Source organism: Duganella caerulea, from assembly GCF_040362985.1.
In the GTDB taxonomy this organism is placed as follows: Bacteria; Pseudomonadota; Gammaproteobacteria; order Burkholderiales; family Burkholderiaceae_D; genus Rugamonas; species Rugamonas vulcania.
The window spans coordinates 737,683-791,920 of the sequence record NZ_BPWJ01000003.1; the positions used below are offsets into that span (position 1 = coordinate 737,683).

Annotated in this window: 58 protein-coding genes and 1 other RNA gene (1 of these 59 cut by a window edge); 39 read left to right on the forward strand and 20 right to left on the reverse strand. The window is 64.8% G+C overall.

The features are described 5' to 3' along the window. The first annotated feature begins 158 nt into the window (after positions 1-158). The 10 genes from ACUJB0_RS12495 to ACUJB0_RS12540 all read left to right on the forward strand — a co-directional run bounded on the left by ACUJB0_RS12495 (position 159) and on the right by ACUJB0_RS12540 (position 7,298). Positions 159-344 carry a hypothetical protein gene (locus ACUJB0_RS12495; protein WP_117015534.1) on the forward strand — a complete coding sequence of 62 codons (186 nt, stop codon included), beginning with the start codon at positions 159-161 and terminating at the stop codon, positions 342-344. Continuing rightward, positions 344-859, forward strand: a complete 516-nt coding sequence (locus ACUJB0_RS12500) for a hypothetical protein (protein ID WP_444845502.1) — start codon at positions 344-346, stop codon at positions 857-859. Before ACUJB0_RS12495 ends, ACUJB0_RS12500 begins: the two co-directional genes overlap by 1 nt. 18 nt (positions 860-877) lie before the next feature. Then, positions 878-2,611, forward strand: a complete 1,734-nt coding sequence (locus tag ACUJB0_RS12505; RefSeq protein ID WP_444845503.1) for an AAA family ATPase — start codon at positions 878-880, stop codon at positions 2,609-2,611. Between the two features lies 1 nt (position 2,612). Next, positions 2,613-3,371: a general secretion pathway protein GspB gene (locus ACUJB0_RS12510; protein ID WP_444845504.1), complete on the forward strand. Its 759-nt coding sequence runs from the start codon at positions 2,613-2,615 to the stop codon at positions 3,369-3,371. Positions 3,372-3,440: 69 nt separating this feature from the next. Beyond that, on the forward strand, positions 3,441-3,635 hold the full coding sequence (locus ACUJB0_RS12515; protein ID WP_444845505.1) for a hypothetical protein: 195 nt from the start codon (positions 3,441-3,443) through the stop codon (positions 3,633-3,635). Between the two features lie 70 nt (positions 3,636-3,705). Further along, positions 3,706-4,251 (forward strand): molybdopterin-guanine dinucleotide biosynthesis protein B, encoded by a 546-nt coding sequence (mobB, locus tag ACUJB0_RS12520; RefSeq protein ID WP_444845506.1) that lies wholly within the window; start codon positions 3,706-3,708, stop codon positions 4,249-4,251. A gap of 53 nt (positions 4,252-4,304) precedes the next feature. Then, positions 4,305-4,505, forward strand: a complete 201-nt coding sequence (locus ACUJB0_RS12525) for a YjfB family protein (RefSeq protein WP_161093236.1) — start codon at positions 4,305-4,307, stop codon at positions 4,503-4,505. Between the two features lie 278 nt (positions 4,506-4,783). Next, positions 4,784-5,056, forward strand: coding sequence for a BufA1 family periplasmic bufferin-type metallophore (locus tag ACUJB0_RS12530; RefSeq protein WP_444845507.1), 273 nt, complete (start codon positions 4,784-4,786; stop codon positions 5,054-5,056). Between the two features lie 22 nt (positions 5,057-5,078). After that, positions 5,079-6,803 carry an MNIO family bufferin maturase gene (gene bufB / locus ACUJB0_RS12535; RefSeq protein ID WP_444845508.1) on the forward strand — a complete coding sequence of 575 codons (1,725 nt, stop codon included), beginning with the start codon at positions 5,079-5,081 and terminating at the stop codon, positions 6,801-6,803. A gap of 30 nt (positions 6,804-6,833) precedes the next feature. After that, the gene (locus ACUJB0_RS12540; protein ID WP_444845509.1) at positions 6,834-7,298 is read left to right on the forward strand and encodes a DoxX family protein; all 465 of its coding nucleotides are present in this window, start codon (positions 6,834-6,836) and stop codon (positions 7,296-7,298) included. Here ACUJB0_RS12540 and ACUJB0_RS12545 read toward each other — a convergent pair. Both ACUJB0_RS12545 and ACUJB0_RS12550 read right to left on the reverse strand, forming a co-directional pair. After that, positions 7,295-7,585 carry a DUF883 family protein gene (locus ACUJB0_RS12545; protein ID WP_161087640.1) on the reverse strand — a complete coding sequence of 97 codons (291 nt, stop codon included), beginning with the start codon at positions 7,583-7,585 and terminating at the stop codon, positions 7,295-7,297. The genes ACUJB0_RS12540 and ACUJB0_RS12545 overlap by 4 nt on opposite strands. Before the next feature lie 156 nt (positions 7,586-7,741). Beyond that, complete coding sequence (locus ACUJB0_RS12550; RefSeq protein WP_161087641.1) at positions 7,742-7,960, reverse strand: RNA-binding S4 domain-containing protein; 219 nt, start codon at positions 7,958-7,960, stop codon at positions 7,742-7,744. 224 nt (positions 7,961-8,184) lie between these two features. Here ACUJB0_RS12550 and ACUJB0_RS12555 point away from each other — a divergent pair, with 224 nt between their 5' ends. Continuing rightward, the gene (locus ACUJB0_RS12555) at positions 8,185-9,072 is read left to right on the forward strand and encodes a hypothetical protein (RefSeq protein WP_444845510.1); all 888 of its coding nucleotides are present in this window, start codon (positions 8,185-8,187) and stop codon (positions 9,070-9,072) included. Between the two features lie 100 nt (positions 9,073-9,172). Here the strand turns inward: ACUJB0_RS12555 and fumC are convergent, their stop codons facing one another. Next, the gene (gene fumC, locus ACUJB0_RS12560) at positions 9,173-10,570 is read right to left on the reverse strand and encodes a class II fumarate hydratase (protein WP_444845511.1); all 1,398 of its coding nucleotides are present in this window, start codon (positions 10,568-10,570) and stop codon (positions 9,173-9,175) included. 155 nt (positions 10,571-10,725) lie between these two features. Here fumC and ACUJB0_RS12565 point away from each other — a divergent pair, with 155 nt between their 5' ends. Next, complete coding sequence (locus ACUJB0_RS12565; protein ID WP_444845512.1) at positions 10,726-12,315, forward strand: type IV pilus assembly protein FimV; 1,590 nt, start codon at positions 10,726-10,728, stop codon at positions 12,313-12,315. A 99-nt stretch (positions 12,316-12,414) separates the two neighbouring features. Then, a complete protein-coding gene (locus ACUJB0_RS12570) occupies positions 12,415-13,641 on the forward strand; it encodes an aspartate aminotransferase type Ic (protein WP_444845513.1) in 1,227 nt (408 codons plus the stop codon). A 55-nt stretch (positions 13,642-13,696) separates the two neighbouring features. Here the strand turns inward: ACUJB0_RS12570 and ACUJB0_RS12575 are convergent, their stop codons facing one another. Beyond that, a complete protein-coding gene (locus ACUJB0_RS12575; protein ID WP_161093060.1) occupies positions 13,697-13,975 on the reverse strand; it encodes a flagellar protein FliT in 279 nt (92 codons plus the stop codon). A gap of 186 nt (positions 13,976-14,161) precedes the next feature. Beyond that, the gene (locus tag ACUJB0_RS12580; protein ID WP_117015511.1) at positions 14,162-14,989 is read right to left on the reverse strand and encodes an HDOD domain-containing protein; all 828 of its coding nucleotides are present in this window, start codon (positions 14,987-14,989) and stop codon (positions 14,162-14,164) included. A 140-nt stretch (positions 14,990-15,129) separates the two neighbouring features. Between ACUJB0_RS12580 and ACUJB0_RS12585 the strand changes: the two genes are divergently transcribed. Both ACUJB0_RS12585 and ACUJB0_RS12590 read left to right on the forward strand, forming a co-directional pair. Then, positions 15,130-15,750 (forward strand): class I SAM-dependent methyltransferase, encoded by a 621-nt coding sequence (locus ACUJB0_RS12585; RefSeq protein WP_444845514.1) that lies wholly within the window; start codon positions 15,130-15,132, stop codon positions 15,748-15,750. A 119-nt stretch (positions 15,751-15,869) separates the two neighbouring features. Then, on the forward strand, positions 15,870-16,061 hold the full coding sequence (locus ACUJB0_RS12590) for a CsbD family protein (RefSeq protein ID WP_161093062.1): 192 nt from the start codon (positions 15,870-15,872) through the stop codon (positions 16,059-16,061). Positions 16,062-16,162: 101 nt separating this feature from the next. On the opposite strand, the gene ACUJB0_RS12595 is transcribed toward ACUJB0_RS12590, so the two are convergent. The 3 genes from ACUJB0_RS12595 to ACUJB0_RS12605 form a co-directional block, all read right to left on the reverse strand. Further along, positions 16,163-16,657 (reverse strand): Hcp family type VI secretion system effector, encoded by a 495-nt coding sequence (locus tag ACUJB0_RS12595; RefSeq protein WP_444845515.1) that lies wholly within the window; start codon positions 16,655-16,657, stop codon positions 16,163-16,165. 142 nt (positions 16,658-16,799) lie between these two features. Next, complete coding sequence (locus tag ACUJB0_RS12600; RefSeq protein ID WP_444845516.1) at positions 16,800-19,013, reverse strand: S9 family peptidase; 2,214 nt, start codon at positions 19,011-19,013, stop codon at positions 16,800-16,802. A 155-nt stretch (positions 19,014-19,168) separates the two neighbouring features. Further along, positions 19,169-20,584 carry an MATE family efflux transporter gene (locus ACUJB0_RS12605; protein ID WP_444845517.1) on the reverse strand — a complete coding sequence of 472 codons (1,416 nt, stop codon included), beginning with the start codon at positions 20,582-20,584 and terminating at the stop codon, positions 19,169-19,171. A 178-nt stretch (positions 20,585-20,762) separates the two neighbouring features. Between ACUJB0_RS12605 and ACUJB0_RS12610 the strand changes: the two genes are divergently transcribed. The 4 genes from ACUJB0_RS12610 (at position 20,763) to ACUJB0_RS12625 (ending at position 23,109) form a co-directional block, all read left to right on the forward strand. After that, entirely contained in the window at positions 20,763-21,410 is a 648-nt protein-coding gene (locus ACUJB0_RS12610; RefSeq protein ID WP_444845518.1) for a beta/gamma crystallin family protein, read from the forward strand. 49 nt (positions 21,411-21,459) lie between these two features. Next, the gene (locus ACUJB0_RS12615; RefSeq protein ID WP_444845519.1) at positions 21,460-21,795 is read left to right on the forward strand and encodes a beta/gamma crystallin-related protein; all 336 of its coding nucleotides are present in this window, start codon (positions 21,460-21,462) and stop codon (positions 21,793-21,795) included. A 67-nt stretch (positions 21,796-21,862) separates the two neighbouring features. Further along, positions 21,863-22,798, forward strand: coding sequence for a DnaJ C-terminal domain-containing protein (locus ACUJB0_RS12620; RefSeq protein ID WP_444845520.1), 936 nt, complete (start codon positions 21,863-21,865; stop codon positions 22,796-22,798). A gap of 2 nt (positions 22,799-22,800) precedes the next feature. Further along, the gene (locus ACUJB0_RS12625; RefSeq protein WP_444845521.1) at positions 22,801-23,109 is read left to right on the forward strand and encodes a chaperone modulator CbpM; all 309 of its coding nucleotides are present in this window, start codon (positions 22,801-22,803) and stop codon (positions 23,107-23,109) included. Here the strand turns inward: ACUJB0_RS12625 and ACUJB0_RS12630 are convergent. Continuing rightward, positions 23,087-24,190, reverse strand: a complete 1,104-nt coding sequence (locus tag ACUJB0_RS12630) for a LysR family transcriptional regulator (RefSeq protein WP_444845522.1) — start codon at positions 24,188-24,190, stop codon at positions 23,087-23,089. The genes ACUJB0_RS12625 and ACUJB0_RS12630 overlap by 23 nt on opposite strands. 123 nt (positions 24,191-24,313) lie before the next feature. On the opposite strand from ACUJB0_RS12630, the gene ACUJB0_RS12635 reads away from it, so the two are divergent. From ACUJB0_RS12635 to ACUJB0_RS12650, 4 genes are all read left to right on the forward strand, one after another. Then, entirely contained in the window at positions 24,314-24,925 is a 612-nt protein-coding gene (locus tag ACUJB0_RS12635) for an FMN-dependent NADH-azoreductase (protein WP_444845523.1), read from the forward strand. A gap of 169 nt (positions 24,926-25,094) precedes the next feature. After that, positions 25,095-25,985: a cysteine hydrolase family protein gene (locus ACUJB0_RS12640; RefSeq protein ID WP_444845524.1), complete on the forward strand. Its 891-nt coding sequence runs from the start codon at positions 25,095-25,097 to the stop codon at positions 25,983-25,985. After that, a complete protein-coding gene (pncB, locus tag ACUJB0_RS12645) occupies positions 25,982-27,175 on the forward strand; it encodes a nicotinate phosphoribosyltransferase (RefSeq protein WP_444845525.1) in 1,194 nt (397 codons plus the stop codon). The genes ACUJB0_RS12640 and pncB overlap by 4 nt, the downstream gene beginning before the upstream one ends. A 1-nt stretch (position 27,176) precedes the next feature. Next, the gene (locus ACUJB0_RS12650) at positions 27,177-29,477 is read left to right on the forward strand and encodes a putative bifunctional diguanylate cyclase/phosphodiesterase (protein WP_444845526.1); all 2,301 of its coding nucleotides are present in this window, start codon (positions 27,177-27,179) and stop codon (positions 29,475-29,477) included. A gap of 7 nt (positions 29,478-29,484) precedes the next feature. Here ACUJB0_RS12650 and ACUJB0_RS12655 read toward each other — a convergent pair whose 3' ends face one another. The 3 genes from ACUJB0_RS12655 to ACUJB0_RS12665 are packed head-to-tail and all read right to left on the reverse strand — an operon-like array spanning position 29,485 to position 30,794. Further along, a complete protein-coding gene (locus tag ACUJB0_RS12655; protein WP_161085910.1) occupies positions 29,485-29,787 on the reverse strand; it encodes a hypothetical protein in 303 nt (100 codons plus the stop codon). 39 nt (positions 29,788-29,826) lie between these two features. Next, positions 29,827-30,126 (reverse strand): antibiotic biosynthesis monooxygenase family protein, encoded by a 300-nt coding sequence (locus ACUJB0_RS12660; RefSeq protein ID WP_444845527.1) that lies wholly within the window; start codon positions 30,124-30,126, stop codon positions 29,827-29,829. 29 nt (positions 30,127-30,155) lie between these two features. Further along, positions 30,156-30,794, reverse strand: coding sequence for a TetR/AcrR family transcriptional regulator (locus ACUJB0_RS12665; RefSeq protein ID WP_161085908.1), 639 nt, complete (start codon positions 30,792-30,794; stop codon positions 30,156-30,158). A 310-nt stretch (positions 30,795-31,104) separates the two neighbouring features. Here ACUJB0_RS12665 and ssrA point away from each other — a divergent pair. The 3 genes from ssrA (at position 31,105) to ACUJB0_RS12680 (ending at position 33,389) form a co-directional block, all read left to right on the forward strand. Continuing rightward, positions 31,105-31,464, forward strand: a transfer-messenger RNA (tmRNA) gene (ssrA, locus tag ACUJB0_RS12670). A gap of 436 nt (positions 31,465-31,900) precedes the next feature. After that, the gene (locus ACUJB0_RS12675) at positions 31,901-32,233 is read left to right on the forward strand and encodes a helix-turn-helix domain-containing protein (RefSeq protein ID WP_444845528.1); all 333 of its coding nucleotides are present in this window, start codon (positions 31,901-31,903) and stop codon (positions 32,231-32,233) included. A gap of 46 nt (positions 32,234-32,279) precedes the next feature. Then, entirely contained in the window at positions 32,280-33,389 is a 1,110-nt protein-coding gene (locus ACUJB0_RS12680) for a DegT/DnrJ/EryC1/StrS family aminotransferase (protein ID WP_444845529.1), read from the forward strand. On the opposite strand, the gene ACUJB0_RS12685 is transcribed toward ACUJB0_RS12680, so the two are convergent. Then, the gene (locus ACUJB0_RS12685) at positions 33,390-33,854 is read right to left on the reverse strand and encodes a carboxymuconolactone decarboxylase family protein (RefSeq protein ID WP_444845530.1); all 465 of its coding nucleotides are present in this window, start codon (positions 33,852-33,854) and stop codon (positions 33,390-33,392) included. It lies immediately after the preceding gene. Positions 33,855-33,952: 98 nt separating this feature from the next. Next, positions 33,953-34,840, reverse strand: a complete 888-nt coding sequence (locus tag ACUJB0_RS12690; protein WP_444845531.1) for an RNA polymerase sigma-70 factor — start codon at positions 34,838-34,840, stop codon at positions 33,953-33,955. Between the two features lie 21 nt (positions 34,841-34,861). On the opposite strand from ACUJB0_RS12690, the gene ACUJB0_RS12695 reads away from it, so the two are divergent. Continuing rightward, the gene (locus ACUJB0_RS12695; protein ID WP_444845532.1) at positions 34,862-35,068 is read left to right on the forward strand and encodes a hypothetical protein; all 207 of its coding nucleotides are present in this window, start codon (positions 34,862-34,864) and stop codon (positions 35,066-35,068) included. Between the two features lie 24 nt (positions 35,069-35,092). Here ACUJB0_RS12695 and ACUJB0_RS12700 read toward each other — a convergent pair whose 3' ends face one another. Next, the gene (locus tag ACUJB0_RS12700; protein ID WP_444845533.1) at positions 35,093-35,713 is read right to left on the reverse strand and encodes a PEP-CTERM sorting domain-containing protein; all 621 of its coding nucleotides are present in this window, start codon (positions 35,711-35,713) and stop codon (positions 35,093-35,095) included. 277 nt (positions 35,714-35,990) lie between these two features. Between ACUJB0_RS12700 and ACUJB0_RS12705 the strand changes: the two genes are divergently transcribed. Continuing rightward, positions 35,991-37,262, forward strand: coding sequence for an O-acetylhomoserine aminocarboxypropyltransferase/cysteine synthase family protein (locus ACUJB0_RS12705; RefSeq protein WP_444845534.1), 1,272 nt, complete (start codon positions 35,991-35,993; stop codon positions 37,260-37,262). On the opposite strand, the gene ACUJB0_RS12710 is transcribed toward ACUJB0_RS12705, so the two are convergent. The 5 genes from ACUJB0_RS12710 to ompA all read right to left on the reverse strand — a co-directional run bounded on the left by ACUJB0_RS12710 (position 37,259) and on the right by ompA (position 41,982). Then, on the reverse strand, positions 37,259-38,368 hold the full coding sequence (locus ACUJB0_RS12710; RefSeq protein ID WP_444845535.1) for a hypothetical protein: 1,110 nt from the start codon (positions 38,366-38,368) through the stop codon (positions 37,259-37,261). The two genes, ACUJB0_RS12705 and ACUJB0_RS12710, sit on opposite strands and share 4 nt — an antisense overlap. 153 nt (positions 38,369-38,521) lie before the next feature. Beyond that, complete coding sequence (locus ACUJB0_RS12715) at positions 38,522-39,529, reverse strand: hypothetical protein (protein WP_444845536.1); 1,008 nt, start codon at positions 39,527-39,529, stop codon at positions 38,522-38,524. A 216-nt stretch (positions 39,530-39,745) separates the two neighbouring features. Next, positions 39,746-40,438: an HAD family hydrolase gene (locus ACUJB0_RS12720; protein WP_444845537.1), complete on the reverse strand. Its 693-nt coding sequence runs from the start codon at positions 40,436-40,438 to the stop codon at positions 39,746-39,748. A gap of 9 nt (positions 40,439-40,447) precedes the next feature. Continuing rightward, entirely contained in the window at positions 40,448-41,143 is a 696-nt protein-coding gene (gene ubiG, locus ACUJB0_RS12725) for a bifunctional 2-polyprenyl-6-hydroxyphenol methylase/3-demethylubiquinol 3-O-methyltransferase UbiG (RefSeq protein ID WP_444845538.1), read from the reverse strand. Positions 41,144-41,268: 125 nt separating this feature from the next. Then, entirely contained in the window at positions 41,269-41,982 is a 714-nt protein-coding gene (ompA, locus tag ACUJB0_RS12730; RefSeq protein ID WP_444845539.1) for an outer membrane protein OmpA, read from the reverse strand. Between the two features lie 446 nt (positions 41,983-42,428). Here ompA and gyrA point away from each other — a divergent pair, with 446 nt between their 5' ends. From gyrA to ACUJB0_RS12785, 11 genes are all read left to right on the forward strand, one after another. Then, complete coding sequence (gene gyrA, locus ACUJB0_RS12735) at positions 42,429-45,074, forward strand: DNA gyrase subunit A (RefSeq protein WP_176363070.1); 2,646 nt, start codon at positions 42,429-42,431, stop codon at positions 45,072-45,074. Between the two features lie 122 nt (positions 45,075-45,196). Further along, entirely contained in the window at positions 45,197-45,736 is a 540-nt protein-coding gene (locus tag ACUJB0_RS12740) for a DUF2059 domain-containing protein (RefSeq protein WP_444845540.1), read from the forward strand. Positions 45,737-45,746: 10 nt separating this feature from the next. Then, positions 45,747-46,841, forward strand: coding sequence for a 3-phosphoserine/phosphohydroxythreonine transaminase (gene serC / locus ACUJB0_RS12745; RefSeq protein ID WP_444845541.1), 1,095 nt, complete (start codon positions 45,747-45,749; stop codon positions 46,839-46,841). A 7-nt stretch (positions 46,842-46,848) separates the two neighbouring features. After that, a complete protein-coding gene (pheA, locus tag ACUJB0_RS12750; protein WP_117014751.1) occupies positions 46,849-47,922 on the forward strand; it encodes a prephenate dehydratase in 1,074 nt (357 codons plus the stop codon). A 28-nt stretch (positions 47,923-47,950) separates the two neighbouring features. Next, a complete protein-coding gene (gene hisC / locus ACUJB0_RS12755; RefSeq protein WP_444845542.1) occupies positions 47,951-49,060 on the forward strand; it encodes a histidinol-phosphate transaminase in 1,110 nt (369 codons plus the stop codon). Positions 49,061-49,065: 5 nt separating this feature from the next. After that, positions 49,066-49,992, forward strand: coding sequence for a prephenate dehydrogenase (locus ACUJB0_RS12760; RefSeq protein ID WP_444845566.1), 927 nt, complete (start codon positions 49,066-49,068; stop codon positions 49,990-49,992). 25 nt (positions 49,993-50,017) lie between these two features. Next, positions 50,018-51,331, forward strand: a complete 1,314-nt coding sequence (aroA, locus tag ACUJB0_RS12765) for a 3-phosphoshikimate 1-carboxyvinyltransferase (protein WP_444845543.1) — start codon at positions 50,018-50,020, stop codon at positions 51,329-51,331. Positions 51,332-51,345: 14 nt separating this feature from the next. Next, complete coding sequence (gene cmk / locus ACUJB0_RS12770; RefSeq protein ID WP_444845544.1) at positions 51,346-52,014, forward strand: (d)CMP kinase; 669 nt, start codon at positions 51,346-51,348, stop codon at positions 52,012-52,014. Positions 52,015-52,119: 105 nt separating this feature from the next. Next, complete coding sequence (rpsA, locus tag ACUJB0_RS12775; protein ID WP_043479897.1) at positions 52,120-53,799, forward strand: 30S ribosomal protein S1; 1,680 nt, start codon at positions 52,120-52,122, stop codon at positions 53,797-53,799. A 10-nt stretch (positions 53,800-53,809) separates the two neighbouring features. Next, on the forward strand, positions 53,810-54,115 hold the full coding sequence (locus tag ACUJB0_RS12780; protein WP_008446215.1) for an integration host factor subunit beta: 306 nt from the start codon (positions 53,810-53,812) through the stop codon (positions 54,113-54,115). A 79-nt stretch (positions 54,116-54,194) separates the two neighbouring features. Continuing rightward, a protein-coding gene (locus tag ACUJB0_RS12785; RefSeq protein ID WP_161085889.1) for a LapA family protein crosses the window boundary here: on the forward strand, positions 54,195-54,238 show its start. The gene runs 259 nt beyond the window's last position; the window shows 44 of its 303 coding nt (coding positions 1-44); its start codon is at positions 54,195-54,197; the stop codon falls past the right edge of the window.

A 54,238-nucleotide genomic window follows, 5' to 3' on the forward strand; every position in this document is an offset into this window, starting at 1 on the left:
CGGCGCGCGGAATGGGACGGACGCGCGTAACAGGGGGATCAGCTGCAAAATATCGGTGGTGAACCGTGATTCAACTTCGGCCCGGCGCCGCCGTTAAATGTCATAATGGACGCCAGCATGTATTGCCGGGGAATACCTGGCGGATCAAGGGAGTACACATGATCAGATATATGGGAACCAAAAATACAGAGGATGGCTCGGTGCTGTATATTTTTTTGATTAACGGCTTGCAGAAGGAAATTCGGGAAAGCGCCTTGAAACAATATCCTGGCTGTTACGAAGCCCTTCCGGCCACGGCCAAGGCGCGCATCAGCGCCAACCGCTCCTGGCTGTCGAAACTATAATGCCGTCCTTTCCGGGTATGCTGCGCGGCGCCCTGGTCGCCGGGCTGGCGGCCGCCTGCTGCGCGGCCGGCGCGCAGTCGGTGCCGACCACCTTCGGCACCATCATCGGCAACGGCCTGCTGTGCCGCGACCAGACCGACAACCTGTATTTCTACGACTATCTGCTGAAGGCGTTCGGCCCGGCGTACAAGCACGACGGCGGCGCCTACTGGTTCAAGACCGACGGCGCCAACCTGTGGGGCACGCCGATTTCCGAGGTCATGGTCAGCGACGACACCAGCACCTATATCTTCGTCGGCGCCGTGGCCGAGGCTACGCCGGAGGAGCTGGAGCGCGCCATCATCGCCCAGGTCGGCCTGCATTATGCGAGAATCGACAGTTCGGCATATCCGGTGCGCGAGGCCAAGCCGGCCAGCCGCATCGTCTACTTCGACACCAAATCCAAGATTTACTGCGCCAAGTTCAAGCCCTTGCCGCCGGTGCAGCCGCCGCCGGTGCGCCAGCGCTTGAAGTAGCGCATCGCCAGGGTCTTCATGTACACGCATTTTTTCAATCTGAAACAGTCGCCGTTTTCCATCGCGCCCGATCCCCGCTACCTGTTCATGAGCGAACGCCATCGCGAGGCGCTGGCGCATCTGTTGTACGGCGTGGGCAGCGGCGGCGGCTTCGTGCTGCTGACCGGCGAGATCGGCGCCGGCAAGACCACAGTGTGCCGCTGCTTCATGGAGCAGATTCCGGACAACTGCAAGCTGGCCTACATCTTCAATCCCAAGCTGTCGGTGGAGGAGCTGCTGCTGTCGATCTGCGACGAGTTCGGCATCGCGCTGGCGCCGGAGGGGCGGATCAGCGTGAAGGGTTATGTGGATGCGATCAACGCCTATCTGCTGGACAGCCATGCGCAGGGCCGCAACAACGTGCTGATCATCGACGAGGCGCAGAACCTGTCGGCCGAGGTGCTGGAGCAGCTGCGTCTGCTGACCAACCTGGAGACCAGCGAGCGCAAGCTGCTGCAGATCATCCTGATCGGCCAGCCGGAGCTGCGCGCGATGGTGGCGCGGCCGGAGCTGGAGCAGCTGGCGCAGCGGGTGATCGCGCGCTATCACCTGGGCTCGCTGAGCGAGGCGGAGACCGGGGCGTATATCGAGCATCGCCTGGCGGTGGCGGGCGCGGCGGCGATCGCGCCTTTTCCGCGCCGGCTGATGGGGCTGGTGCACAGCCTGGCCAAGGGCGTGCCGCGCCGTATCAATCTGCTGTGCGACCGGGCGTTGTTGGGCGCGTATGTGGAGAACCAGCCGCAGGTGACGCGCAACATCCTGCGCAAGGCGGCGGCCGAGGTGTTTGCCAAGCCTGACGCGGCGTCGGCCGGCGAGGGTGGGCGGGCCGGCGGGGCGCGCTGGCCTTGGGTGGCGGCCGGCGTGCTGGGTGGCGTGATCCTCAGCGTGGCGGGCTGGCAGCTGGCGGCGCGCGATGTCAAGCCGGCCTTGCCGGGCGCGCAGGCGGCTTCGGCGCCGCTGGCTGCGCCCAGGGCGGCGCTTGCCGGGGCTGCGGCGGGGGCGGTGTCTCGGGCAGCGCTTGCCGGTTCCCCGACTGCGCCGACAGCCAAGGCGGCGCTTGCCGGCTCCGCGTCCGCGTTGAGCGGGGAGGGCGCGTTGCCCACAGTCGCACAGGGCGGCAGCGCGGCGGCCTTGCGCCAGCTGGCGGCGATCTGGGGGCTGGCGCTGCCGGACGGCGAGCCTTGTCCCACGGCGGCGCGCCTGAACCTGCGCTGTCTGCAGGTCAAGGGCGGGATGGCGGAGTTGCGTCTACTGGATCGTCCGGCGATGCTGACCCTGCACGACGATCCCACCGCGCCCAATTATGTGCTGCTGACGGCAATCGACGACGGCGGCGCAACTATCGTCGCCCCCGGCGGCAAGCCGCAGCGCATCGGCCTGGACGCGCTGGCGGCGCGCTTCGACGGCGAGTTCACCACGTTCTGGCGCGCGCCGCGCAGCTGGCGCGACGAGGTCTCCGGCGGCGATCACGGTCCCGACGTGGACTGGCTGGCGCGGCGCCTGGCCCAGATCTACGGGCTGAAGAAGCCGCTGGACGATCAGCCGCTGAGCGCCGGCCTGCGCGCGCGCCTGGTCGATTTCCAGACCGAGCAGCATCTCAAGGCGGACGGCGTGGCCGGTCCGAAAACTTTCATCCGGCTGTATCAGCTGGGCGGCGTGCAGGAGCCGCGCCTGCTGGCGCGCGCTGATGTAGGCGCCGGGGCGGGGAAATAATATGTCGTATATTTTGGAAGCATTGAAGAAGGCGCAGGCGGAACGTCAGCTGGGCAGCGCGCCCACGCTGCACGCGCCGACCTTGCACGGGACGGAGCGCGAGGCGGCCGGCGGTGTGCTGAAGAAGCCGCTGGTGCTGGCGTTGCTGGCGATGGGCGTGGCGGTCGTGGTGTTGCTGGTCCTGGTGCTGCGCCCGGCACAGCAGCCGGCAGCCATGCCGCAGGCCACGCTTGCGCCGGCCGTCGCCCCAGCGGCTGCTCAGATGACCGCTGCCCAGGGCGTCAACGCGCCGACGGCGACTGGCCCGGCTACGGCCGGACCAGCCCTCGACGTTCAGCCGGCCGCTACGCCGGCACTGGGTGCGCCGCAGGTTGCGTCTGCCGCTCCGGCAGCCAACGCGCCGCAGGCTGTCGCCTTGCCGCCGCCGGTGGCGACCGTGACGCCTGTGCCGCGTCCGCATCCCTCGGCGCAGCCTGCCGAGCAGACGGCCATGGCCGACCAGGCCGCCAAGCCGGCCGCCGCGCCGGAAGAGCCGGTCCAGAACCTGCGCGACCTGCCGGAACCTATCCAGCGTTCCATTCCGCACATCGCGGTCGGCGGCTACATTTATTCCAAGAACCCGGCCGACCGGCTGCTGTTGATCGACAAGGTCCTGCGCCACGAAGGCGAGGAGGTCGCTGCCGGCCTGGTCCTGGAGAAGCTGCAGCCGCGCGAGGCGGTGTTCAATTTCAAGGGCTATCGCTACCGCGTTCCGTATTGAAAGCTGTCATCCGCCCGTCATGTAGAAATGATATTTTTCCATCATTGATATTCATGCACGGGAAATACGATGAAATACCTGAAATTGTTGCCGCTGCTGATAGCCGCCGCCTTCGCTGTTCCACGCGCACACGCCGCGGCACAGTCGCCGTCCACGCAACAGGAGACCGGCGCAGATGCCGCCGGCCTGATCTGCGTCGGCTTGTTGCTGCTGGGCGCGCGCGGCGCCCGCAACGAACGCTTCAAGGCCCTGAACGAGGAGTAAGGCGCTGCCGTGCCCGCGTCGATGTTGCTGCGTATAATGGCGGCGACGAGATGCTGTGGAGAGGCTGGCAATGCAACAAGACATACCCGCGCGTGAGCGCACTGTACTGGCCGTGGTCGGAACCTCGGGCAGCGGCAAGACCACGCTGCTGGAGGTGCTCATCGCCGGCCTGGCGGCACGCGGGCTGAAGGTCAACGTCGTCAAGCACAGCCACCACGACCTGGAGCTGGAGCCGCCGCACAAGGACAGCGCGCGCCTGCGCATGGCAGGCGCGGCCGAGGTGATGGTGGCGTCGCCGTTCCGGTTCGCCATCGTGCGCGAGCTGCGCGGCGCGCCCGAGCCGTCGCTGGATGAGCAGCTGGACCGCCTCGCGCCCGCCGACCTGACCCTGCTGGAAGGTTTCAAATCCTACCCGGTCGCCAAGTTGGAGGTGTATCGCGCGGCGGCCGGCAAGCCGCCGCTGTATCCTGACGATGGACGCGTGATCGCGGTCGCCTCCGACCAGCCCGCGCCGGCGGACCTGCGGCCGGGCGTGGACTGGCTGGATGTGAACCAGCCCCAGGCGGTGCAAGCCTGGCTGGAGGCCTATTTGAAAAAAGTTTCGTCCAACGCCTAAAGTTGGCCGCAGAACGTCCGTAAAAGAAGTGATACGCCTTATTGGAGGATCACATGGACATTTCAGGCATTGCTCAAGTAGCAACCACGATCGCGGACACCGGCACCAAGCAGGCGGTCGGCGTGGCGGTGTTGAAGAAGGCCCAGGACATCCAGGCGTCCAGCGCCGCGGCCCTGATCGAGGCGATTCCGCCGGTGCCGTCGGCGCCGAACCTGCCTTCGCACCTCGGCAACACGATCAACACGACAGCCTGAACGGCGTCGTTGCGGCCCGCCCGGCGCCGCGTTACTGTCCTGCGCACCGCCCGGTGCGCAGCGTGCCGGTGCATGTCCGCGTCCGGCGCAATTTCCCGATTTGAACCCGGTTAACAGAATGATGCGTAATCGCGTTATTGCTGGTACGCTGCGTTTGCTCGGCAGTGTTGAAAAAAATCCGAAAAAAACTGTAAGGACTGCCCGCCGTTGGCCGACTACCGTACAGTTGCAGACGATTTGCGTTGCACAACCTAACTTCATCCTTGAGGAGACTTACCATGAACAAACGTCAAGCCCTGATCGCCGCCGCCCTGGCCACCGTATACGCCGCTTCCGCCGTCACCGCTTCCGCCGCGACCGCGTCGGCCTCGGCTGAAAAAGAGAAGTGCTTCGGCATCGCCAAGGCTGGCCAGAACGATTGCGCCGCCGCCAATGGTTCGCACTCCTGCGCCGGCCAGTCGAAGACCGACAACGGCGCCGCCGAGTGGAAGTATGTGGCCAAGGGCACCTGCGAAAAAGCCGGCGGCAAAACTGCTGCGCCAGCCAAGTAATCGCGCTGCCGGTCGCGGAGCCATGTCCTTGCCAGGTCCAGCGCAGCCGATGCCGGGCGTGGGCGTGGGGCTGAGGGCTCCGCATTACCGGCAATTCATCGAGCAGCGGCCGCGCGCCGCCTGGCTCGAAGTCCACACCGAAAATTATCTCGATCAAGCCGGCTGGGACTGGCACGTGCTGCAGCAATTGCGGCGCGATTATCCGATCAGCCTGCATGGCGTCGGCCTGGGACTGGGCTCGGCGCGCGGCTTCTCCGAACAGCATCTCGACCGCGTGCGCGCGCTGGTGCAGCGCGTGGAGCCCATGCTGGTGTCCGAACATCTGTGCTGGAGCGCCGTCGGCGACCGGCAACTCAACGATTTACTTCCGCTGACCTTGGACCAGGCCGCGCTCGACCTGCTGTGCGCGCGCGTGGGCAGGGTGCAGGATGTGCTCAAGCGCCAGCTACTGCTGGAAAACGTGTCGACCTATGTGCGCTTCCACGCGGACGCGATGAGCGAGGCGGAGTTCATGGCGGCATTGGCGGCGCGCACCGGCTGCGGCCTGCTGCTCGACATTAACAATCTCTACGTCAACCAATGCAACCACGGCGAGGACGCGCTGGCCGCGATCGCCGCGATCCGGCCCGGCATGGTGGGCGAGATGCACCTGGCCGGCCATCTGGTGACGCCGGAAGCGGTGATCGACCATCACGGCGACACCGTGGCCGAGCCGGTCTGGCGGCTGTACGAGGCGGCGTTGCGGCGCTTCGGCGCGGTGCCGACGCTGATCGAATGGGATACCGATATTCCCGAGCTGAGCGTGCTGTTGGGCGAGGCGGAGAAGGCTGAGGCGCTGCATCGGCGTTATGTCGCCGTGGCCGAGGCGCCGCTCCCGGCAGGGCAGGCAGCTGCCGGTCGGCGGACAGCGGCCGACGCGCACGCGGCGTCCAACGAGCAGGTGGCGGCAGCGGCCGACTCGCAGAGTCCGGCCGGCGAGCAGGCGCCGGCGCTGGCCGCCAGCCAGCAGACCTTCGCCGGCGCGCTGTTCGATGCGCGCCAGACGTCGGCCGCGCTGGCGCTGTTCAAGGGCGAGCGCAACGAGCACCGCTACGCGCTGTATCGCGGCAACCTCAGCGCCACCTGGAGCAAGACGCTGGGCGCGGCCTATCCGGTGATCCAGCAACTGGTGGGCGAGGAATTCTTCGGCGGCCTGGCGCAGGCGTACGGCCGCGCCCATCCCTCCGACAACGGCGACCTGAACCGCTTCGGTGCCCACTTCGCCGCCTTCCTGCGCACCTTCCCGCATGTGGCCGACTACCCCTATCTGCCGGACATGGCGACGCTGGAATGGACGCTGCACCGCGCCCACTACGCGCCGTCGGCGGACGGCGTGACGGCGCAGCAGATGGCGGCGCTGACGCCGGAGCAGATCGAAACCGCGCGGCTGACGCTGCATCCGGCCTGCACGCTGCTGGCGTCGGAGTGGGCGACGATATCGCTGTGGCAGGCGCACCAGGCCGGCAGCGGCGTGCCGTTCCCGGCCGAGCTGGCGGCGCCGGATTACGGGCTGGTCACGCGGCCGCGCTGGAAGACCCAGGTGCTGCCGCTGACGGCGGCCAGCCATGCGGCCTTGTCGGTGCTGGCGGCGGGCGGCGCGTTCGGCGCGGCGCTGGACGCGGCCTTCGAGCGCGACGACGACTACGACATCGCCGCCAATCTGCAGCAATGGATAGATCACGCATTGATTGTCAGGATAGACGCCTAGCGGCGACTAACTAATTTTGAAAGCGCAATGATGAAAACTATCCTCGGCTGGCACCAACAAATTTCCCGCTTCGACGGGGCACTCACCGCGTGGGGCGGTTCCCTGATGAGCCTGGCGTTGCGCTGGTACGTGGGCTGGCAATTCTTCAAGGCCGGCCTGATCAAGGTCAGCGACTGGAGCGCGACGCTGGCGCTGTTCCACGACGAATACAAGGTGCCGCTGCTGCCGCCGGACCTGGCGGCCTACTTCGGCGCTGCCGGCGAGCTGGCGCTGCCGGTGCTGTTGTGCGTGGGATTGGTGTCGCGGCCGGCGGCGCTGGCGCTGTTCCTGGTGAACGCGATGGCGGTGATTTCCTACCCGCAGCTGCTGACCTTCGAGTGCCCGGCCGCGATCAACGACCACTTCTACTGGGGCGCGATGTTGCTGGTGCTGGTGGCCTACGGTCCGGGAAAATTGTCGCTGGACGCCTGGCTGGCCGGACGCCGCGCCGTTTAAGTAGGGCGGAAGGCGCGCAGCAGCTTGGCCTCGCCGGTCAGGTCCTTGTGCAGGCGGTTGGCGGCGGCGGTGAGCTCCATCATGCGGTTGAGCTGGACATCCTCGAAGCGCGCCAGTTCCTCGGTGGCGGTGAGCAGCGCCTGCGCCAGCTTGGCGCGCGCCGCCTGATACAGCAGGCCGTGGTGTTGGCCGGTGTTCTTGAGCAGTTCCTCGGCGTTTTCGATCACTTGCCGCAGGTCGTCGAGCAGGCGTTCCTGTGTTTGCATATTGGGTGCAGGATCGTCCATGACGTTCCCCTGGTCATAAATGAAACTGGTTGAACAAGCCGGGCGGCAGGCCATTTCAATATATCGGCGCGGGCTGCCGCCGGTTTGCGCTGCGTCAAACGGGCCTCCCCGCCACACGCTTCAGCTTAGCCTGTTATTGCCCAAATGCAAGAGAAATTACACGCCAACGACGCTGATGCGCACGTCGCCGACGCTCACTTGCTGGCCGGCGCGGATCTTGGCGGTCTTGCGCAATTCCTGTTTGCCGTCGACCTTGACGCCGCCTTCGGCGACCATCATCTTGCCGGCGCCGCCGCTGTCGCACAGGCCCACCAGCTTGAGCAACTGATTTAGCTCAACGAATTCGCCGCTCAATTCAAAACTTACTTTCTGCATTTTATCCTCTGTTGCTATGATGTGAAATCGGTGCCGGTGCCAGCTTTTGATAGTGTAGCGGCATTCCGACAGGGCCGCAGTTTACTCGATGTTTGCCTCACGGTTGAGGTTGCCGTCGGGCAAAAAGCTTGCTATCCTGAGTTAACTGCTGAATTTTTGTGCAGCATGGTTTGCCCTCAGCGAGTTGCACCATGAACAAGTATCTCTGGCCAGTCGCAGTCTTGATGTGCCCGCTTTCCGGCTTGGCGGGCGCCGCCACACCCGATCCCTTCGCCCCGCAAAAACCGCCGCCCGCGTTTGAAAAACGGGCCAATTCGTCGTTGCTGTTCGATGCGGCGGACCGCCAGTCCGCGCTCAGCGAGCAGTTGCAGGGCGAGGGCGCGGCGCGCTACGGCGCGCTCTTCAGCGGCGGGCCGCGCCTGCATGTCGGCGCCTTGCCGGACAACCTGGCCTTGCTCGATCCGCTCGGCCCCATGCTTAACGAGCACAGCAAGCGTTTCCTCACCAGTGCTGATTTTGAAAAGAAAATGGGGCGCGCGGTCGGCATCCTGACCGTCGGCATCTTGCGCGAGACCGGCTCGGTGCTGGGTTCGCAGCAGGCGCCGGCGCTGGCGATGAACACCCGGCCCACCACCACCTTCACCTCGGCCTCGCTGGGCTACGCGCTCAGTTCGCGCAGCGCATTGATGCTGATGGCGTCGTACGGCCGCACCGAGGGCATCGGCAATCCGGACAGTTTGATCGCCCAGGTGTCGTCGGTGCGCACGATGGCGTTCAGCGTGGGACTGTCGACGCGCGAGCTGTTCAACAGCCACGACCGCTTTGCCGTGACCTTGTCGGTGCCGGCCAAGGTGCGGGCCGGCACGCTGCAATACAGCGGCGCGGCGCCACAGAGCGGCGATCCCGGCGCTCCGGCCTTCGGCGCGCCGACGCTGAACTTGCGCCCGACCGCGACCGAGCGCGACCTGGAATTCGGCTACACCACCACGTTCGGCCGCGATGGCCGCCTGGGCAAGGTGACCGGCGCCGTCATGTGGCGGGTCAACCCCGGCCACGACGCCGGCGCCAAGCCGGACTGGCTCACCGGCGTGCGCTATTCTCGGGGCTTCTGAGAAGGCGTCTCAAAATGACCGTGGCGTCGTTGCGGCTCCTTGCCGTGCAGCTGCACTGTCTTCGTCGCCGCGCCTAGCCACGCTCATTTTGAGTCACCTTCTAGCCCTTGGCGCCGGGTCGGGTCATGTCCAGCGGCACGATCCACTGCTCGAACTGCTCGGCGCTGACGTAGCCCAGCGCCAGCGCGGCCTCCTTCAACGTGCTTCCCTCGTGCTGCGCCTTCTTGGCGATGGCGGCCGCCTTGTCGTAGCCGATGTGCGGCGCCAGCGCCGTCACCAGCATCAGCGAACGTTCCATCAGCTCGGCGATGCGCTCGCGGTTCGGTTCGATGCCGTGCACGCAGTGTTCGTCGAAACTGCGCATGCCGTCGGCCAGCAGGCGCGCGCTTTGCAGGAAGTTGTGGGCGATCAGAGGCTTGTAGACGTTGAGCTCGAAGTTGCCGGAGGCGCCGCCCATGGTGATGGCGACGTCGTTGCCGAACACCTGGCAGCACAGCATGGTCAGCGCTTCGCACTGGGTCGGATTGACCTTGCCCGGCATGATGGAGCTGCCCGGCTCGTTTTCCGGGATGGTGATCTCGCCCAGGCCGGAGCGCGGGCCGGACGCCATCCAGCGCACGTCGTTGGCGATCTTCATCAGCGCGGCGGCCAGCGTCTTGAGCGCGCCGTGCGCCGACAGCAGGGCGTCGTGGCCGGCCAGCGCGGCGAACTTGTTGTCGGCGCTGCGGAAGGGCAGGGCCAGCGTGTGCTCCAGCTCGGCGGCGATGCGGTGCGCGTACTCGGGGTGGGCGTTGAGGCCGGTGCCGACCGCGGTGCCGCCGGCCGCCAACTGCAGCACGCCGGGCAGGGCGGTGCTGATGGCGCGCTCGGCGAAGTCGAGGTGGGCCACGTAGCCGGAGAACTCCTGGCCCAGCGTCAGCGGGGTGGCGTCCTGCAGATGGGTGCGGCCGATCTTGACGATGTCGGCGAAGACCTCGGCCTTGGCGTGCAGCTGGTCGCGCAGCTGGCGCAGCGCCGGCAGCACGTTGCCGGCCAAGGCTTGCGCGGCGGCCACGTGGATGGCGGTGGGGAAGATGTCGTTCGACGACTGGCCCTTGTTGACGTCGTCGTTGGGGTGCAGCTTGCGCGATTCACCGCGCACGCCGCCCATCAGCTCGGAGCCGCGGTTGGCCAGCACCTCGTTCATGTTCATGTTGGACTGGGTGCCGGAGCCGGTCTGCCACACGGCCAGCGGGAATTCGGTCGGGTGCTTGCCGGCCAGTACCTCGTCGGCCGCCTGGGTGATGGCGATGGCCCTGTCGCCCTCCAGCAGGCCCAGGTCGAGGTTGACGCGCGCGGCGGCGCGCTTGACGCTGGCCAGCGCGTGGATCAGCTCGGGCGGCATGCGCTCGGTGGAGATGCGGAAATGCTCCAGCGAGCGCTGGGTTTGCGCGCCCCACAACTGGTGGTCGGGGACGTTGATCGGGCCGAAACTGTCACGTTCACTTCTGGTGTTCATGGTTTTTCCTTTGCACGGGAATGGCAATCATGTGTATTTGCCAAGGTCCGTCCAGTGTAGCGCAGTCTGGAAAAATTAACCTAGGGCTACAAAACCGGGAAAATCAGCCGTTATAGCTGATACACTTTAAGAATTCGCGGCCAAGCGACCCCAACATGCAGCGCAACACTCTCCTGACCTCGATCCTAGCCGGCGCCTTATTGCTGGCCACCGCCGCCCCTGCGGCGGAGCTGGGCGATATCGCCGTGCGATCCTACATCGGCCAGCCGCTGGCGGCCGACATCGAGCTGGTGCAGCTGGCGCCGGACGAGGTGTCGGCGTTGCAGGTTCGGCTGGCGCAGCAGGACGTGTATCGCGGCGCCAACATCACGATGAATCCGGCGCTGGGTTCGCTGCACATGACCGTGGTGCGGCGCGACGGCCGCCAGTTCCTGCATCTCACCACCACCCGCGCCATCGATGCCGAGTATGTTCATTTGTTCCTGGAGCTGAGCGCGGCCGGGCGCCAGGATGTGCGCGCCGCGACCGTGTGGCTGCAGGCGGATCCGAATCCGGCACCGCCGCCGTTGCCGGCCCCGACGGCGGCGCAGGCGGCGTTGCTGGCGCGGGCGGAGCGGGCGGTTCAGGCGGCTGCGCCGGCGCCGGCGCCGGCCCAAGCCCCGGCCTCGGCCCAAACTCCGGTTGCGCCGGCCGCCGCGCCGGTGCGCGACAGGACGCGCCCGGCGCCGATGCCGGCCGCGCATGAATCTGAAGTGGGCGAGCCGGGCGGCTTGCGGTCCTCGGCGGGATTGGCATCGCCTGTGCGGCGGCCGGCTCCGGCGCCGCTGCCTGCACGCCGGCCAATTGCGGACAAGGCTGGCGGCGGGGAGGCGGATCAGGCTGGCGGGGCCGTGCCGTTGGGCGTGGCGCAGGCCTTGTTGCCTTTGCCGCCACTGCCGCTGCCCAAGGGCGTGAAGCGGCCGGCCGCGCCGGTGGCGTGCACGCCGTCCGGCATGACCGCGAAAGAATGCGCGGCGCTTGATACGCATAGTGTCGAGTTGTCCAGCAAGTTGGTCGAGCTGGAGGGCAGGGTCAAGCTGCTGCAAGGCGCGCTGGCGGCGAAGGGTGGGGCGGCCAGTCCTGCGCCATCTGTGGCATCCGGCGTGCACGGCGGAGCGGCCAGCGCGGCGCCGGCTGCTGCGTCCGGCGGGCAGGGCGGGGCGGCCAGCAAGGCGTCGTCTGCGGCGTCCGGCGCGCAGGGCGCGGCGGCGGCTGGGCATGACAGCGGGGCAGCGGGGCATGAAGGGGCGGCTTCGGCTGCGCGCGCGGGTCCGGCGCCGGCCGATGCGGCGGGCGCCAGCGCCCACGCCAGCGCGGGCGGTGCGGGACACGGGGAGGCGCATGGCGCTTCGGCTTCGGCGTCTGTGTCCGCCAGCGCTGCGGCTGCTGGCGGGGCTGAATCGGCGTCCGTTGAAGCGAGCGCGCCGGTCAAGAAGGTGCGTGTGTTGCCCAAACTGAAGTACAAAAAGGAAAAACCGCCGGAGCCGGCCGCCAGCAACTGGCCGCTGATCGCGGGTGGAGCCGGCGCGCTGGCGCTGTTGCTGGGCGCGGGCGGGTACTTCTATCTGCGCAAGAAACGCGGCAGCGGGCCGCTGCAGATCTGGCAGGGCTTCCGCAAGAAAAAGCCGACCGCCGAGGGCGATACGCCGATGGAGGCGCCGCCGCTGCATGAGGTCACACCGGAATCCATGATGGAAAAACAATAAAAAGGTAATAAGCTTATAACGAGCTCGCTCTTATCCGGCTCAGGGGTTCTGGGTTATAGTGTTCGACGCCCACCGTCTTCCCCATTCTGAAAGAGCCTTATGACCGCAGCAGATTTTCAGTCTCAGCATCACGAGCAATACCAAACTTTCAAACAACTTGGCCTGAAGCTGGACATGTCCCGCGGCAAGCCAGCCCCCGAGCAGCTGGACCTGTCGAACGCCCTGATGGGCTCGCTGGACAGCTACAAGGCCGCCGACGGCACCGATTGCCGCAACTACGGCGGCACCATCGGCCTGCCGGAAGCGCGCGCGCTGTTCTGCCAGCTGCTGGACGTGCCGGCCGCGCAAGTCGTGGTCGACAGCAGCGCCAGCCTGTCGCTGATGCATGACGTAATCATCTACAGCCTGCTCAACGGCACGCCCGGCCATGCGCCGTGGGTGCGCGAGCCGGTGACCTTCCTGTGCCCGGTGCCGGGCTACGACCGCCACTTCGCCATCTGCGAGGCGCGCGGCATCAAGATGATCAACATTCCGATGAACGACTCCGGCCTGGACATGGACCTGGTGGAGAAACTGGTGGCCGAGGACGCCAGCATCAAGGGCATGTGGTGCGTGCCGAAGTACAGCAATCCGGGTGGCGTGGTGTACTCGGATGAGGTGGTGGCCCGCCTGGCGGCCATGAAGACGGCGGCGCCGGACTTCCGCCTGATGTGGGACGACGCTTACCGCTTCCACCACCTGGGCGAGCAGAAGCTGGCTGTGGCCAACATCCTGGACGCGTGCGCGCAGGCCGGCAACCCGGACCGCGCGATCGTGTTCGCGTCGTCGTCCAAGGTGAGCTGGGCTGGTTCGGGCGTCGCCGCGCTGGCGGCCTCGCCGGCCAACATCGCCTGGTGGACCAAGCACGCCGGCATCCGCAGCATCGGCCCGGACAAGATCAACCAGCTGCGCCACGTGCAGCTGCTGAAGGACCTGCCGACCGTGGAAGCGTTGATGGAACAGCATCGCCTGCTGCTCAAGCCGAAGTTCGACGCGGTGCTGGCGCAGTTCGAGCGCTATCTGGCCGATGTGCCGGGCGTGTCGTGGACGCGTCCGCTGGGCGGCTATTTCATCGATCTGGTGACGCCGCCGGGTTCGGCCAAGCGCACCGTGGCGCTGGCCAAGGAAGCCGGCATCACGCTGACGCCGGCCGGCGCGGCTTTCCCGTACGGTAACGATCCGAAGGACAGCCATATCCGCATCGCACCGAGCTTCCCGTCGCTGGACGAGATCACCCAGGCGGCGCAGGGCATCGCGCTGTCGCTGCGCGTGGCGCTGACGAGCTGATCGCCATGCAGACGTAAAAAAGCGCCCTCGGGCGCTTTTTTTATGTCGGTTGCTGTTATTGACGCGCCATGCCCGGCACGTTGTTCAGCCATGGCTCGGTGACGTCGCGGATGGCGCGGTCGTTGGCCAGGATTTGCTTGAGCAGGTCGATCTTGCGCAGGCGCGGGGCGCCGCTCAGGCTGGGCACGCCGGCATCGGCCGGGCGGGCGGCGGTGGCGCATTGCGCTTCCAGGCGGCTCAGACCGTCCCAATCCCCCAGACGCGCGGCGGCAGCCATTTGATTGGACAGGCCGGCAATGTTTTCGTACATCGAGAGGACTTCGGTGGAGGTCATGTTCTCACCCTAGTTTAGTTAAAACGGATTACCGCATGTCCTGATTAACGTCGCCTTAAACGCGAACTTTAGGGTGTTTTGAAAAAATATTTGAAAAAAGTCGAAAAAAGCCCCGTGTGCGCATGCGACGCTCAAGATCGTCGCACGGCCACACGGGGCTCTTTCATGCAAATTAGACAAGCTGGCTTATTTGACCAGCTCCTCCAAACCGGCGCTCAATTCGTCCGGCGAAGGCATTTCATCGATCAGGGCGTTGTCGTCCAGGCCCAGTTCCTCGGCCAGGTCGGCCGGGTAGCAGGCTTCGATTTCATCGTCGCTCAGTTGGGCCTGCTCGACACGGGCGCGCCAGGCGGCCAGCGAGACCACGGCGGCCAAGCGGTTCAGCTCGCCGTTGTGGTGCGGCTCGGGGAAGGCCAGGATGGTTTCCGAGAAGGTCAGCGGGAACTTCCAGCGCTTGGCCAGCTCGGCGCCGACGTCGGCAAAGGTGAAGCCGAACGAAGCTTGCTCGGCGTCCAGGCGGCGCGGGTCCAGCGGACCGGCCACCTTGTCGAGCGCCATCGCCTGCTCGGCCATCGCCGAGTGGATCACCAGCTGGCCGATGGCGTGCATCATGCCGATGGTGAAGGCGAGGTCGGTGTTTTCCTTGGTCTTCTTGGCAATCCATTTGGCCGACACCGCGGTGTGCAGGCTGTAGCGCCAGAATTGTTTGAGGTCGAGGCCGGGCACGGTCTTGAAACCGCTGACCAGGCCGGAGCTGATGACCAGCGTGCGCACGGTGACGAAGCCGAGCATCAGCACCGCATCTTCCACGGTGCCGATGCTGCGCGAGACGTGGTAGTAGGCCGAGTTGGCCAGGCGCAGCAGCTTGGCGCTCAGCACCGGATCCGTCGACAGTTTTTTCGCGATCTCTTCGGTCGAGACGCTGGCCTTGTCGAAACTGCTGATCAGCTCTTCCACGACTTTAGGCGCGGTGGGCAACGCAGTTGGATTCTGGAACAGGGCATCAAGTTTCATATTTATCTCCTGGGTAATTAGCGCGTTGCTATAGGCTAACTATATAGCGATTCCCCGAATGTATGAAACAATTTTGCGGGGCGAGCGTCTCTTTTCCGAGTCACTGATCGCCGCCATAACCCGCCGTATATACTGGTGGCATGGAACCCGACACTATCGAGCAGATCACTCAAACCACGCTGCAGCATTACGAGCGTACCGCCGAGCAGTTTTTCGCCGGCACCATCGACCACGATGTCAGCCAAAACATCGCCGCCTTGCTGGACGCGATCCAAGGCCCCGCGCCATACCGCCTGCTGGACCTGGGCTGCGGCCCCGGCCGTGACTTGAAGACCTTCAGGGAGCTGGGCCACGAAGCGATCGGCGTCGACGGCTCGTCGCGATTCGTCGAGATGGCGCGCGCCTACAGCGGTTGCGAAACGTGGCGGCAGGACTTCGTCCAACTTGACCTGCCTGCTGGTTTTTTCGATGGCATCTACGCCAACGCCTCCTTGTTCCACGTGCCCAGCGCGGCGCTGCCGAAGGTGTTGCGCGACCTGCACGCCGCGCTGAAATCCGGCGGTGTGCTGTTCAGTTCCAACCCGCGCGGCGACAACCGCGAAGGCTGGAACGGCCCGCGCTACGGCAGCTACTACGACTACGAAACCTGGGAACGCTACCTGCTGGAGGCTGGGTTCGTTGCGATTCAACATTACTACCGCCCGCAAGGCTTGCCACGCGACCAGCAGCCCTGGCTGGCCAGCGTCTGGCGCAAGCATTGATTGCAGCCTTAGGTGCGCAAGCGCACGGAACGCCAGCCGGCGTCTGCCTATAGTTGAGCCATCGCATGCGGCACAAGGCCGCGTGTCCTGTAGCTTCATCACCCACCAAGGAGTGCATCATGAACAAGGACCAAGTGAAGGGTACTGCGAAAGACATCGGCGGTAAAATCCAGGAAGAGGCCGGCAAGATGGTCGGCAGCTCGGAGCAGCAAGCCAAGGGCCTGAACAAACAAGCTGAAGGCAAACTGCAAAAAGGCCTGGGCGACGCCAAGGAAGCCGTCAAGGACATCACCAAAGGCAACCGCAACTAATATCGTTGCGGGATAAAAAAGCCGCGTGCGCTGAAGACGGCCAAGGCCGTCGCAAGCCACGCGGCTTGTTTCATTTGCGCGCTCAATTTGCGCGCTCAACCTCACGCCGCAATGCGGTTGGTGCTCAGGTCCCAGCCGCCGGCGGTGTTGCCGCCCGCGCCACCGCTGATCTTCTGCTGCGTGTAGCGCCACTTCACCTTCGAGAATTTCAGCGACACATGCTCGGTCAAAATGTCGCCTTCCTCCACGCTCGGCGAGACCCCGCCGATCAACACATTTTCCAGTTCGATTTCGTAGTACTTCACACGTTCGCCCTGGCCGTCCGCGCGCATGAATTCAAACTTGGCCTTGGGGATGGTCTTGCCCGACGAGCAGGTCTGCAGCAGCACCGGCGAGGCCAGGTCGGCCAGCTTCATCAGGGTGATATCGTGGTGTTCGCAGCGCTCGGCGGTGTGGCCGCCGCCGGTCGACGCGGTGGCCGATTTCGGCTGGCTCACCGCCCAGCTGACCGACTTGCATTCGATCCAGTCCTTGTGTTTGTCGTCGGCCGATTCGCCGCGGATACCGTCAATTTGCAGGTAGACATCGATAGCCATAATTCCTCCTGGAATGTAAGTGCGGCGGTGCGGGATGCACCGCAGCGGGCATTATCGAATGGTCAACAAATCGCCTCTTGTGGCCGCTCAATCCAGACCAAAAAAAAGGGACCCGAAGGTCCCTTGGAAACACGAAAACGATTTATTTCGTTTCCGGCATCAAATTCTTCTTGAAGAAGGCCTCGATGTTGCCGTACACATGGCGTTGCGGCGCGCGGCCCGAGATGCCGTGCTTGGCGCCCGGATAGGTCATCAGTTCGAAGTGCACATTGCGCTGGACCAGCGCGTCGATCATGCGCGTGGTGTTGGTGAACAGCACGTTGTCATCGGCCATGCCGTGCATCAGCAGCAGTGGCGATTTCAGTCCGTCCAGGTGCGAGTAAACGCCGCCCGACGCATAGCCGGCCGCGTTCTCTTTCGGCGTGCCCATGAACTGCTCGGTGTAGTGGGTGTCGTACAGCGACCAGTCGGTCACCGGCGCCACCGACACGCCCATCGCGATCTTGTCCGAGGCCTCTGCCAGCAGGCGCAAGGTCATGAAGCCGCCGTAGCTCCAGCCGAACACGCCCACGCGCTTGGCGTCGACAAAGCTCTGCTTGCCCAGCCACTCGATGCCGGTGATCTGGTCTTCGACTTCCACCTTGCCCAGATTGTGGTAGTTGGCGTCGGTGAACACGCGCTCGCGGCGCGACGAGCCGCGGTTATCCAGGCGCCACACCACGAAGCCTTGCTGCGCCATGTACTGGTCGAAGAAGTTGCCCCAGCGGCGGGCCACGTGCTGCGAGTGCGGGCCGCCGTAGGTCGACAGGTAGACCGGATATTTCTTCGACGCGTCAAAGCCGCTCGGCTTGATCATCGAGTAGTACAGCGTCTGGCCGTCCTTGGCCTTGAGCGTGCCGTATTCGGTGTGCAGGTGGGCGTCCAGGTATTTGCCGTACGGGTGCGAGGCGTTCAGCTCGTTGTGCTCCAGCCAGCTGATCATCGCACCGTCGGGACGGCGGATGCTGACCTGCGGCGGCGTGTCCGGATCGGAGTAGGTGTCGACGAACACCTCGCCGTTGCGGGCGAAGGCGGAGTCATGCCAGCCGTCGCCCTGGGTGATGCGCTGCGGCTTGTCGGCCGTGCTGCCGTCCAGCTTGAGTGCGTAGGTCTGGCTGTCGATCACGGCGTCGCGGTTCGACTGCACGAACACGCGGCCGCCTTTCTCGTCGAGCGCCAGCACGCGGTCGATGCCCCATTCACCCTTGGTGATGGCGTGCTGCAGCTTGCCCTGCATGTCGTACAGGTACAGGTGCTTGCGGCCGCTACGCTCGGACGACCAGATGAAACCCTTGTCGTTGGCCAGGAAGCGCAGGTCGTCGAAGATGCTGACCCAGGTCGGCGAGGTCTCGGTGATCAGGACCTTTTGCGCCAGCGTGGCGGCGTCCACCGACACCAGTTCCAGCTTCTTCTGGTCGCGGCTCTGGCGCTGGAACAGCAAGGCCTTGGCGTTGCCGCTCCAGTCGGCGCGCACCAGGTAGATGTCCTGGTTGGCGCCCAGGTCGACGTTGCGGATCTCGCCGCTGACCGGCGAGACGATCTTCAGCTGCACCAGCACGTTCGGATCGCCGGCGGCAGGGTAGCGCTGCTCCACCACGTCGGTGCGGTCGGCGAAGATTTCAAAGCGGCGCACCACCGGCACCGGCGCTTCGTCGTAGCGCTTGTAGGCGATGGCGGAATCGTCCGGCGCCCAGTAGTAGCCGCTGGTCTGGCTCATCTCTTCCTGCGCCACGAACTCGGCCTCGGCGTTGTGGATGGTGCCCTGGCCGTCGGTGGTCAGCTGCTTTTCCTTGCCGGTGCTCAGGTCCAGCACCACCAGATTCTGCTCGCGCACGAAGGACACGTAGCGGCCCTTGGGCGAGATCTTGGGATCGAGCACATTGCCCGAGGCGACCAGGCGCGCGGCGTCCGGCTTGCCTGCGTCGATCAGGTACAGCTTGCCGGCGATCGGCACCAGCAGCTGCTTGCCGTCCGGCGACCAGCTGTAGCTGAGGATGCCCTTCAGGCTGGCGGTGCGCTCGCGCTCGCGGCGCGCTTTCTCGGCGTCCGACAGCTGCTCGTCCGGCACCAGGTTCTTCGAATCGACCAGGCGGTGCGTGGTCTTGTCCTTCAGGTTGTATTCCCACAGGTCGAGCTGGAACTGGTTGTCGTCGCGGCCGCGCAGGAAGGTGACGCGGGCGCCGTCCGGCGAGACCCTCAGGCTGCGCACGCCGGGGCCGCTCAGCAACGGGTCGGCGTGCAGGCGGTCCAGTGTCAGTTTTTCGGCGGAGGCGTTGGCGCCGGCCAGCAGGGCGAGGAAGCAGAGAATGAAGCGCATGGAGTGAGTGTCTCTTGGTTATCGGAACCCGAGACGATACCAGAGCGGCTCGCCCATGGCGAGACGGCAATGTTCTGAATCCACGGTGGAAAACCGTTTTTCCTTCGGCGTCGGCGGGGGAGGGGGATGGCGGCGCGCCAGCCGCCCCGGCCGCCTCAGGCGCGCGCGGCGTCCACGCCAACGTCCGCGCCGGCCCGCGCCCGCTCCAGCGTCAAGCGCTGCAAGGCCCAGCTCAGGAGCACCGCCGCCACCGTCAGCCCGACCACCAGCCCGATCCAGAAGCCGGCCGCCGCCATCGGCTCGGCCGGCGCCCACGGCAGCCATTGCGGCGCCAGTCCCAGCCAGCAGCCCAGCGGCAGCGCGAAGCCCCAGAACGCCAGCAGCTGGATCTGCATCGGCTGGCGCGAGACCTTGTAGCCACGGATCGCGCACGAGGTCGCGACCTGGGTGGCGTCCGACAGCTGGAACAGCGCGGCGAACAAGAGCAGCTGCACGCACAGTTCCTGCACCGCCGGGTCGGAGGTGTAGGCGGCGGCGATCTGCCGGCGGCACAGCACGATGAACAGCGCCGACAGCACGGCGAACGCCAGCGACATGCCCACTCCGGTCCAGGCCACGTAGCGCGCCCGCGCCGGGCTGCCTTCGCCGACCGCCTGGCCGACGCGGGTGATCAGCGCGATGCCAAAGCTGAGCGGCACCATGAACACCAGCGAGGAAAAATTCAGCGCGATCTGGTGCGCCGAGATCTGCACCACACCGTAGCGCGCGATCAGCAGGCTGACCGCGCCGAACGCGCTGACCTCGGCGAAATAGGTGATCCCGATCGGCAGCCCCAGCCGCAGCATCGAGCGGATCTCCGGCCAGTGCGGCCCTTCCCAGTGGGTGAACGGATAGGTGGCGCGGTAGGCCGGCGCGACGCGCATCCAGGCCAGCATGGCGGCCAGCATCAGCCACATGCACAGGCCGGTGGCGACCGCGCAGCCGACCCCGCCCAGCTTGGGCAGGCCCCAGTGGCCGAACACCAGCAGCCAGTTGACGAACACGTTGAAGCACAGGCCCAGGATGGCGATCAGCATCACCGGCTTGGTCTGGTTGATGCTGGTGCTGTAGCCGTACAGCGCGCGGTAGGCGGCGAACGGCGGCAGGCCGATGCTGATCGCGTGCACGAACAGCGTGGCCTGGCCCTGCACATAGGGCGTCAGGTGCAGGTGGCCGAACAGCGCGGTGGCCAGGTTGGCCAGCAGCATGGCCAGCACGCCCACGCCCAGCGCCTTCCACAGCGACTGCCGCACCGCGTGCGGAATCTTGCCCAGTTCGCCGGCGCCGACATCGTGCGCCACCACGCTGTTAATCGCCATCATGGTGCCGCTGACCGTGACCAGGATGATCGACCAGATCGACGCCCCCAGCGACACGGCCGCCAGCTCGTCGGCGCTGGCGTGGCCGGTCATCGCCACGTCGGCCACGCCCATGCCCACCGTGGCCAGCTGGCCGATCAGCATCGGCCAGGCCAGGCGCCACAGGGCTGCCGCTTCGCGGCGGAGATCGGGCAGGTGGAAGGCGTGGGGCATGCGCGGCGCTCGAAAAAGGATGGGCGACAATTCTACCCCGGTCCCGACCAGCCCGCCGCGCTGTATCATTACATTTTCTTGCAATTTAGCCATATTGCCCTGTCGGCCAACGCGCTAGCATAAGCGTTGTCTGTGCATGGCACCGGCTGTTCAACTTTTTACCTGAGCGATATTCATCATGAAACCAATCCTGCACCGTCTGACCCGCGCCGCCCTTGTCCTGGCCGCCGCAGCCGCCGCCACCGCGCACGCGGGCGAGCTGACGCTGTTCACCCACTCCAACTTCGCCGGTCCGCCGCTGACCTTGCGCGGCAGCGAGCCGGACCTTGATCGGCTGGGCTTCAACGACCGCGCCTCCAGCGTGGTGGTGCGCTCCGGCACCTGGCAGCTGTGCGAGCATTCGGAATACCGTGGCCGCTGCATGGTGGTCGAGCGCGGCGAGTATCCGGTGCTGGATGGGTTCAACGACGTCATCTCGTCGGTGCGTGAAATCAGCGGCGGGGGCGGGCGCGACTACCGCGACGACGACCACCGCAACGACCGCGGCCGCGACAGCGGCTACGGCTACGGCCGCCACCGCGAACCGATCGTGCTGTTCTCCAAGTCCGGCTTCGGCGGCGCCAAGCTGGGCCTGCGCGACGCGGTGCGCACGCTGGACCAGTACGACTTCAACGACCAGGTCAGTTCCATCATCGTCAACGAGGGCAGCTGGGAGCTGTGCGAACACGCCGACTACGGCGGCCAGTGCATCGTGCTGGAGCCGGGCCGCTACGAATACCTGGACAATATGAACAACCGCATTTCGTCGCTGCGCCGGATCCGTTGACCGTCATGCGCTATCATGCAGGCAACGATCCCGATTTGGAGACCCTGCCATGAAACGACTTGTCTGCGCCACCCTGCTGGGCGCCGCCGCGGCGGCGCAGGCGGGCGACATCGTGCTCTACACGCGCGCGCATTTCGGCGGTCCCGCGCTGCAGCTGCACGGCTCGGAGCCCGACCTGGACAAGCTGGGCTTCAATGACAAGACCTCCAGCGTGGTCGTGCAGAGCGGCATCTGGGAAGTGTGCGAGAACAAGTACTACAAGGGCCGCTGCCTGGTCCTGGAAAAGGGCGAGTACGCCGAGCTGAAGAACTTCAACGACATGATGTCCTCGGCGCGGGAGCTCGAAGCGCGGCCGCCCGCCAAGGACAAACGCGTACAGAAGTGACATGCGGACGCCGCCGATCCGCGATCGGCGCTAGACTGTGACAGACGCAAGACGGGGAGCGCGCAACGTGGAATACAAGGATTACTACCAGACCCTGGGCGTGCCCAAGACGGCCACCGAGGAAGAGATCAAGAAGGCTTACCGCAAGCTGGTCCGGAAATACCATCCGGACGTCAGCAAGGAGGCCGACGCCCAGCACAAGACCCAGGAACTGAACGAGGCCTACGGCGTGCTGGGCGACGCCGAGAAACGCGCCGCCTACGACGAGCTCGGACGCGGCCACCAGTACCGCGCCGGCCAGGAATTCCGCCCGCCGCCGGACTGGGGGCACGGCTTCGGCAATGGCAATGGTGGCGGCGGCGGCTTCGGCGGCGACGCCATGGGCAGCGACTTCTTCGCCGACCTGTTCGCCAACCTGGGCGGCGGTGGCCGCCGGCGCCAGGCGCCGCGGCGCGGCGAGGACAGCCACGCCAGCATCAGCATCGACCTGGCCGACAGCTACCACGGCGCCACCCGCACCATCGGCCTGACGGTGGCCGAGCGCGACGCCCAGGACCGCATCCTCACGCGCGAGCGCAACCTCAGCGTCAACATCCCGAAAGGCGTGACGGCCGGCCAGCAGCTGCGCCTGTCGGGCCAGGGCCAGCCGGGCGCGGCCGGGCCGGGCGACTTGTACCTGGAAATCCAGTTCCGCCCCAACGCCCGCTACCGCATCGACGGTCGCGACGTCTACGAGACGGTGCCGGTGGCGCCGTGGGAGCTGGCGCTGGGCGGCGAGATCGACGTCGACACGCCGTCCGGCAAGGTCACCGTCACGGTGCCGGCCGGCTCGCAGAGCGGACGCAAGCTGCGCCTGCGCGGGCGCGGCATCCCCGGCAAGACCGCCGGCGACCTTTACCTGCTGCTGGAGGTGGTGCTGCCGCCGGCCACCACCGACAAGGCACGTGAACTGTATCAAACGATGGCGCGCGAACTGGCGTTCAACCCGCGCGCGGGAGGATGAACATGGGACAAGCGATCCTGGAAGCGGTGCTGATCGACGAAGCCGCGCTGACCGTGGAGGAACTGGCGCAGGCCTGCGCCGTGGAGCCGGACTGGGTGGTGCAGCGGGTACGCACCGGCATCCTGCTCGACAGCGCCGACGGCGACCACGTGGCCTGGCGCTTCACCAGCGCCGACCTGGTGCGCGCGCGCCGGCTGTGCCAGATCGAGCGCGACTTCGACGCCAACGACGATGTCGCCGCGCTGGTGGTCGACCTGTCGGAAGAGATCCGCCGCCTGCGCGTCAAGCTCAGCGCCGCCGGAGTGAAATAGGAGCCGGCGCCGCCACGCCTGGCGGGGTGGTGCCGAGCGGCGGCAGCGGTCCCGGCTTGCCTGCCGCCTTGCTGGACGGCTTGGCCTCCCTGGGCGGATCGCTCAGGCGGTGATACATGTGGCTGACGCCCGGATCGCCCGCCACCGGCGACGGCCGCATGTCGTGGTTGGGCGGCGACACGGCCGGCTGCTCCAGGTCAAGGAATTGCTGCATCAGCCAGCGCGTGGCCGGGCCCGGCTCCTCGTCGCCGCGCCGTATCACGTACAGCGGGAAGCTGAAGGCGCTGCCCTCGCTGACCCGCAGCTGCACCAGCCGCCCCGCATCCAGATCCCACTGCACAAACTCGACCGGCATATTGCCCCAGCCGATGCCGCTGCGCAGCAGCGCGTGCTTGGAGCTGAGGTCGCCCAGCCGCCAGTCGCGCAGGGCCAGCACGCCGAAGTCCTGGCCCTTGGTCAGCGTGCTGCGGTCGGTCAACACTAATTGGGTGTGCTCGCGCAGCACCGCGCTCGGGATCACGCCCTGGATCTGCGCCAGCGGATGCTCGGGCGCGGCCACCGGCACCATGGTCACGTAGCCGCAGCTCTGGCGCTCGACGATGTCCTGCGTGCCCGGCATCCAGCCGCTGATGCCGATGTGGCATTCGCGCTCGAGCACCAGCTGGGTGACGGCGCCCAGCGCTTCGGTGCGCAGGCGCATCGCCACGGTCGGGAACTCCTGCTGGAAGGCGTGCAGGATGCGCACCAGCTTGCAGGTCGAGAACATCACGTCCACCACCACCGACACTTCCGCCTCCAGCCCGGCCGACAGCGCCTTGGCGCGCGCCCGCATGCCGTCCACCTTGAGCGAGACCGCGCGGGCGTCGGCCAGCAGCGCCTTGCCGGCCTCGGTCAGCACCGGCTTGCGCTTGGTGCGGTCGAGCAGCGCGACGTTGAGCTGCTCCTCCAGGTTGGCGATGGTGTAGCTGATCACCGACTGCGTGCGGTGCAGCGCCCGCGCCGCGTGGGCGAAGCCGCCGTGGTCGATGACGGCGATGAACACACGCAGCTGGTCGAGGGAGGGGAGGCCGGGGTCGCGCATACGTTACCTTTGCTGGGAAATCGAATATATCGATAGGTAGGATTTAAATTTACCTAGTTTCATCGATATTAAACTCGTTCTATGATGATTGCAATCACTCCCAACACGAAAGGTAATAACATCATGGCAAGCATCCTTCACATCAACAGCAGTGTTCGTCAAAACGGTTCCCTGTCGCGCCAGCTGGGCGGCGAGTACGTGGCCAAATGGCAGGCCGCCAATCCGGGCGGCACCGTGGTCACCCGCGACCTGGCCAGCAGCCCGGTGCCGCACCTGACCGAGCAGATGATGGGCGCCTATTTCACCCCGGCCGAGCAGCGCAACGCCGACCAGGCCCACACCATCAAGACCTCCGACGCGCTGGTGGATGAACTGCTTGCCGCCGACACCATCGTCATCGGCGCACCGATGTACAACTTCTCCGTCACCTCCGGCCTGAAGGCATGGATCGACCACGTGGCGCGCGCCGGCCGCACCTTCAAATACGGCGCCAACGGCCCCGAAGGCCTGGTGCACGGCAAGAAAGTGATCGTGTTCGTCGCCAGCGGCGGCGTCTACAGCGAAGGCCCTGCCGCCGCTTACGACCACGTCACCACCTACCTGCGCTCGGTGCTGGGCTTCCTCGGCATGACCGACGTCACCTTCGTGGTGGCCGAGGGCGTGTCCATGGGCGAGGAAGCGGTGGCCGCCGCCATCGCCAAGGGCCGCGGCAAGATCGAGGCGCTGGCCGCCTAAGCTGCACCGCTCCGCGTGCAAACTCCCCGTCGGCCGGTGCCGGCGGGGAGTTTTTTTTCGTCCCCGGCGGCCGTGTTGCACAAATTCGTGCGGCTTGGCAGATAATCATCACTGTCGGCCCGCGCTATCGGGCAAAATCATATACAGTGAAGCAAGCATCGGAGCTCCAATGAAACGTAATCTGCACTTGCTGGTGATCGATCCGCAAAACGACTTTTGCGATCTGCCGGCCAGCCACCTGCCGCTCGACCCGGCCACCCGCGCACCGCGCGCGCCGGCGTTGCCGGTGCCCGGCGCCCACCAGGACATGCTGCGCCTGGCCGGCCTGATCAACCGCGGCCGCGCCGGCCTGACCGCCATCAGCATCACGCTCGATTCGCACCACCGCTTCGACATCGCCCACCCGACCTTCTGGATCGCCCGCGACGGCGCGCCGGTGGCGCCGTTCACCGAGATCAGCGCGGCCGACGTGCGCGCAGAAAAATACCTGCCGCGCCACCCGGCCGCCTTGCCGCTGGCGCTGAACTACCTCGACAAGCTGGAAGCGGCCGGCCGCTACCGGCTGATGGTATGGCCGGTGCACTGCGAGATCGGCACCTGGGGCAACAACGTGCACGACGACGTGCGCGCCGCCTACGGCGCCTGGGAGGAGGCCGCGCTGGGCATCGTCGCCAAGCTGGCCAAGGGTTCCAACCCGTGGACCGAGCACTACTCCGCCGTCATGGCCGAGGTGCCGGACGCCGACGATCCCGACACCCAGCTCAACACCAAATTCATCGCTTCGCTGGCCGAGGCCGACCAGGTCTACATCGCCGGCGAGGCCGGCAGCCACTGCGTCAAGGCCACGGTCGAGCACATCGTCGAACACTTCGGCGACCAGCCGCTGTCCAAGCTGGTGCTGCTGACCGACTGCATCAGCCCGGTCGCCGGCTTCGAGCCGCAATACCAGGCCTTCCTGCAGGCGATGCGGGCGCGCGGCGTGCAACTGCGGCAGGCGGCCGACGTGCTGCCCGAGCTGCTGGCCAACGCCGACCGCGCGCTGGGAATGGACGCCGCATGAGCCAGCCCATCGTCCGCAGCCTGCTGGAAACCGACCTGTACAAGTTCACCATGTGGCAGGCGCTGCTGCACGGCCATCCGAACTCGCACACCGAATACGAATTCGTCTGCCGCAATGCCACCGCTTACCCGCTGGCCGAGCTGCTGCCCGAGGTCGAGCGCGAGCTCGACCACCTGTGCTCGATGAGCTTTGCCGACGACGAGCTGGCCTACCTGCGCTCGCTGCGCTACATCAAGAGCGACTTCGTCGACTTCCTCACGGTGTTCCGCTTCCAGCGCAAGTTCATCGACGTGCGCGCCGACGGCGACACGCTGGTGATCCACGCCGCCGGCCCGCAGGTGCACGTGATGGGCTTCGAGATCTACGTGCTGTACATCGTCAACGAGCTGTACTTCCGCCGCTTCGACCGCGAGGCCGCGCTGGCCGAGGGCCGCGCCCGCCTGGGCGAGAAGATCGCCGCGCTGAAAGCCTTCGGCGCCGAGCCGGCGCGGCGCAACCCGTTCGAGTTCTCCGACTTCGGCACCCGCCGCCGCTACTCCAGCGCCTGGCACGACGAGGTGGTGCAGCGCCTGGCGCGCGAAGTGCCGCAATACTTCAAGGGCACCTCCAACGTCTACCTGGCGATGAAGTTCGGCCTGGTCCCGATCGGCACCATGGCGCACGAATACATGCAATCGTTCCAGGCCTTCGGCGTGCGGCTGCGCGACTTCCAGAAGGCCTCGCTGGAAGCCTGGGTGCAGGAATACCGGGGCGACCTCGGCGTCGCGCTGACCGACGTGGTCGGCATGGACGCCTTCCTCGACGACTTCGACCTGTACTTCGCCAAGCTGTTCGACGGCCTGCGCCACGACTCCGGCGACCCGGTGGTGTGGGGTGAAAAAGCGCTGGCCCACTACGGCGCGCTGCGCATCGACGCCAACACCAAGCGCCTGGTGTTCTCGGACGGCCTGAACCTGCAGAGCGCGATGGCGCTGTACCGCCACTTCGCCGACCGCATCATGACCGGCTTCGGCATCGGCACCCACCTGACCAACGACGTCGGCCTGAAGCCGCTGAACATCGTCATGAAGCTGGTGTGCTGCAACGGCCAGTCGGTGGCCAAGCTGTCCGACTCGCCGGGCAAGACCCTGTGCAAGGACGAAACCTTCCTGGCCTATCTGCGCCAGGTGTTCAACCACCCGGCGGTCTGACATGGACGGCCTACGCTACCTCTACCTGACCAACGCCGCGATGCTGGTGGTGATCGGGGTGGGGCTGCTGCAGGTCTGGCGCCGCCACCGCGCCCAGGTCCACTTGCGCGACATGGGCGGCTCGATGCTGTGCGCCGCGCTGCTGTCGGCCGGCTACCTGCTGCGCGACGCCGCGCCGACGCCGTACGCCATGCTGGGCCCGGTGCTGATGCTGGCCGGCGCCATCCCCAATTTGCTGCTGCTGGCCGTCAGTGTGACCGGCCTGGCCGGGCGACGCCTGCCGCGCGCGGCCGCCGCATTGATCGCGCTGGCCACCGCCGCCGCCGTGCTGGCGCCCGAACCGGCCGGCCAGCTGCGCTGGTGGCCGCTGTGGGACCTGGCCGTGCTGGCCGTCCTGGGCGCGCTGGCCGCGCGCTGGCTGTGGCGCAGCCATCGGCTGGAACGGTGGCTTGGCCCGATGCTGATCCTGCTCGGCCTGAGCCAGCTGCTGCTGATTGTGTACGGCGAAGCGGGCATGGCGCCCAACCTGTGCGCCGCCGTGCTGCTGCGGGCCGGCATCGGCATCCTGTACGGACTGTCCGCGCTGGAGGGCGGCCTGCGCGAGGCAAGCAAGCTGGCGGCCCGCTTCCAGCTGCTGACCGAGCACTCGGTGCAGGGCGTGGTCGTCACCGACGGCAAGCGCATCCTGTATGCCAACCCGGCGGTGCGCGCCATCTACGGCCTGCCGCTGGGGCAGGGCAACTTCACCGTGATCGCCGACCTGCCGCCGGACATCTTCAGCGACGAGCAGTTGCTGCGCCAGCACCGCCTGCTGCAGGAGGGTAAACTCGACATCGCCAGCTGGGAAGCGCGGTGCGAAGTGGCAGGCGGGCGCGAGCTGGAACTGCGCTTCGAAGCGTGGCGGGTCGAATGGGACGGAATGGGCGCCACCCAGATCCTGATCACCGATGACACCGAGCGCAACGCCAGCGCCCGCGCGCTGGTGCACCAGGCCACGCACGACAAGCTCACCGGCCTGCCCAACCGCACCGTGCTGATCCAGCGCCTGAAGGAATACTGCTACCTGGCCGACGGCTCGCTGCACTGCACGCTGGTGGTGCTCAACATCGACCGCTTCAAATTGTTCAACCAGAGCCAGGGCCACGTGACGGGCGACCACGTGCTCAAGGCCTTCGCCGCCAAGCTCAAGGAGGCGCTCGGCGCGCGGGCCGAGCTGATGCGGCTGGGCGGCGACGAATTCGCCATCGTCGATCCCGACGAAGGCAACGCCGACGACATCGCCGAGCGCCTGCACAACGCCTGCCTGCAGGCGATCAAGGTGCCGGCCGGCGAATACTTCATCGACGCCTCGATGGGCATGGCGGTCTTCCCCGACAACGCCGGCAACGCCGAGGCGCTGCTGCGCGCCGCCAACGCCGCCATGTACCAGGCCAAGCGCACGCCCGGCACCGCGCTGGCGATGGCCGAGCAGCGCTTCGAGCAGATGTCGAGCAAGAGCCTGGACAACGAGCAGGCGCTGCGCAAGGGCATCCGCAACCACGAGATCTACCTGGACTACCAGCCCAAGATCGACGCCGTCAGCGGCAGGTTGTTGGGCTTCGAAGCGCTGGCGCGCTGGCTGCGGCCGGGCGTGGGCACGGTCAGCCCGGTGGAATTCATCGCCATCGCCGAGCGCACCGGGCTGATCCCGGAGTTGGGCGGCATGCTGCTGGAGCAGGCTTGCCGCCAGATCGCCATCTGGTGCGCCGACCTGGGCGACTGCGTGCCGGTGGCGGTCAACGTCTCGCCGATGCAGCTGCTGAACCGTGGCTTTTTGGAGTTGGTCGAACGCATCCTGGTCGACACCGGCATCCCGCCGCGCTGCCTGACGCTGGAGATCACCGAAAGCGCGGCGGTCGACAACCTCGACGACACGCGGCTGCAGTTGCAGCACTTGAGCGGATTGGGCATCGACGTCGCGATGGACGATTTCGGCACGGGTTTCTCATCGCTGAGCATGCTGCGCCAACTGCCGCTGAGCGCGGTCAAGATCGACCGTGGCCTGATCGACCCGCTGCCGGCGCCGGACGCGGTGGCGGTGGTCAAGGCGATCTGCCAGCTGGCCGCCGCGCTCGACCTGCAGGTGGTGGCCGAAGGCATCGAAACGCTGGAGCAGGCGGTATCCGCGCGCGACTGCGGCTGCCACGCCCTGCAAGGCTTCTTCTACGCCCGGCCGCTGACCGTGGCCGACGCCGGCGAATGGATGCGCCGCGAGCAAGCCGAAGCGGCCGCCGGCGGCGCGGCCGGCGTGCTGGCCGACTAATCCCGACTCAAGCCGGATTGGCGCCGAACTCGCCCATGATGGCGTCCGCCTTCGCGCCCTCGTCGGCATCGTAGATATCGATGGTCAGCATGGCGCCGCTGCGTTCGCGCGCATGCGCGGCCGCCGCCGGCCCGCCCGGCGTGAGCGAATCGAGCAGATTGCCGACCATGCTGGTCGACACGCTCGGCGGCAGCGTCACATGCTTGGTCAGCTTGACGCAGGACGGCGGGAAGCCGTTCGCCAGCAGCGCGCTGCGGGCGCTTTCGGCATCGGTCACCTGCTCGAAATTGCGGTGGATGGTACGTGTCATGATTAGCCTCCGTCTTGAGACTGCACAGTCGTGTTGGCGTTAAAAGCCGGCCACCACGGTTTCAAAATGTTCCACTTTCGGTGGCAGGGCGAAATGGCTGCCCACCAGTCCGCGCCAGACCAGGAAACCCTCGCTGCCGCGGAAATCGACCACATGGTTGTCCAGCGTCTGCCAGCCCACCACCAGATGATACGTGTCCGGCGTCTCGATGTCGCGGTCCAGGCGCATCGACAGGCAGCCGGTGGCGGCCTTGAACACGGGGACCGCCTCGGCCACCGCGGCCTGGAAGGCGGTATGGGATTCGGGCTTGATGTACAACTCGGCGATTTCATAGATCATAGTAGGGGCATTCCTTTCAAGATACGCCTCTATTGTGCCTCAAGCGCGGCCGGCGTGCGCAAGATGAACAGCATTGCCTGCTGGGCCAGTTGCTTGACGTCGACGCCGCTGCCCGGTTTGTACCATTGCACGGTCCAATTCAGCGCGCCGAAGATCAGTAGGCGGTCGAATTGCGAAGGCATGGCCCAGTCGCCGGAGCGGTGCAGGGCGGCGATGGCCTCGTCCCACACGGCCTCGTAGCGGTCTTTGAGCGCGACGATGCGATCTCGGGCGGGCTGGTCCAGTGAGCGCCACTCGTACAGCAGCACGGCGATGAAATGATGGTCGGGCGCCAGCAGTGTGTGCAAATGGGCCTCGACCAGCTGGCGCAGCAGGTCGCACGGCGGCAGGGGTTGGCTGGCGATGGCCTCGATCTCGGCCAGCGAGCGGGCCAGGCCCTGTTCCATGATGGCGGCCAGGATATCCTGCTTGGACTTGAAATGGTAGAACCAACTGCCGGCCTGGATGCCGGCGGCGGCCGCGATCTCGCGCACGGTGGTGTTGTCGTAGCCTTTGGTGCGGAACAGCAGAGCCGACTTTTCCAGCAACTCCGCGCGCAGGCCGCCGCCTTCCCCTTTCTGGGGCCGACCGCGTTTCTTCGGGGCGGGAGCGGCTAGGGCATCGGACATGATGTAGATCAGGTTCGGAGAGTGTGGCTTTCATTTTAATGCAGCGTCCGCTTCGCACTCGAGAAAACCGTGCGGAGCGCGGGGTTTCTGCTGCATCGCAACAACGGTGGGTGCGGGGACGTTTGAGGGGGTGTTGGTGCCGGTATATTTCCCGACCGCCGGCGCCGGTAGTAGCCGCCTCTGGGAGGCGCTAAATGGTCGTTCTGTGTGAGAACTGCGCTCATCATAACGGTCAAATATGACGGGCGTTTGACGTGTCGCCGGGCGGGGTGTGCGCTGTGGTGGAAAGTGCGGTAGAATGGAGTTCTGTGGGGTCGACCTGGTTTCGACGTGGGTTGCAAAGCAGAGCAGGGCATACCGAGGGCTGGTTACCTCGTAAATACACCCAGAAAAACTTAACTGCAAACGATAACTCGTACGCACTGGCAGCTTAATTGCTGTTAGCTCCTAAACGCTTCTTCCCTGGGGCGGACCGTTAAAAGTCATGGAGTCATTTACAGGGAATCGCGCTGTGAGGGGTCACTTCAATCCGCGCTAAATCTAAGGTGAATCGCTAGTCCAAAACGTGCACGTCCGTGTTGTACTGGTTAAATTAAATGATAGTGCTAAGTATGTAGAACTGTCTGTAGAGTGCTTGCGGACGCGGGTTCGATTCCCGCCGACTCCACCACTGGATTAAAAATAAAGGCCCCGGCGCGCAAGCGTCGGGGCCTTTATTTTTAATCCAATTGCTGGAGCTGGTCGGGAATCGAAACCGCGTCCGATACGGACCGCGGGGCGGAGCGGGGGCGGGCCGCATGGCCCGCGATAGCCCGCGAAGCGGGTTGCGCTTGCAAGCGCAACCCTCTCCGATTCGGCTGACTTCAAAATCGCCTTTGGCGATTTTGCGGTGGCGTCATCTATCAAAAAATCGCCGGAGGCGATTTTTCCCTACGGCATCAAATTCCACACAGAAGTATGATCAACTTCGACACCCTGTTTGCGTTATAGCTTTAGATTGGTAAAACTATATTTTAGCTATAATTCTCGTGAGCTCAATCTTCTGGATGATATTGACCAGCGTGGCAACCCGATCATCGTCACAATCTCGCAATTGAGTAAGCGAAATGAACGCACCTATTAACATTCAGATTCTGAACGGACCGGATGGTCTGCCGGCGTTTGCCGTCATTCCTTATGGCGATTATCTGAACATGACCAAGTGCCAGCCGGAGCGTATCGTTCCCAATGAAGTGGTGGGCAAGGTCATCAAAGACGGCCTTACCCCGATTCGTGCCTGGCGCGAACACCTGGGTCTGACGCAAGCAGAAGTTGCCAGCCGCCTGGGCATCGCGCAGTCGTCCTATGCAGTCCAGGAGAGTAGCGCCAAGCTGCGCAAATCGACTCGCGAAAAAATCGCTGTGGTGTTGGGGGTATCGTTAGAGCAGCTGAACTTTTAAATATGGTTCTGAGGTGTCCGGCGCGATGCGCTGGTAGAATCGCCGCATGCTCAAATTCGCCCAACCCCAACTCGATGAAGACACCATCCAGGCCGTAGCCGCTGTGCTGCGCTCGAACTGGATCGCCACCGGCCCCAATGTCACCGAACTTGAACGCGCCCTGTCGGCGAGCTTCAGCGGCCGCCCGACGCGCGTGCTGACATCGGCCACGGGCGCGATGGAGATCGCGCTGCAGGTCTGCGGCATCGGCCCCGGCGACGAGGTGATCACCTCCGCGCAAAGCTTTTTCTCCGCGATGAACATGATCGTCAAGATCGGCGCCACGCCGGTGTTTGTCGATTGCGAGCTGCACACCCGCGCCATCGACCTGGCGCAAGTGGAGGCGGCCATCACGCCGCGCACCAAGGCCATCATGCCGACCCACTTCCCCGGCGCGCTGGGCGACATCGACGCCTTGTACGCATTGGCCAAGCGCCACCAGCTGCGCGTGATCGAAGACGCCGCGCTGGTACAAGGCTCGTACTGGAAAGACCAACCGGTGGGCGGCTTCGGCGACATCGCCACCTTCAGCTTCCACCCGAATAAAAACATGACCACCATCGAAGGCGGCGCTATCGTCGTCGCCAGCGAGGACGAGGCAAAGCTGGTGGATCTGCTGCGCTTCCACGGCATCCAGCGCCTGCCGGACGACACGCGCGACGTCGCCATGGCCGCCGGCAAATTCAACATGTCCGACGTGTCTGCGGTGATCGGCGTCCATCAACTGAAGCAGCTGCCGCGCTTCCTTGAGCAGCGCGCCGCGCTGGCCGAACGCTACTTCGACAAATTCCCGCCGCTGCCCGGCGTGGCGCTGCCGCCGCGCGGCCAGCCGCGCCAGAGCTGGAACATGTTCAACGTGTTGATCCCCTACGAACAGTTCGGCCTCACGCGCAAGAGCTTCCGCGCCGCCTTGCAAGAGCAGGGCGTTGGCACCGGCATGTCGTACGAGGCCTGCCACCTGACCACCGTCGGCCGAGGCTTCGGCTACACCGACGGCCAGTTCCCCATCGCCGAGCGCATCGCGCGCGAGACCGTCACCCTGCCGCTGCACGCGGCGATGACGCTCGAAGACGTCGACCACGTCTGCACCGTGGTCGCACAAGTCCTCAAGGCCTGATTACATGCCGGGCGCCGGCACTTCCGGGATCTGGTTGCGCAGACTGGCGTTGATGCTGTTCCAACCCTTGATCACAGCGATGCTGTAGCTGATCTCGGCGATCTCGTTGTCGGTGAAATGCTGCTGCAGCAGGGCGAAATCCTCGTCGCTTGGATGACGGTGCGGGATCGCGTTGACCGCCTCGGCCCAGTTCAGCGCCGCGCGTTCGCGGTCGCTGAAGAAGGGCGCCTCGCGCCAGCCGGCGATGGCGTTCAGGTGGCGCGGATCGGCTTCCTGCTTGATCAAGTCGCGCCAGTGCATGTCGATGCACACGCCGCAGCCGTTGATCTGCGATACGCGCAGGTTGATCAGCTCCACCAGGCGCGCGCCCAGCGAGCTTTTCTTGATGGTGCCGGACATCGTGATCATGGCGTGCAGCTGGGTTTGCGCCAGTTGGAAGAATGCGATGCGTGGGGAGTGGTTCATGATGAGTGCCTTTCAGTCAGCGAGGGCACACCATTGCGCCCTCCATACCTGTAAGACGCCCCGGCTTCGCGTTCTGTGACAGCCAGCCGAAAAAAATCTCAAATAAATTGCGGCAGCGCGGTTAGCTTGTCCGGATTGCGCATGATGAAGATCGCGGTGATGCGGCCATCCTCCACCTGGAACGACTGCGCCGATTCCAGCTTGCCGTCCACGTAGCGCACCAAGCCCGGCGTGCCGTTGACGCGCGCCGAGCGATAGACCACGCGGTTCGGGTTTTCGTTTTCCAGCGCCCAGTAGATGCCGGCCACGCGCCCCGCGCCGTGCAGGATATGGGTGAATGCCCGGACCTTGCCGCCGCCATCGGCCACCAGCTGCACGTCGCCGTCCATCATCGCCTTCATAGCCGCGCGGTCGCCAACCTTGGCCGCCTCCATGAAGCGCACCAGCAGTTCGCGGTGCTGCTCCTTCGGCACCTCGAAGCGCGGCTTCTGCTGCTGCACGCGCTCCTGCGCGCGATGCACCATCTGCCGGCAGGCCGATTCGCTCTTGCCCAGCATGCCCGCGATGTCGGCGTAATCGTGCTCGAACACCTGCCGCATCAGGAACGCCGCACGCTCCTCCGGCGACAGGCGCTCCAGCACCCACAGGAAGGCCATCGACACTTCGCTCGCCAGCTCCGCGCTGCTCTCCGGCGTGTGCTCGTCCAGTTCCACGATGGGCTCCGGCAGCCACCAGCCGACATACGATTCGCGCTCCGCCATGCGCGCGCGCAGGCGGTCGATGGCGAGGCGGGTGGTGACGGTCACCAGCCAGGCCTCGGCCGATTGCACCGCCTGCTGGTCGCTGCCGTGCCAGCGCAGCCAGGCATCCTGCACCACGTCCTCGGCGTCGGCGCGCGTGCCGAGCATGCGGTAGGCAATGGAGAACAGCCGCGGGCGCAGCGCGGCGAAGGTGGCCAGTTCGGCGGGGGAGGCGGTATCGGTCATGGCAAGTAAAAGTAGTGGTCGTTGAGCTTAGACGCGCCGGCTTTCGCTTTTGTGACAGATGTTGCGCATCTGTGCTACGTCCTGCCGCTGGCGCGCCGCTTCATCGACGTTTGCGGCGGCAAGCTTAATCTGGTTGAGATACTGGCGCTGGTACCGGCGGAGCCGAATATGGGAAGAACGATTTCGGAAAACATCGCCAAAGCGGAAGCGCAGGCGCAGCGGCGATAGCGCCGCGCCTGCGCTACTTTTTGCTTAACGGCGGCGACGGGCAACAGCGCCGATCAGCGCCATGCCGGCCAGCAGCATGGCGTAGGTTCCCGGTTCTGGTACGGCGTTGGCGAACTGCACCTCGCTGGCGAACACCCAGGAGTTGTTGCGCACGATGGTCACGTTCAGGTCGTTGCCGGTGAAGCCGACGCCGTTGGCGGTGAACCAGAAGGGCGCACTGCCGGCAGGGTCGGTGACGGTATAGGTGTTGCCGTTGATGATGACGGCCGCCGGTGCGCTGACACCGCCGGCGCCATTGGAGTCGTCAAAATGGATCTTGACGGTATCGACAGTGGTGGGCGCATTGAAGTGGAACTTGATGGTGGGGTCGATTGTCCAGCCGACATACGGACCATTGCCCGGCACTTCCGTGACATACCAGTTGTCACTGGCGACGATACCGTCTGTTAGCTGGCCCAGGCCGCCGCTCAGGCTGGCATTGTCGCAGGTAACGCAGCCCGCACCGGAATAGGTGTCATCCCAGTAATGATAGCTGCCAGTATTGCCGTTGAGCATATCGTAGGAATTCGGCACGGGAGTCGCCGCAGTGGCCAGTGGGGAGGCGCAGCAAACCGCAATCGCGGCGCAAAGACGCACGTATTTCATGTTTTTATCTCCGTAGTAAGGGCGCTGGCATGGCAGGATTTCTGAAGGCTCAGCGCAGCAGAATTGTTTTTTTGACTGCGTCTTCAGTGTAGAGCTGGCGCAGTCAATGTCAACCAGAACGCCAAGCGTTCCGGCGTGACCAGGCTGTCGGTGCTGACCGAGCCGGGAGCTGGAGACCGGATTCCGCATATTCAAGCGCGATTTAATTCCTTGGCCGCTCCGCGATTTTGCTCTATTCTTAAAAATGATTTTTATATAACTTCATCGCGGAGACCTCATGAAGCTGGAAACCATCGCCGTCCACGGCGGCTATCAACCCGACCCCACCACCCGCGCGGTGGCGGTGCCGATCTACCAGACCGTCGCCTACGCCTTCGACGACACCCAGCACGGCGCCGACCTGTTCGACCTCAAAGTGCCCGGCAATATCTACACCCGCATCATGAATCCGACCCAGGACGTGCTGGAGCAGCGCGTGGCCGCGCTGGAGGGCGGGGTGGCGGCGCTGGCGCTGGCCTCGGGCCAGGCGGCCGTGACCTACGCGATCCAGACCATCGCCGAGGCGGGCGACAACATCGTCTCCGCCTCCACGCTGTACGGCGGCACCTACAATCTGTTCGCCCACACGCTGCCGCAGTTCGGCATCACCACCCGCTTCGCCGACGCCCGCGACCCGTCCTCGTTCGCGGCGTTGATCGACGAGCGCACCAAGGCCGTGTTCATCGAGTCGATCGGCAACCCGCTCGGTAACATCACCGACATCGAGGCCATCGCCGCCGTCGCCCACCAGCATGGCGTGCCGCTCATCGTCGACAACACCGTCGCCACGCCCTACCTGCTGCGCCCCATCGAGCATGGCGCCGACATCGTCGTGCATTCGCTGACCAAGTACCTGGGCGGCCATGGCAACTCGATCGGCGGCGCCATCGTCGATTCCGGCAAGTTCCCGTGGGCCGAGCATAAGGAGCGCTTCAAGCGCCTCAACGAGCCGGACGTGTCCTACCACGGCGTGGTCTACACCGAGGCGCTGGGGCCTGCCGCCTACATCGGCCGCGCGCGCGTGGTCCCGCTGCGTAACACCGGCGCGGCGATCTCGCCGTTCAACGCTTTCCTGATACTGCAGGGGATAGAGACGCTGGCGCTGCGCATGGAGCGGATCACCGAGAACGCGCGCAAGGTGGCGCAGTTCCTCAGCGGGCACGCCAAGGTCAAGTGGGTCAACTACGCGGGACTGGAGGATCACCGCGACCACGCGTTGGCGAAGAAGTACCTGGGCGGACGGCCGTCCGGCGTGCTGACCTTCGGCGTCGAGGGTGGTGTGCAGGGCGGGGCGCGCTTCCAGGATGCGCTGAAATTGTTCACGCGCCTGGTCAACATCGGCGACGCCAAGTCGCTGGCCTGCCATCCGGCGTCGACCACGCACCGCCAGCTCAACGAGGAGGAACTGGCCAAGGCCGGGGTGACGGTCGACACGGTGCGCCTGTCGATCGGCATCGAGCACAGCGACGATCTGCTGGCCGACCTGGAACAGGCGCTGGCCGCGGTCTAGGGCTTGGTCTTGACCTTGTCCGGCACGCGGGTGACCAGCACCTCGCCGTCGTCGGCGATGGTGCAGTCGATGATGTGACTGCGCGACACGCCCGCGTGGGCGGAAAACAGGTCGTGGTATTTGCCCGGATTTTCCAGCCGCAGGTCGATGCGGAAGCTCTCGAGGTGGTTGACCTCCTTGATCTGGCGCACGCGCTGCTTGCGGACGTCGGCTTCCTTGTCGCTGCGGCCGTGCATCTGCGGGCCTTCGAAGTAGCGTATCAGCGCGCACTCCACGGCGTCGATGCGGTCCTTCAGCAGCACGTCGGCCGCCACCGGATTGTCGTTGGCCGGCAGCTCGGCCGGGTCGCCGTCGTCGGAGATCACTTCCACGTTCATGCGCTGGATCAGCAGCAGCATGTCGTTGTCCTCGCTGTTGTTCTGGTGGACCTTCTGCACCGCCGGCAGGCGCGCGCGGGCCAGGCGGCCGAGCGGGTCCCTGGTCTGGCCGACGTACTGCACCTTGTTCTGGAAGGTCAGCGTATTCTCGTATTGCTGCAGCACGTCGTGGATCGACAGCGCCTCGATCAAGCCGCCCCAGTTCAGCGTGATGAAGCGGTCGGTGACCACCACGCTGGGTTTTTTCAGCGTGGCCGCGAACGGCACTTCGAGCTCGATGGTGATGCTGTCGCGCTTGGCCTCGGCGCCCACCAGGATGGGCACCGTCAGCTTGAGCGAGAAGAAGCCCCAGCTGGTGCCGCGCGACGGGTCGAAGCGCACGCGCGGACGGTTGACGACGAAATAGATCAGCCGCTTCTCCATCGTCGCTTCCAGGTCGAACTGCATGCGGCGCAGGTGGCGCCCGACCGGGTCGCGGATGTCGGGGATTTCCGGGAAACCGGCCACCAGGTCGTACCAGTGGAATTTGGCGTCGGCCACCGTCACCACCCAGGTCTGGGGCGCGGTGGTACGTTGCGGCATCAGCGGCAGCAACTCGTCGATCTGCTCGGCCGGCGCGGCCAGCAGGTCGTGGAACGGCTCCGGTGCTTCGGTGAACAAAGCGCCCACGCCCAACTCATCCAGCGATGGGTCTGGATAGTCGTCCTCAGCGATCAAATCGCTCGTCATGGCCTGCGCTCCTGGATCTATGTAAGTATTTTCCACAGTATAGTATGCTTCCCGGAACATTTCCATCCAGCAAGTCTATAGCAGTCGCAATCTTCACGCAATGTAACACCACGGCGGCCGGCACGCACGTGGCGGACGGCAAGCGGACGCGCCTCAGCCTTTGCCGGGTTTTGCCGGCGGCGGCAGGGGAGCGGCCATGGCCTGGCCGTCGGCGATGAAGCAGCTCAGCAGGTGCTGGCGGGCGCTGGCCACGTGTTCGGAGCACAGGTAGTTGTAGCGGCCGGCGTCCTCGTAATGCAGGTCGATGGTGTACTGCGTCAGGTTGTGCTCGGCCTGCAGCGCGGCCAGGCGGGCGGCGCGCAGCGTGCGCTGCTCGGCGGTGCGGGTGCGCGCGGAGGCGCCCTCGAAGTAGCTGACCAGTGCCGCCTCGATCAGTTCCATGCGCCCTTCCTGCAGCGCCTCGGCCGCCACCGGATCGGCGTTGTGCGCGGCGTCGGCCGGATCGCCGTCGGCGCAGCTGACGTGGATGTCCAGTTGCTGCACCAGCAGCAGGGTGTCGAAATGCTCGCTGTGCTGGGCGTGCAGCCGTTGCAGCGCCGGCAGGCGGCCCTTGCCCAGGCGCGCCTCGTCATCGCGGGTCTGGCCGACGTAAATCACCTTGCTCGGGATCTTCAATGCGTGGGCATAGGTTTGCAGGATGTCGTGGACCGAGAACGCCTCGATCAGGCCGCCCCAGTTCAGGGTGACGAAGTTCGGCGTCAGCGTCACGGTCGGCTTTTTCATGGTGGCCGCGAACGGCACCTTGAGCTCGATGGTGATGCTTTCCCTGGCCTCGTCCGCGCCCATCAGCAGCGGCAGCGTCAGCTTGAGCGAGAAGAAGCCCCATTGCACCGCGCCCTTGATGTCGAAGCGCACGCGCGGGCGGATCACGGCGAAGAACAGGTGGCGCTGGGCCGCCGCCGCCTCCAGTTCGAACTGCATGCGGCGCTGGTAGCGGCCGATCGGATCGCGGATGTCCGGCGCCTGCGGAAAGCCCGCCACCAGGTCGTACCAGTGGTATTTGGCGTTGGCCACGCCGACCGTCCAGTTTTGCGGCGCGCCCGGCACGGATTGCTCGGAGTAAGGCTGCGAAGTCGGGGCAGCCAGCTCAGGAAAAGTCATAAAACCCCTGAAAAGGAAAGTTGAGATAGTGGTGACTGTCTCCCTTCCCGTTCAGCGAGTTTGTGGCTTGCAGGAAATAAGTAATACTACGCAGTCGGGGCGATTATACGTAGTTAAACTGCTTGAACAATCGTTTAGTGCGACTACTCAAATGATAGCGGTTTCATTGGGTCGTCTATACAACAGTTAGCGTTATCAAATGCAAAATCGCTCATTTCAGGCGGCTAGTTCAGATCTGCCGGACAATGTTTCTTGCAGTAGTACCAATAGTTGCGAAGGGCTATCAAACAGATAGTCAGCCTGCCAGCCCTGCGGCTCGACCGGGCCGCAGTAGCCCCAGCCGCAGGCGATGGTCGGCATGGCGGCGGCCTTGCCGGCCTGGATGTCGCGCAGGTCGTCGCCCACGTACCAGCACTGTTCCGGCGCCAGGCCGAGGCGGGCGGCCGCCTCGAGCAGCGGCGCCGGGTGCGGCTTGGCGTGGGGCGTGGTGTCGCCCGACACCACGCAGGCCGCATGGCCCAGGCCGATCTGCGGCAGCAGCGGATCGGTGAAGCGCGCCGGCTTGTTGGTGACGACGCCCCATTGCAGCCCGGCCTGCTCGATGCCGGCCAGCAGCTCGACGATGCCGGGGAACAGCGAGCTGTGCACCGCCATCGCCGCCTGGTAGTTGGCGAAGAAGCCGTCGCGCAGCGGGATGAAGCCCTCGTCCTCCGGCTTCAGGCCGAAGGCCGCGCCGATCATGCCGCGCGCGCCGGCCGAGGCGGTCGGGCGCAGCAGCTCGTAGGCGGTCGGTTCCAGGCCGCGCTCGGTGCGCAGCAGGTTGACGGCGGCCGCCAGGTCGGGGGCGGTGTCGGCCAGCGTGCCGTCGAGGTCGAACAGGATGGCGCGCGGAGGATTGATCTGGGTCATAAAGAGTCTTTACAGCGGACGGGTGGTGGCGACCAGGTAGTTGACGCTGGTGTCGTCGTTCAGGGAATAGATCTTGGTCAGCGGGTTGTAGCCCATGCCCTTGAAGCCCTGCACGTCGAGGCCGGCGCTGCGCACGTACTGCGCCAGTTCGGCCGGGGTGATGAACTTGTCGTAGTCGTGGGTGCCCTTGGGCAGCATGCGCAGCAGGTACTCGGCGCCCAGGATGGCGAACAGGTAGGCCTTGGGATTGCGGTTGAGCGTGGAGAAGAACACATGGCCGCCCGGCTTGACCAGGGTGGCGGCGGCGCGCACGATGGCGCTCGGGTCCGGCACGTGCTCCAGCATTTCCATGCAGGTGACGACGTCGAACTGGCCCGGCTCCTGGGCCGCCATTTCCTCGGCGGCGATCAGCTTGTAGCGCACCGCCACGCCCGATTCCAGGCTGTGCAGGTCGGCCACCTTCAGCGCTTTTTCCGACAGGTCGATGCCGGTCACGGTGGCGCCCTTGCGCGCCATCGATTCGCTCAGGATGCCGCCGCCGCAGCCGATGTCGATCACCTTCTTGCCGGCCAGCGGGGCGCGCGCGTTGATCCATTCCAGGCGCAGCGGGTTGATCTCGTGCAGCGGACGGAACTCGGAGGTCGGGTCCCACCAGCGATGGGCGAGGTCGGAGAATTTTTGCAGTTCTAAGGGATCGGCGTTCATCGGTTCGGCTCTAAGCTGTAAAAGACTAATCCCGCTATTCTAAAGCAGAAGGCGAAAAAAAAACCCCCACCCGCACTGGGCGCGATCTTGAGCGCGTCCAGGCTGGTGGGGGTTGCGGCAGGCAATTACTTGCTGGTGCCGACTACTTCGATTTCTACGCGACGGTTCTTGGCGCGGCCTTCTGCAGTTTTGTTGTCTGCAACTGGCTGTTTCTCGCCTTTGCCTTCGGTGTACACGCGGTTGGCTTCAACGCCTTTGGAGATGATGTAGGCTTTGACAGCTTCAGCGCGGCGTACCGACAGCTTCTGGTTGTATTCATCGCTACCAACGGAGTCGGTGTGGCCGACGGCGATGATGACTTCCAGGTTGATCGAACCCAGTTTCGAGGTCACGTCGTCCAGTTTCGCTTTGCCTTCTGGTTTCAGAACGGCTTTGTCGAAGTCGAAGAACGCGTCGGCTGCGAAGCTGACTTTTTGTGCGGTTGGCACTGGAGCGGCTGGCTTAGGTGCCGGTGCCGGGGTCGGTGCTACTGGAGCTGGAGCGGCAGGCGCTGCTGGAGCGACGCATTTGCCGTCAACCAGTTTCTCTGGCTCAACGCACAGTGGCGCGTCGCAACCTGGAACGGCATCAGCCGGGGTCCAGTAGCCGGTGCGCCAGCACAGGCCGAATGGGTCACGGGCGATCACGCCGCGTGCGTCTTGCACATAAGCGCTCTTAGGGGTTGCTGCCTTGATGTCCTGGGTGACAGGCGCATACGGAGGAGCGGTAGGCGCGGTTTGTGCAATAGCCGAGCCAGCGAATGCAGCCGATACGGCCAGCATCGAAATCAGTTTTTTCATATTTTTCTTCCTTTCGGGGGTGATATCCGCAGAAAAACTGCGCGACGTAGTGATACGTGGGGCGAATTCTACCACGTGGGTGCGGCGCGCCTGTCTCCCGATTGCGAAACGAGCAATTAACTTCTAATCCATTTTGCCACAAGCGATCTTTGGGCGTGAAAAGGGCATAACACGAGTCCTTTTTGATTTCGACCAAAATGTTGTTTTGTTGCAACGTGATTATCGATAATAATTGAGTAATGTGTCATGACTATTACATGGCGTTACAACGTGCGTCCGGCCGGCGGGCTCCAGCAATGGCGGGCGGCGTGCCGGAAATGTGCTGGTTGCTGTGCGCGCATGCTAAAATCGCACGCTTGCCTGTCCGTAGTGAGAGGCGCTAGAAATGCAGTACGTGCGGCATACATTGCTTAATAAACCACAGTCAAAGATCAGTCGACCCGCCAATGGATCAATTCGCAAAAGAAACAATCCCTATTTCCCTCGAAGAAGAGATGCGCAAGAGCTACCTCGATTACGCCATGAGCGTGATCGTGGGCCGCGCCTTGCCTGACGTCCGAGACGGCCTCAAGCCGGTGCACCGCCGGGTTCTGTTCGCGATGCACGAAATGAACAACGTGTGGAATCGCCCTTACGTCAAATGCGCCCGTGTGGTGGGCGAGACGATGGGTAAGTACCACCCGCACGGCGACGCGTCGATCTACGACACGCTGGTCCGCATGGCGCAGGACTTCTCGCTGCGCTACATGCTGGTCGACGGCCAGGGCAACTTCGGCTCGGTCGACGGCGACGGCGCGGCGGCAATGCGTTACACCGAGTGCCGCCTGGACAAGATTTCCGCCGAACTGCTGGCCGACATCGACAAGGAAACCGTCGACTTCCAGCCCAACTACGACGGCAAGGAAAAAGAACCGACGGTCCTGCCGACCCGCATCCCCAACCTGCTGATCAACGGCTCGTCGGGTATCGCGGTCGGCATGGCGACCAACATCCCGCCGCACAACCTGCATGAAGTGATCGCCGGCGCGCTGCACGTGCTGCGCAATCCGCAATGCACGATCGACGAGCTGATCGAACTGATCCCGGCGCCGGACTTCCCGACCGGCGGCACGATCTACGGCGTCTCGGGCGTGCGCGACGGCTACCGCACCGGCCGCGGCCGCGTGGTGATGCGCGCCAAGACCCACTACGAGGAATACGGCAAGGACGGCGGCCGCACCGCCATCATCGTCGACGAGCTGCCGTACCAGGTCAACAAGAAATCGCTGCTGGAGCGCATCGCCGAAAACGTGCGCGACAAGAAGCTCGAAGGCATTTCCGATATCCGCGACGAGTCCGACAAGTCGGGCATGCGCGTGGTCATCGAGCTCAAGCGCGGCGAAGTGCCGGAAGTGGTGCTGAACAACCTGTACAAGCAAACCCAGCTGCAAGACACCTTCGGCATGAACATGGTGGCCCTGGTCGACGGCCAGCCGCGCCTGCTGAACCTGAAGGAAATGCTGAGCTGCTTCCTGTCGCACCGCCGCGAAGTGGTCACGCGCCGCACCGTGTTCGAGCTGCGCAAGGCGCGCGAGCGCGGCCACGTGCTGGAAGGCCTGGCCGTGGCGCTGGCCAACATCGACGATTTCATCGCCATCATCAAGGCGGCGCCGACGCCGCCGGTCGCGAAAACCGGCCTGATGGACCGTTCCTGGGATTCGTCGCTGGTGCGCGAGATGCTGGCCCGTACCGGCGACGGCACCACCGCCGGCGGCATTGACGCCTTCCGTCCCGAGCACCTGCCCAAGCACTACGGCATGCAGGCCGACGGCATGTACAAGCTGTCCGACGACCAGGCGCAGGAAATCCTGCAGATGCGCCTGCAACGCCTGACCGGCCTGGAACAGGACAAGATCGTCAACGAGTACAAAGACGTGATGGCTGAAATCGCCGACCTGCTGGACATCCTGGCCAAGCCGGAACGCGTGACCACCATCATCACCGACGAGATGACCCACGTGGTCAACGAATTCGGCGACCCGCAGAAGGATCCGCGCCGCTCCAACATCGAGCACAACGCGACCGACCTGGGCACCGAAGACCTGATCACGCCGCAGGACATGGTGGTGACCCTGTCGCACACCGGCTACATGAAGGCGCAGCCGATTTCCGAGTACCGCGCGCAGAAGCGCGGCGGACGCGGCAAGCAAGCCATGGCGACCAAAGAGGAAGACTGGATCGACCAGCTGTTCATCGCCAACACGCACGACTACATCCTGTGCTTCTCCAACCGCGGCCGCATGTACTGGCTCAAGGTGTGGGAAGTGCCGCAAGGCTCGCGCAACTCGCGCGGCAAGCCGATCGTCAACATGTTCCCGCTGGCGGACAACGAGAAGATCACGGTCATCCTGCCGCTGTCCGGCGAAAACCGCACCTTCCCTGAGGACCACTACGTCTTCATGTCGACCAGCCTGGGCACCGTGAAGAAGACGCCGCTGAAGGACTTCAGCAATCCACGCAAGGCCGGCATCATCGCGGTCGACCTGGACGAGGGCGACTTCCTGATCGGCGCCGCGCTGACCGACGGCCAGCACGACGTGATGCTGTTCTCCGACGCCGGCAAGGCGGTGCGTTTCGACGAGAACGACGTGCGTCCGATGGGCCGCAACGCCCGCGGCGTGCGCGGCATGAACCTGGACGAAGGCCAGCGCGTGATCGCGCTGCTGGTGGCGGAAAACGAGCAGCAGTCGGTGCTCACGGCCACCGAGAACGGCTTCGGCAAGCGTACTCCGATCGTCGAGTACACGCGCCACGGCCGCGGCACCAAGGGCATGATCGCGATCCAGACCTCCGAGCGTAACGGCAAGGTGGTGGCGGCGACGCTGGTCGATTCGACCGACGAGATCATGCTGATCACCACCGGCGGCGTGCTGATTCGCACCCGCGTTTCCGAGATCCGCGAGATGGGCCGCGCCACGCAAGGCGTGACGCTGATCGCGGTCGAAGACGGCACCAAGCTGTCCGGCCTGCAGCGCGTGGTGGAGACGGACATCGACGAAGTCGAGCTGGAACCGGGTCCTGATGCCAAGCCAGACGAAGCTCAAGCTGAGTAAGTCGTAGCACACACCGCCCCGGACCCAGGTCCGGGGAGAGCGGGGTCAGGTTTATTGCGCGGATAAATGCGACAATAAGACTGGTCCCGCTTTTTTATTCCGAAAAATTTCTAGAGGCGTACATGAAAAAGATCGTAATCAGCATCGTAGCCGCATTCACCCTGGCCGGCGCCGCGCCGGCGTTCGCCCAGGCCGACGCCGCGTCCACCGCGGCCGCGCGCGAGCTGTTCGAGGCGATGAACTACCGCACCATGATGACCGGTATCATGCAGCAGATGTCGCTGAATATCGGCCAGTCCATGCGCGCCGGCGCCGAAGCCGCCATCAAGAACAATCCGAAGACCACGCCCGAGCAGAAGGCCGCTGAAATGGCGAAGATGGAAGCCGAATTGCCGGCCGTCGTCTCCACGCTGCAAGGCGTGATCACCGACCCTGGCATGATAGAAGAAATCATGACCGAAACCGTGCCGCTGTACGCGCGCACCTACAGCGCCGACGAACTGAAACAGATCACCGCCTTCTACCGCACCCCGATCGGCGCCAAGATGCTGGCCACCATGCCCAAGCTGACGGCTGAAGCCATGCAGATCGGCCAGCAGATCGCCGCTCGCCGCGTCGGCCCGGTGATGCAGAAGCTCCAGGAAAAACAAAACGCAAAATAAGGACCGCAACGTGACTCATATCTATAACTTTTCGGCCGGCCCCGCCGTGTTGCCGAAGGAAGTGCTGGCGCAAGCCGCTGCCGAAATGCTGGACTGGCATGGCAGCGGCATGTCCGTCATGGAGATGAGCCACCGCGGACCGGAGTTTATTTCGATTTACAAGGCAGCGGAGCGCGACCTGCGCGAGCTGCTGGCAGTACCGGACAATTACAAGATCTTGTTCATGCAGGGCGGCGGACTGTCGCAGAACGCCCTGGTGCCGCTGAACCTCGTCGGCCACAAGCCGCAGCCAGCGACCATCGATTTCATCCAGACCGGTTCGTGGTCGGGCAAATCCATCAAGGAAGCCGCCAAGTACGCCAACGTGAATGTCGCCGCGTCGTCGACGACGCAAGTGCCGCCGCAATCGGAGTGGAAGCTCACGCCCGGCGCGGCCTACCTGCACATGTGCACCAACGAGACCATCGACGGCATCGAGTACGATTTCGACGCCGGTGTGCCCGCGCCACAAGATGGCGTGCTGCTGGTGGCCGACATGTCCTCGCACATCCTGTCGCGCCCTGTCGACGTGTCGAAATACGGCCTGATTTTCGCCGGCGCGCAAAAGAACATCGGCCCGGCCGGCGTGACCATCGTCATCGTCCGCGAAGACCTGCTGGGCAAGGCGCTGCCGGCCTGCCCGTCGGCGTTCGATTTCAAGCTGGTGGCCGACAACGAGTCGATGTACAACACGCCGCCCACCTACGGCATCTACATCGCCGGCCTGGTGTTCCAGTGGCTGAAGAAGCAGGGCGGCGTGGCCGAGATGGAGAAGCGCGCCATCGCCAAGGCCAAACTGCTGTACGCGGCGCTCGACGCCGACGATTTTTACCAGACCCGCGTGGCGAAACAAAACCGCTCGCGCATGAACGTTCCTTTCTACCTGAAGGACGAGAGTCAGAATGAGGCATTCCTGGCCGGCGCCAAGGCGCGCGGCCTGTTGCAGCTGAAGGGCCACAAGTCCGTCGGCGGCATGCGTGCATCGATCTACAACGCCATGCCCATCGAGGGCGTACAGGCGCTTGTGGACTACTTGAACGAATTCGCAGGCCGCACCGGAAAATAAACCCATCATGACTGACAAACTGACACCCTTGCGCGAGCAGATCGACGCCATCGATGCCCAGATCCTCGACCTGTTGAACCAGCGCGCCAAAGTGGCGCAGCAGGTCGGCCACGTCAAGGCCGAAACCAACGCCCCGGTATTCCGTCCCGAGCGCGAGGCGCAGGTGCTGCGCGGCGTGGCCGAGCGTAATCCCGGCCCGATGGGCGACGTCGAGCTGCAAACCATCTGGCGCGAAATCATGTCCGCCTGCCGCTCGCTGGAGAAGCGCGTCACCATCGCCTTCCTCGGCCCTGCCGGCACCTACACCGAGCAGGCCGCGTACCAGCAGTTCGGCACCGCCGTCGATGTGCTGCCTTGCTCGTCGATCGACGAAGTGTTCCGCGCCACCGAGGCCGGCACCGCCGAATTCGGCGTGGTGCCGGTCGAGAACTCGACCGAAGGCGCCATCGGCCGCACGCTGGACCTGCTGCTGCATACGTCGCTGTCGATCAGCGGCGAGGTGTCGCTGGCGGTGCGTCACAGCCTGCTGAGCGGTACCGGCAACATGGACGGCGTGACCGCCATCTGCGCCCACGCGCAGGCGCTGGCGCAGTGCCAGATCTGGTTGAATAACAACTACCCGGACATCGAGCGCCGCGCCGTCTCGTCCAACGCCGAAGCGGCCCGCATGGCGCGCGACGACCACACCATCGCCGCCATCGCCGGCGAGCGTGCCGGCGTGCGCTATGGCCTGGGCACGGTCAAGGCCAACATCCAGGACGACCCGCACAACCGCACGCGCTTCGCCGTGATCGGCCAGTTGCAGGCCGGCCGCTCGGGCCAGGACCGCACCTCGCTGGCGCTGGCCGCGCCGCACAAGGCGGGTTCCATCTACCGCCTGCTTGGATCGCTGGCGCGGCACAATGTGTCGATGACGCGCTTCGAATCGCGCCCGGCCCGCACCGGCACGTGGGAATACTACTTCTACGTCGACGTCGAAGGCCATGTGCAGGACGAAGGCGTGGCCAAGGCGCTGGAAGAGCTGCAGAACAACGCGGCCTTCTTCAAGGTGCTGGGTTCCTACCCGGTCAGCCTGAACTAATTTTTTTAACGAGAATCTGAGAGAGACCATGTCCAAGAATTACGGCCCCGAATACGTCCGCGCTATCGCTCCCTACCAGGCGGGCAAACCGATTGCGGAAGTCGCACGCGAATTCGGCCTCGATGAAGAGGCCATCGTCAAGCTGGCGTCGAACGAGAACCCGTTCGGCGTGCCGGCATCGGCGGTGCAGGCGATGAACGCCGCCGCCGCTGAGTTGGGCCGCTACCCGGACGCCAATGGTTTCGATCTGAAGGGCGCGCTGTCCAAGCGCTACGCCGTGCCGGCCGAGTGGATCACGCTGGGCAACGGCAGCAACGACATCCTGGAAATCGCCGCCCACGCCTTCGTCGAGCGCGGCCAGTCGGTGGTGTACTCGCAGTACTCGTTCGCCGTGTACGCGCTGGCGACGCAGGGCGTGGGTGCGCGCCACATCGTGGTGCCGGCCAAGGATCACGGCCACGACCTGCCGGCGATGCTGGCGGCGATCGAGGAGGACACCCGCCTGGTCTTCATCGCCAACCCGAACAACCCGACCGGCACCTTCATCCCGGCCGCCGAGATCCAGGCTTTCCTGGACAAGGTGCCGGCCGGCGTGGTGGTGGTGCTGGACGAGGCCTACAACGAATTCCTGGCCGAGGAAAACCAGTTCGAGTCGGCCGAGTGGGTCAAGAAGTATCCCAACCTGCTGGTCTCGCGCACCTTCTCCAAGGCGTATGGCCTGGCCGGCCTGCGCGTGGGCTTCGGCATCGCCCAGCCGGCGCTGACCGATTTGATGAACCGCATCCGCCAGCCGTTCAACGTCAACTCGCTGGCGCAAGCCGCGGCCATCGCGGCGCTGAACGACAAGGAATTCCTGAAGCAGAGCGCTGTCAATAACACCGCCGGCTATCAGCAGTTCACCGAGGCCTTCGACAAACTGGGCCTGCAGTATGTGCCTTCGTATGGCAATTTCGTGCTGGTCAAGGTCGGCGACGATGCCGGCGCCGGCGCGCGCGTGAACCTGGCGTTGCTGAAGCAGGGCGTGATCGTGCGCCCGGTCGGCAACTACGGCCTGCCTGAATGGCTGCGCATCTCCATCGGCCTGCCGCAGGAGAACGCGGTGCTGATCGCGGCGCTGACCAAGGCCTTGGCGCAGTAATGCCCATGCTGAACAAGGTCGTCATCTTTGGCGTGGGCCTGATCGGCGGATCGTTTGCGCGGTCGCTGAAGAAGGCCGGCGCCGTCGGCAGCGTGGTCGGCATGGGGCGCTCCGCCGCCTCGCTGAAGCGCGCGCAGGAGCTGGGCATCATCGACGTGATCGGCGTGGCCGACGCGGGTGGTGGCGGTTGCACGATGGCCGAGGCGCTGCATGGCGCCGACCTGGTGTTGCTGGCCGCTCCGGTGGCGCAGACCGAGGCGATCCTGGCGGCGATTGCGCCGCATCTGCAGCCGGGCACCGTGGTCACCGACGCGGGCAGCACCAAGTCCGACGTGGTGGCTTCGGCGCGGCGCGCGCTGGGCGGCAAGATCGCCCAGTTCGTGCCGGGCCATCCGATCGCCGGACGCGAGACCAATGGTCCCGAAGCGGCGATCGACGATCTGTACGTCGGCAAGAAGGTGGTGCTGACGGCGCTGGATGAGAATTCGGCGCAGGATGTCGAGCGTGTGGCAGCCGCGTGGCGCGCCTGCGATGCGATCATCCACCGTTTGACCCCGCAAGAACATGACAAGGTGTTTGCCGCCGTGAGCCATTTGCCGCATTTGCTGGCCTATGCGCTGGTGGACGACATCGCGAACAAACCGCATGCGGATTTACTGTTTCAGTATGCGGCCAGCGGCTTCCGCGATTTCACAAGGATCGCGGGGTCGTCGCCAGAAATGTGGCGCGACATCAGCCTGGCCAACCAGTCGGCATTGTTGACGGAGCTTGATGCCTATCTGGCACAATTAACGGGCCTGCGTGCCCGTCTCGCCGCCGGTGACGGGGCAGGGCTGGAGAGCGTGTACGCCAACGCCCAGCGCGCCCGCCACCAGTGGATTACAGCGATCGAGGCGGCCGAGGCGCCGCCGGCGCAGGCTAAAGAAATTTAACCGCGCAGACTACTCAGGAATCAGCATGACCCACGAATATATCGACCTGCAAACGGTCGCGCATGTGCAGGGCGCGGTGCGCCTGCCTGGCTCGAAATCCATCTCCAACCGCATCCTGCTGTTGTCGGCCCTGTCGCAGGGCGACGTCGACATCGTCGACCTGCTGGCCTCCGACGACACGGCCGTGATGCTGGCCGCCCTGCGTTCGCTCGGCGTGCAGTGGACCGAAGAGAAAACCGCCACCGGCACCATCCACCACGTCAAGGGCGTGGCCGGCGTGCTGCCGAACAAATCGGCCGACCTCTTCATGGGCAACGCCGGCACCGCGATCCGCCCGCTGACCGCCGCACTGGCCGTCATCGGCGGCGACTACACGCTGCACGGCGTGCCGCGCATGCACGAGCGCCCGATCGGCGACCTGGTGGACGCGCTGAACGCCGCCGGCACCAACGTCGAATACACCGGCAACCCCGGCTTCCCGCCGCTGCACATCAAGCAGGGCAAGATCCACGCGCAGCGCCTGTCGGTGCGCGGCGACGTCTCGAGCCAGTTCCTGACCGCGCTGCTGATGGTGGCGCCGCTGATGGCACGCGAACACGCGATCAGCATCGACGTCGTCGGTGAGCTGATCTCCAAGCCCTACATCGAAATCACGCTCAACCTGATCCGCCGCTTCGGCGTGACGGTGGAGCAGAACGGCTGGGAGTCGTTCACCATCCAGCCCGGCCAGGTGTACCAGTCGCCCGGCACCATCCACGTCGAGGGCGACGCCTCGTCGGCGTCCTACTTCCTGGCGGCCGGCGCGATCGCCGGCGGCCCGGTGCGGGTCGAGGGCGTTGGCAAGGATAGCATCCAGGGCGACGTGCGCTTCGCCGCCGCGCTGGAGCGGATGGGCGTGCAGATCACCATGGGCGACAACTGGATCGAGGCCAAGTCGAACGGCGTGCTGAAAGCCATCGACGCCGACTTCAACCACATCCCCGACGCCGCCATGACCATCGCCATCGCCGCGCTGTACGCCGACGGCACCAGCACACTGCGCAACATCGCCAGCTGGCGCGTCAAGGAGACCGACCGCATCGCCGCCATGGCGACCGAACTGCGCAAGGTCGGCGCCATCGTGGAGGAGGGCCCCGACTACATCAAGGTCACGCCGCCGGCCGTCATTACGCCGGCCACCATCGACACCTATGACGACCACCGCATGGCGATGTGCTTCTCGCTGGTGTCGCTGGACGGCGCCGCGCGCAAGGGCAATGTCATGCGCATCAACGATCCCAAATGCGTGGGCAAGACCTTCCCCGAGTATTTCGCCGCCTTCGCGGCGATAGCAAAATAAATAATCTAAATCAAATGGCCACTTCCCCAATTCCAGTCATCGCCATCGACGGCCCCACCGCATCCGGCAAGGGTACCGTCGCGCACCGCGTCGCCGATAAGCTCGGCTTCCACTACCTGGATTCTGGCGCCCTGTATCGTTTGACGGCGCTGTCGGCACTCCGCCGCGGCACCGATCTGAACGACGAGCACGCGCTGGCCAAGCTGGCCGAGCACCTGCAGTGCAGCTTCCAGGGCGGCGACATCATCCTGTCGCACGAAAACGTCACCGAGGCGATCCGTGCCGAAGAGGTCGGCAATACCGCTTCAAAAATTGCAACATTTCACGCCGTGCGCCACGCGCTGCTGGGGCTGCAGCTCAGCTTCCGCAAGGCGCCGGGCGTGGTGGCGGACGGGCGCGACATGGGCTCGGTGATCTTCCCGAACGCCGCGCTGAAGGTGTTTTTGACCGCCAGTGTGGCGGCGCGCGCGGAACGCCGCTATAAGCAATTGATTGGCAAAGGAATTTCTGCTAATATGGAAGACCTACTGATGGATTTGCAGGCGCGGGACGACCGGGATACAAACCGGACCATCGCGCCGCTGGTCCCCGCAGAGGGGGCGCATGTGCTCGATACCTCGAATATGACCGCTGACGAAGCGGTCGCCCAGGTGTTGCAGTGGTATGCGGCCATCGGTAAATAGCTGGTGTCGCGGTCGCTCTGATGGCCGTGGCGTTTATTAACCCTAACCCAACTGAAGTCGCATCTCGCGAGCCTTGTTGGTAACCTGGAAGTTACAATGTCTAATATGGAAAGTTTTGCAGCCCTCTTCGAAGAATCCCTGTCGCGTCAAGACATGCGTTCGGGCGAAGTGATCTCGGCTGAAGTCGTTCGTCTGGATCACAACTTCGTGATCGTCAACGCCGGCCTGAAATCGGAAGCATTCATCCCAGTTGAAGAATTCAAGAACGACCACGGCGAACTGGAAGTCAAAGTAGGCGACTTCGTTTCCGTGGCGATCGAATCGCTCGAAAACGGTTTCGGCGACACCATCCTGTCGCGCGACAAAGCCAAGCGTCTGGCTTCGTGGCTGGCACTGGAAAAAGCCATGGAATCGGGCGAAATCGTTGTCGGTACCGTCAACGGTAAAGTCAAGGGCGGCCTGACCGTTCTGACCAACGGCATCCGCGCCTTCCTGCCAGGTTCGCTGGTTGACACCCGTCCAGTCAAAGACACCACCCCATTCGAAGGCAAGACCCTCGAATTCAAAGTGATCAAGCTGGACCGCAAGCGTAACAACGTCGTTCTGTCCCGCCGCGCCGTCATCGAAGCTTCGATGGGCGAAGAGCGTCAGAAACTGATGGAAACCCTGAAAGAAGGCACCGTGGTTACCGGCGTCGTCAAAAACATCACCGACTACGGCGCGTTCGTGGATCTGGGCGGTATCGACGGCCTGCTGCACATCACCGACCTGGCATGGCGTCGTGTGCGTCACCCATCGGAAGTGCTGACCGTTGGCCAGGAAATCACCGCCAAGGTTCTGAAGTACGATCAAGAGAAAAACCGTGTGTCCCTGGGCGTGAAGCAACTGGGCGACGATCCTTGGACCGGTCTGTCCCGTCGTTACCCACAAGGCACCCGTCTGTTCGGTAAAGTCACCAACCTGACCGACTACGGCGCGTTCGTTGAAGTTGAACAAGGCATCGAAGGCCTGGTTCACGTGTCCGAAATGGACTGGACCAACAAAAACGTCGCTCCAAACAAAGTTGTCCAGCTGGGCGACGAAGTTGAAGTGATGGTTCTGGAAATCGACGAAGAGCGTCGCCGTATTTCGCTGGGCATGAAACAGTGCAAAGCGAACCCATGGGATGACTTCGGCGTGACCCACAAGAAGGGCGATAAAGTCCGTGGCGCGATCAAGTCGATCACCGACTTCGGCGTGTTCATCGGCCTGGCCGGCAACATCGACGGCCTGGTGCACCTGTCCGACCTGTCCTGGACCGAAACCGGCGAAGAAGCCGTGCGTCGCTTCAAGAAAGGTGACGAACTGGAAGCCATCGTTCTGGCCATCGACGTTGAGCGCGAGCGCGTTTCCCTGGGCGTCAAGCAACTGGAAGGCGACCCATTCAACAACTTCGCAGCCATGAACGACAAGGGCGCGCTGGTTACCGGCACCGTTAAATCGGTTGAGCCTAAAGGCGCCGTGATCCAACTGTCCGAAGAAGTTGAAGGCTACCTGCGCGCGTCGGAAATCTCGCGTGACCGCGTGGAAGATGCTGGCACCCACCTGAAAGTCGGCGATTCCGTCGAAGCTCTGGTGATCAACATCGACCGCAAAGCACGTTCGATCCAACTGTCGATCAAAGCTAAAGACAGCGCTGAAACTGCAGAAGCCATGCAGAAGATGGCCGCGACCGACAACAACGCAGCTTCGGGCACCACCAGCCTGGGCGCGCTGTTGAAAGCCAAGTTCGATAACAAGAACTAAGAACTAGTCGATGACTAAGTCCGAGTTGATCAACCGCCTGGCTGAGCGTTACTCTCAGCTGGTGGCCAAAGATGCGGAGTATGCCGTCAAGACCATTCTGGATGCGATGACCAACGCCCTGGCGACCGGTCAGCGCATCGAGATCCGCGGTTTTGGCAGCTTTGCTCTGAACAGCCGGCCACCGCGCATCGGACGTAATCCGAAGTCGGGCGACAAAGTGATGGTGCCTGAAAAACGGGTGCCGCATTTCAAGCCGGGCAAGCAATTGCGCGAGCGGGTCGACGCGATGGTCGGGCAACCGATCATCGAGGACTAAAGCGTCTGATGAGTTAAAATAAAAGCGGCGTCTACGGATGCCGCTTTTTTTTAGAATTACTGAACAGGAAACCTGGCTAATGAAATTCATATCCACGATTATTGGATTCGTTCTTTTCGTCCT

Bases quoted from the DNA above. Each gene is read 5' to 3' on its own strand.
- ACUJB0_RS12640 (WP_444845524.1), top strand. From the start codon at position 25,095: ATGAAACGTAATCTGCACTTGCTGGTGATCGATCCGCAAAACGACTTT.
- rpsA (WP_043479897.1), top strand. From the start codon at position 52,120: ATGGAAAGTTTTGCAGCCCTCTTCGAAGAATCCCTGTCGCGTCAAGAC.
- ACUJB0_RS12615 (WP_444845519.1), top strand. From the start codon at position 21,460: ATGAAACGACTTGTCTGCGCCACCCTGCTGGGCGCCGCCGCGGCGGCG.
- ACUJB0_RS12650 (WP_444845526.1), top strand. From the start codon at position 27,177: ATGGACGGCCTACGCTACCTCTACCTGACCAACGCCGCGATGCTGGTG.
- pncB (WP_444845525.1), top strand. From the start codon at position 25,982: ATGAGCCAGCCCATCGTCCGCAGCCTGCTGGAAACCGACCTGTACAAG.
- ACUJB0_RS12585 (WP_444845514.1), top strand. From the start codon at position 15,130: ATGGAACCCGACACTATCGAGCAGATCACTCAAACCACGCTGCAGCAT.
- bufB (WP_444845508.1), top strand. From the start codon at position 5,079: ATGTCCTTGCCAGGTCCAGCGCAGCCGATGCCGGGCGTGGGCGTGGGG.
- aroA (WP_444845543.1), top strand. From the start codon at position 50,018: ATGACCCACGAATATATCGACCTGCAAACGGTCGCGCATGTGCAGGGC.
- gyrA (WP_176363070.1), top strand. From the start codon at position 42,429: ATGGATCAATTCGCAAAAGAAACAATCCCTATTTCCCTCGAAGAAGAG.
- ACUJB0_RS12575 (WP_161093060.1), bottom strand. From the start codon at position 13,975: ATGACCTCCACCGAAGTCCTCTCGATGTACGAAAACATTGCCGGCCTG.
- ACUJB0_RS12605 (WP_444845517.1), bottom strand. From the start codon at position 20,584: ATGCCCCACGCCTTCCACCTGCCCGATCTCCGCCGCGAAGCGGCAGCC.
- ACUJB0_RS12675 (WP_444845528.1), top strand. From the start codon at position 31,901: ATGAACGCACCTATTAACATTCAGATTCTGAACGGACCGGATGGTCTG.
- ACUJB0_RS12720 (WP_444845537.1), bottom strand. From the start codon at position 40,438: ATGACCCAGATCAATCCTCCGCGCGCCATCCTGTTCGACCTCGACGGC.
- ACUJB0_RS12580 (WP_117015511.1), bottom strand. From the start codon at position 14,989: ATGAAACTTGATGCCCTGTTCCAGAATCCAACTGCGTTGCCCACCGCG.
- ACUJB0_RS12565 (WP_444845512.1), top strand. From the start codon at position 10,726: ATGCAGCGCAACACTCTCCTGACCTCGATCCTAGCCGGCGCCTTATTG.
- ACUJB0_RS12690 (WP_444845531.1), bottom strand. From the start codon at position 34,840: ATGACCGATACCGCCTCCCCCGCCGAACTGGCCACCTTCGCCGCGCTG.
- ACUJB0_RS12570 (WP_444845513.1), top strand. From the start codon at position 12,415: ATGACCGCAGCAGATTTTCAGTCTCAGCATCACGAGCAATACCAAACT.
- ACUJB0_RS12545 (WP_161087640.1), bottom strand. From the start codon at position 7,585: ATGGACGATCCTGCACCCAATATGCAAACACAGGAACGCCTGCTCGAC.
- ACUJB0_RS12685 (WP_444845530.1), bottom strand. From the start codon at position 33,854: ATGAACCACTCCCCACGCATCGCATTCTTCCAACTGGCGCAAACCCAG.
- ubiG (WP_444845538.1), bottom strand. From the start codon at position 41,143: ATGAACGCCGATCCCTTAGAACTGCAAAAATTCTCCGACCTCGCCCAT.
- mobB (WP_444845506.1), top strand. From the start codon at position 3,706: ATGCAACAAGACATACCCGCGCGTGAGCGCACTGTACTGGCCGTGGTC.
- cmk (WP_444845544.1), top strand. From the start codon at position 51,346: ATGGCCACTTCCCCAATTCCAGTCATCGCCATCGACGGCCCCACCGCA.
- ACUJB0_RS12550 (WP_161087641.1), bottom strand. From the start codon at position 7,960: ATGCAGAAAGTAAGTTTTGAATTGAGCGGCGAATTCGTTGAGCTAAAT.
- ompA (WP_444845539.1), bottom strand. From the start codon at position 41,982: ATGAAAAAACTGATTTCGATGCTGGCCGTATCGGCTGCATTCGCTGGC.
- ACUJB0_RS12610 (WP_444845518.1), top strand. From the start codon at position 20,763: ATGAAACCAATCCTGCACCGTCTGACCCGCGCCGCCCTTGTCCTGGCC.
- ACUJB0_RS12555 (WP_444845510.1), top strand. From the start codon at position 8,185: ATGTGCCCGCTTTCCGGCTTGGCGGGCGCCGCCACACCCGATCCCTTC.
- ACUJB0_RS12590 (WP_161093062.1), top strand. From the start codon at position 15,870: ATGAACAAGGACCAAGTGAAGGGTACTGCGAAAGACATCGGCGGTAAA.
- ACUJB0_RS12510 (WP_444845504.1), top strand. From the start codon at position 2,613: ATGTCGTATATTTTGGAAGCATTGAAGAAGGCGCAGGCGGAACGTCAG.
- ACUJB0_RS12630 (WP_444845522.1), bottom strand. From the start codon at position 24,190: ATGCGCGACCCCGGCCTCCCCTCCCTCGACCAGCTGCGTGTGTTCATC.
- ACUJB0_RS12540 (WP_444845509.1), top strand. From the start codon at position 6,834: ATGAAAACTATCCTCGGCTGGCACCAACAAATTTCCCGCTTCGACGGG.
- ACUJB0_RS12660 (WP_444845527.1), bottom strand. From the start codon at position 30,126: ATGATCTATGAAATCGCCGAGTTGTACATCAAGCCCGAATCCCATACC.
- ACUJB0_RS12705 (WP_444845534.1), top strand. From the start codon at position 35,991: ATGAAGCTGGAAACCATCGCCGTCCACGGCGGCTATCAACCCGACCCC.
- ACUJB0_RS12505 (WP_444845503.1), top strand. From the start codon at position 878: ATGTACACGCATTTTTTCAATCTGAAACAGTCGCCGTTTTCCATCGCG.
- ACUJB0_RS12525 (WP_161093236.1), top strand. From the start codon at position 4,305: ATGGACATTTCAGGCATTGCTCAAGTAGCAACCACGATCGCGGACACC.
- ACUJB0_RS12530 (WP_444845507.1), top strand. From the start codon at position 4,784: ATGAACAAACGTCAAGCCCTGATCGCCGCCGCCCTGGCCACCGTATAC.
- ACUJB0_RS12680 (WP_444845529.1), top strand. From the start codon at position 32,280: ATGCTCAAATTCGCCCAACCCCAACTCGATGAAGACACCATCCAGGCC.
- ACUJB0_RS12760 (WP_444845566.1), top strand. From the start codon at position 49,066: ATGCTGAACAAGGTCGTCATCTTTGGCGTGGGCCTGATCGGCGGATCG.
- pheA (WP_117014751.1), top strand. From the start codon at position 46,849: ATGACTGACAAACTGACACCCTTGCGCGAGCAGATCGACGCCATCGAT.
- ACUJB0_RS12655 (WP_161085910.1), bottom strand. From the start codon at position 29,787: ATGACACGTACCATCCACCGCAATTTCGAGCAGGTGACCGATGCCGAA.
- ACUJB0_RS12665 (WP_161085908.1), bottom strand. From the start codon at position 30,794: ATGTCCGATGCCCTAGCCGCTCCCGCCCCGAAGAAACGCGGTCGGCCC.
- ACUJB0_RS12710 (WP_444845535.1), bottom strand. From the start codon at position 38,368: ATGACGAGCGATTTGATCGCTGAGGACGACTATCCAGACCCATCGCTG.
- ACUJB0_RS12780 (WP_008446215.1), top strand. From the start codon at position 53,810: ATGACTAAGTCCGAGTTGATCAACCGCCTGGCTGAGCGTTACTCTCAG.
- ACUJB0_RS12515 (WP_444845505.1), top strand. From the start codon at position 3,441: ATGAAATACCTGAAATTGTTGCCGCTGCTGATAGCCGCCGCCTTCGCT.
- ACUJB0_RS12635 (WP_444845523.1), top strand. From the start codon at position 24,314: ATGGCAAGCATCCTTCACATCAACAGCAGTGTTCGTCAAAACGGTTCC.
- ACUJB0_RS12500 (WP_444845502.1), top strand. From the start codon at position 344: ATGCCGTCCTTTCCGGGTATGCTGCGCGGCGCCCTGGTCGCCGGGCTG.
- ACUJB0_RS12625 (WP_444845521.1), top strand. From the start codon at position 22,801: ATGGGACAAGCGATCCTGGAAGCGGTGCTGATCGACGAAGCCGCGCTG.
- fumC (WP_444845511.1), bottom strand. From the start codon at position 10,570: ATGAACACCAGAAGTGAACGTGACAGTTTCGGCCCGATCAACGTCCCC.
- ACUJB0_RS12700 (WP_444845533.1), bottom strand. From the start codon at position 35,713: ATGAAATACGTGCGTCTTTGCGCCGCGATTGCGGTTTGCTGCGCCTCC.
- ACUJB0_RS12495 (WP_117015534.1), top strand. From the start codon at position 159: ATGATCAGATATATGGGAACCAAAAATACAGAGGATGGCTCGGTGCTG.
- hisC (WP_444845542.1), top strand. From the start codon at position 47,951: ATGTCCAAGAATTACGGCCCCGAATACGTCCGCGCTATCGCTCCCTAC.
- ACUJB0_RS12715 (WP_444845536.1), bottom strand. From the start codon at position 39,529: ATGACTTTTCCTGAGCTGGCTGCCCCGACTTCGCAGCCTTACTCCGAG.
- ACUJB0_RS12595 (WP_444845515.1), bottom strand. From the start codon at position 16,657: ATGGCTATCGATGTCTACCTGCAAATTGACGGTATCCGCGGCGAATCG.
- ACUJB0_RS12600 (WP_444845516.1), bottom strand. From the start codon at position 19,013: ATGCGCTTCATTCTCTGCTTCCTCGCCCTGCTGGCCGGCGCCAACGCC.
- ACUJB0_RS12740 (WP_444845540.1), top strand. From the start codon at position 45,197: ATGAAAAAGATCGTAATCAGCATCGTAGCCGCATTCACCCTGGCCGGC.